58 protein-coding genes (1 of these 58 running past the window's edge) are annotated in these 55,499 nt (G+C 69.6%); 11 read left to right on the top strand and 47 right to left on the bottom strand.

What is annotated here, in order from left to right:
* The 6 genes from RWN05_RS15760 to infC all read right to left on the bottom strand — a co-directional run.
* Nucleotides 1–103, bottom strand: the 5' portion of a protein-coding gene (locus tag RWN05_RS15760; protein WP_064294420.1) for a glutamate ABC transporter substrate-binding protein. The gene continues 794 nt to the left of window position 1, outside the view; 103 of the gene's 897 nt are visible here — the first part of the coding sequence; the start codon lies at nt 101–103; its stop codon lies beyond the left edge, outside the window.
* 91 nt (nt 104–194) lie between these two features.
* Nucleotides 195–914, bottom strand: a complete 720-nt coding sequence (locus RWN05_RS15755; RefSeq protein WP_314140256.1) for an amino acid ABC transporter ATP-binding protein — start codon at nt 912–914, stop codon at nt 195–197.
* 221 nt (nt 915–1,135) lie between these two features.
* The gene (locus tag RWN05_RS15750; protein WP_064294421.1) at nt 1,136–1,936 is read right to left on the bottom strand and encodes an RNA methyltransferase; all 801 of its coding nucleotides are present in this window, start codon (nt 1,934–1,936) and stop codon (nt 1,136–1,138) included.
* Nucleotides 1,937–2,038: 102 nt separating this feature from the next.
* The gene (gene rplT, locus RWN05_RS15745) at nt 2,039–2,425 is read right to left on the bottom strand and encodes a 50S ribosomal protein L20 (RefSeq protein ID WP_064294422.1); all 387 of its coding nucleotides are present in this window, start codon (nt 2,423–2,425) and stop codon (nt 2,039–2,041) included.
* A 27-nt stretch (nt 2,426–2,452) separates the two neighbouring features.
* Nucleotides 2,453–2,647: a 50S ribosomal protein L35 gene (rpmI, locus tag RWN05_RS15740; protein ID WP_056012069.1), complete on the bottom strand. Its 195-nt coding sequence runs from the start codon at nt 2,645–2,647 to the stop codon at nt 2,453–2,455.
* A gap of 15 nt (nt 2,648–2,662) precedes the next feature.
* The gene (gene infC, locus RWN05_RS15735) at nt 2,663–3,262 is read right to left on the bottom strand and encodes a translation initiation factor IF-3 (RefSeq protein ID WP_231884288.1); all 600 of its coding nucleotides are present in this window, start codon (nt 3,260–3,262) and stop codon (nt 2,663–2,665) included.
* Nucleotides 3,263–3,558: 296 nt separating this feature from the next.
* Here infC and RWN05_RS15730 point away from each other — a divergent pair, with 296 nt between their 5' ends.
* The gene (locus RWN05_RS15730; RefSeq protein ID WP_056012072.1) at nt 3,559–3,930 is read left to right on the top strand and encodes a DUF1844 domain-containing protein; all 372 of its coding nucleotides are present in this window, start codon (nt 3,559–3,561) and stop codon (nt 3,928–3,930) included.
* Nucleotides 3,931–3,957: 27 nt separating this feature from the next.
* Here the strand turns inward: RWN05_RS15730 and RWN05_RS15725 are convergent, their stop codons facing one another.
* From RWN05_RS15725 to hisB, 4 genes are all read right to left on the bottom strand, one after another.
* Nucleotides 3,958–4,785 carry an SseB family protein gene (locus RWN05_RS15725; RefSeq protein ID WP_314140243.1) on the bottom strand — a complete coding sequence of 276 codons (828 nt, stop codon included), beginning with the start codon at nt 4,783–4,785 and terminating at the stop codon, nt 3,958–3,960.
* The gene (priA, locus tag RWN05_RS15720) at nt 4,769–5,515 is read right to left on the bottom strand and encodes a bifunctional 1-(5-phosphoribosyl)-5-((5-phosphoribosylamino)methylideneamino)imidazole-4-carboxamide isomerase/phosphoribosylanthranilate isomerase PriA (RefSeq protein ID WP_064294425.1); all 747 of its coding nucleotides are present in this window, start codon (nt 5,513–5,515) and stop codon (nt 4,769–4,771) included. The genes RWN05_RS15725 and priA overlap by 17 nt, the downstream gene beginning before the upstream one ends.
* Before the next feature lie 85 nt (nt 5,516–5,600).
* Nucleotides 5,601–6,236: an imidazole glycerol phosphate synthase subunit HisH gene (hisH, locus tag RWN05_RS15715; RefSeq protein ID WP_071262295.1), complete on the bottom strand. Its 636-nt coding sequence runs from the start codon at nt 6,234–6,236 to the stop codon at nt 5,601–5,603.
* The gene (hisB, locus tag RWN05_RS15710; protein ID WP_064294427.1) at nt 6,233–6,841 is read right to left on the bottom strand and encodes an imidazoleglycerol-phosphate dehydratase HisB; all 609 of its coding nucleotides are present in this window, start codon (nt 6,839–6,841) and stop codon (nt 6,233–6,235) included. The genes hisH and hisB overlap by 4 nt, the downstream gene beginning before the upstream one ends.
* A 110-nt stretch (nt 6,842–6,951) precedes the next feature.
* Here hisB and RWN05_RS15705 point away from each other — a divergent pair, with 110 nt between their 5' ends.
* Together RWN05_RS15705 and sufU are read left to right on the top strand one after the other, a co-directional pair.
* Complete coding sequence (locus RWN05_RS15705; protein ID WP_314140241.1) at nt 6,952–8,259, top strand: SufS family cysteine desulfurase; 1,308 nt, start codon at nt 6,952–6,954, stop codon at nt 8,257–8,259.
* Nucleotides 8,256–8,693: a Fe-S cluster assembly sulfur transfer protein SufU gene (gene sufU, locus RWN05_RS15700; protein WP_314140240.1), complete on the top strand. Its 438-nt coding sequence runs from the start codon at nt 8,256–8,258 to the stop codon at nt 8,691–8,693. Before RWN05_RS15705 ends, sufU begins: the two co-directional genes overlap by 4 nt.
* Nucleotides 8,694–8,727: 34 nt before the next feature.
* On the opposite strand, the gene RWN05_RS15695 is transcribed toward sufU, so the two are convergent.
* From RWN05_RS15695 to RWN05_RS15685, 3 genes are all read right to left on the bottom strand, one after another.
* Nucleotides 8,728–9,807 (bottom strand): histidinol-phosphate transaminase, encoded by a 1,080-nt coding sequence (locus RWN05_RS15695; protein ID WP_071262297.1) that lies wholly within the window; start codon nt 9,805–9,807, stop codon nt 8,728–8,730.
* A 31-nt stretch (nt 9,808–9,838) separates the two neighbouring features.
* Complete coding sequence (locus RWN05_RS15690; RefSeq protein ID WP_314140239.1) at nt 9,839–11,299, bottom strand: amino acid permease; 1,461 nt, start codon at nt 11,297–11,299, stop codon at nt 9,839–9,841.
* A gap of 89 nt (nt 11,300–11,388) precedes the next feature.
* Complete coding sequence (locus RWN05_RS15685; RefSeq protein ID WP_314140238.1) at nt 11,389–11,778, bottom strand: LysM peptidoglycan-binding domain-containing protein; 390 nt, start codon at nt 11,776–11,778, stop codon at nt 11,389–11,391.
* 271 nt (nt 11,779–12,049) lie between these two features.
* Here RWN05_RS15685 and lexA point away from each other — a divergent pair, with 271 nt between their 5' ends.
* Nucleotides 12,050–12,748, top strand: a complete 699-nt coding sequence (lexA, locus tag RWN05_RS15680; RefSeq protein ID WP_071262299.1) for a transcriptional repressor LexA — start codon at nt 12,050–12,052, stop codon at nt 12,746–12,748.
* Nucleotides 12,749–12,832: 84 nt separating this feature from the next.
* On the opposite strand, the gene metE is transcribed toward lexA, so the two are convergent.
* Both metE and RWN05_RS15670 read right to left on the bottom strand, forming a co-directional pair.
* Entirely contained in the window at nt 12,833–15,160 is a 2,328-nt protein-coding gene (metE, locus tag RWN05_RS15675) for a 5-methyltetrahydropteroyltriglutamate--homocysteine S-methyltransferase (RefSeq protein WP_314140237.1), read from the bottom strand.
* On the bottom strand, nt 15,157–16,155 hold the full coding sequence (locus RWN05_RS15670; RefSeq protein WP_314140236.1) for a methylenetetrahydrofolate reductase: 999 nt from the start codon (nt 16,153–16,155) through the stop codon (nt 15,157–15,159). Before RWN05_RS15670 ends, metE begins: the two co-directional genes overlap by 4 nt.
* A gap of 236 nt (nt 16,156–16,391) precedes the next feature.
* Here RWN05_RS15670 and RWN05_RS15665 point away from each other — a divergent pair, with 236 nt between their 5' ends.
* Complete coding sequence (locus RWN05_RS15665) at nt 16,392–17,306, top strand: hypothetical protein (RefSeq protein WP_314140235.1); 915 nt, start codon at nt 16,392–16,394, stop codon at nt 17,304–17,306.
* A gap of 9 nt (nt 17,307–17,315) precedes the next feature.
* Here the strand turns inward: RWN05_RS15665 and hflX are convergent, their stop codons facing one another.
* Nucleotides 17,316–18,920, bottom strand: a complete 1,605-nt coding sequence (gene hflX / locus RWN05_RS15660) for a GTPase HflX (RefSeq protein ID WP_314140234.1) — start codon at nt 18,918–18,920, stop codon at nt 17,316–17,318.
* Between the two features lie 41 nt (nt 18,921–18,961).
* On the opposite strand from hflX, the gene RWN05_RS15655 reads away from it, so the two are divergent.
* Entirely contained in the window at nt 18,962–19,585 is a 624-nt protein-coding gene (locus tag RWN05_RS15655; protein ID WP_314140233.1) for a methyltransferase, read from the top strand.
* 5 nt (nt 19,586–19,590) lie between these two features.
* Here RWN05_RS15655 and dapF read toward each other — a convergent pair whose 3' ends face one another.
* From dapF to dapA, 16 genes are all read right to left on the bottom strand, one after another.
* Nucleotides 19,591–20,472 (bottom strand): diaminopimelate epimerase, encoded by an 882-nt coding sequence (gene dapF / locus RWN05_RS15650; RefSeq protein WP_314140232.1) that lies wholly within the window; start codon nt 20,470–20,472, stop codon nt 19,591–19,593.
* A 9-nt stretch (nt 20,473–20,481) separates the two neighbouring features.
* Nucleotides 20,482–21,396, bottom strand: coding sequence for a tRNA (adenosine(37)-N6)-dimethylallyltransferase MiaA (gene miaA / locus RWN05_RS15645; protein WP_314140231.1), 915 nt, complete (start codon nt 21,394–21,396; stop codon nt 20,482–20,484).
* A complete protein-coding gene (gene miaB / locus RWN05_RS15640) occupies nt 21,393–22,994 on the bottom strand; it encodes a tRNA (N6-isopentenyl adenosine(37)-C2)-methylthiotransferase MiaB (RefSeq protein ID WP_079002684.1) in 1,602 nt (533 codons plus the stop codon). The genes miaA and miaB overlap by 4 nt, the downstream gene beginning before the upstream one ends.
* Nucleotides 22,995–23,029: 35 nt before the next feature.
* Nucleotides 23,030–23,905, bottom strand: coding sequence for a RecX family transcriptional regulator (locus RWN05_RS15635; protein ID WP_314140230.1), 876 nt, complete (start codon nt 23,903–23,905; stop codon nt 23,030–23,032).
* A 26-nt stretch (nt 23,906–23,931) separates the two neighbouring features.
* Nucleotides 23,932–25,074 (bottom strand): recombinase RecA, encoded by a 1,143-nt coding sequence (gene recA / locus RWN05_RS15630; protein WP_079002686.1) that lies wholly within the window; start codon nt 25,072–25,074, stop codon nt 23,932–23,934.
* A gap of 281 nt (nt 25,075–25,355) precedes the next feature.
* Nucleotides 25,356–25,580 carry a DUF3046 domain-containing protein gene (locus RWN05_RS15625; protein ID WP_064294442.1) on the bottom strand — a complete coding sequence of 75 codons (225 nt, stop codon included), beginning with the start codon at nt 25,578–25,580 and terminating at the stop codon, nt 25,356–25,358.
* A gap of 92 nt (nt 25,581–25,672) precedes the next feature.
* Nucleotides 25,673–25,981 carry a helix-turn-helix domain-containing protein gene (locus RWN05_RS15620; RefSeq protein ID WP_056012120.1) on the bottom strand — a complete coding sequence of 103 codons (309 nt, stop codon included), beginning with the start codon at nt 25,979–25,981 and terminating at the stop codon, nt 25,673–25,675.
* A 219-nt stretch (nt 25,982–26,200) separates the two neighbouring features.
* On the bottom strand, nt 26,201–26,716 hold the full coding sequence (locus RWN05_RS15615) for a CinA family protein (protein ID WP_071262307.1): 516 nt from the start codon (nt 26,714–26,716) through the stop codon (nt 26,201–26,203).
* Nucleotides 26,713–27,321, bottom strand: a complete 609-nt coding sequence (pgsA, locus tag RWN05_RS15610) for a CDP-diacylglycerol--glycerol-3-phosphate 3-phosphatidyltransferase (protein WP_071262308.1) — start codon at nt 27,319–27,321, stop codon at nt 26,713–26,715. The genes RWN05_RS15615 and pgsA overlap by 4 nt, the downstream gene beginning before the upstream one ends.
* A 2-nt stretch (nt 27,322–27,323) precedes the next feature.
* Nucleotides 27,324–30,218 carry a DNA translocase FtsK gene (locus RWN05_RS15605; RefSeq protein WP_071262309.1) on the bottom strand — a complete coding sequence of 965 codons (2,895 nt, stop codon included), beginning with the start codon at nt 30,216–30,218 and terminating at the stop codon, nt 27,324–27,326.
* Nucleotides 30,219–30,295: 77 nt separating this feature from the next.
* A complete protein-coding gene (locus tag RWN05_RS15600) occupies nt 30,296–30,787 on the bottom strand; it encodes a GNAT family N-acetyltransferase (protein ID WP_064294446.1) in 492 nt (163 codons plus the stop codon).
* A gap of 58 nt (nt 30,788–30,845) precedes the next feature.
* Nucleotides 30,846–32,084: an ABC transporter permease gene (locus tag RWN05_RS15595; RefSeq protein WP_139205492.1), complete on the bottom strand. Its 1,239-nt coding sequence runs from the start codon at nt 32,082–32,084 to the stop codon at nt 30,846–30,848.
* The gene (locus RWN05_RS15590; RefSeq protein WP_064294447.1) at nt 32,077–32,781 is read right to left on the bottom strand and encodes an ABC transporter ATP-binding protein; all 705 of its coding nucleotides are present in this window, start codon (nt 32,779–32,781) and stop codon (nt 32,077–32,079) included. The genes RWN05_RS15595 and RWN05_RS15590 overlap by 8 nt, the downstream gene beginning before the upstream one ends.
* Complete coding sequence (locus RWN05_RS15585) at nt 32,778–33,770, bottom strand: hypothetical protein (RefSeq protein WP_071262310.1); 993 nt, start codon at nt 33,768–33,770, stop codon at nt 32,778–32,780. The genes RWN05_RS15590 and RWN05_RS15585 overlap by 4 nt, the downstream gene beginning before the upstream one ends.
* Before the next feature lie 147 nt (nt 33,771–33,917).
* A complete protein-coding gene (locus RWN05_RS15580) occupies nt 33,918–35,594 on the bottom strand; it encodes a ribonuclease J (RefSeq protein WP_064294449.1) in 1,677 nt (558 codons plus the stop codon).
* A gap of 20 nt (nt 35,595–35,614) precedes the next feature.
* On the bottom strand, nt 35,615–36,592 hold the full coding sequence (gene dapA, locus RWN05_RS15575; RefSeq protein WP_064294450.1) for a 4-hydroxy-tetrahydrodipicolinate synthase: 978 nt from the start codon (nt 36,590–36,592) through the stop codon (nt 35,615–35,617).
* A gap of 93 nt (nt 36,593–36,685) precedes the next feature.
* On the opposite strand from dapA, the gene RWN05_RS15570 reads away from it, so the two are divergent.
* The 4 genes from RWN05_RS15570 (at nt 36,686) to RWN05_RS15555 (ending at nt 39,116) form a co-directional block, all read left to right on the top strand.
* Nucleotides 36,686–37,135: a thioredoxin family protein gene (locus tag RWN05_RS15570; protein WP_231884286.1), complete on the top strand. Its 450-nt coding sequence runs from the start codon at nt 36,686–36,688 to the stop codon at nt 37,133–37,135.
* Nucleotides 37,132–37,632, top strand: coding sequence for a DUF4395 domain-containing protein (locus RWN05_RS15565; protein ID WP_071262311.1), 501 nt, complete (start codon nt 37,132–37,134; stop codon nt 37,630–37,632). Before RWN05_RS15570 ends, RWN05_RS15565 begins: the two co-directional genes overlap by 4 nt.
* 128 nt (nt 37,633–37,760) lie before the next feature.
* Entirely contained in the window at nt 37,761–38,186 is a 426-nt protein-coding gene (locus RWN05_RS15560; protein ID WP_064294452.1) for an OsmC family peroxiredoxin, read from the top strand.
* Between the two features lie 39 nt (nt 38,187–38,225).
* Nucleotides 38,226–39,116, top strand: coding sequence for a TIGR01777 family oxidoreductase (locus tag RWN05_RS15555; RefSeq protein WP_314140227.1), 891 nt, complete (start codon nt 38,226–38,228; stop codon nt 39,114–39,116).
* A 23-nt stretch (nt 39,117–39,139) separates the two neighbouring features.
* Here the strand turns inward: RWN05_RS15555 and RWN05_RS15550 are convergent, their stop codons facing one another.
* The 10 genes from RWN05_RS15550 to RWN05_RS15505 form a co-directional block, all read right to left on the bottom strand.
* Nucleotides 39,140–39,562: a hypothetical protein gene (locus RWN05_RS15550; RefSeq protein WP_399543085.1), complete on the bottom strand. Its 423-nt coding sequence runs from the start codon at nt 39,560–39,562 to the stop codon at nt 39,140–39,142.
* A gap of 11 nt (nt 39,563–39,573) precedes the next feature.
* Nucleotides 39,574–40,392, bottom strand: a complete 819-nt coding sequence (dapB, locus tag RWN05_RS15545) for a 4-hydroxy-tetrahydrodipicolinate reductase (RefSeq protein ID WP_314140226.1) — start codon at nt 40,390–40,392, stop codon at nt 39,574–39,576.
* A gap of 46 nt (nt 40,393–40,438) precedes the next feature.
* A complete protein-coding gene (locus tag RWN05_RS15540) occupies nt 40,439–41,041 on the bottom strand; it encodes a histidine phosphatase family protein (RefSeq protein ID WP_071262315.1) in 603 nt (200 codons plus the stop codon).
* Nucleotides 41,042–42,409: a pitrilysin family protein gene (locus tag RWN05_RS15535; RefSeq protein WP_314140224.1), complete on the bottom strand. Its 1,368-nt coding sequence runs from the start codon at nt 42,407–42,409 to the stop codon at nt 41,042–41,044.
* A gap of 70 nt (nt 42,410–42,479) precedes the next feature.
* A complete protein-coding gene (locus tag RWN05_RS15530) occupies nt 42,480–43,559 on the bottom strand; it encodes an aldo/keto reductase (protein WP_079002693.1) in 1,080 nt (359 codons plus the stop codon).
* Between the two features lie 171 nt (nt 43,560–43,730).
* Complete coding sequence (locus tag RWN05_RS15525) at nt 43,731–44,576, bottom strand: CoA ester lyase (protein ID WP_314140223.1); 846 nt, start codon at nt 44,574–44,576, stop codon at nt 43,731–43,733.
* Nucleotides 44,573–45,070, bottom strand: a complete 498-nt coding sequence (locus RWN05_RS15520) for a MaoC family dehydratase (RefSeq protein ID WP_314140222.1) — start codon at nt 45,068–45,070, stop codon at nt 44,573–44,575. The genes RWN05_RS15525 and RWN05_RS15520 overlap by 4 nt, the downstream gene beginning before the upstream one ends.
* Before the next feature lie 7 nt (nt 45,071–45,077).
* On the bottom strand, nt 45,078–46,244 hold the full coding sequence (locus tag RWN05_RS15515; RefSeq protein WP_314140221.1) for an acyl-CoA dehydrogenase family protein: 1,167 nt from the start codon (nt 46,242–46,244) through the stop codon (nt 45,078–45,080).
* Entirely contained in the window at nt 46,241–48,352 is a 2,112-nt protein-coding gene (locus tag RWN05_RS15510; protein WP_314140219.1) for a biotin carboxylase N-terminal domain-containing protein, read from the bottom strand. Before RWN05_RS15510 ends, RWN05_RS15515 begins: the two co-directional genes overlap by 4 nt.
* A 4-nt stretch (nt 48,353–48,356) precedes the next feature.
* Nucleotides 48,357–49,997 (bottom strand): carboxyl transferase domain-containing protein, encoded by a 1,641-nt coding sequence (locus tag RWN05_RS15505; protein ID WP_399543084.1) that lies wholly within the window; start codon nt 49,995–49,997, stop codon nt 48,357–48,359.
* A 72-nt stretch (nt 49,998–50,069) separates the two neighbouring features.
* Between RWN05_RS15505 and RWN05_RS15500 the strand changes: the two genes are divergently transcribed.
* Nucleotides 50,070–50,702, top strand: a complete 633-nt coding sequence (locus RWN05_RS15500) for a TetR/AcrR family transcriptional regulator (RefSeq protein WP_071262320.1) — start codon at nt 50,070–50,072, stop codon at nt 50,700–50,702.
* 15 nt (nt 50,703–50,717) lie between these two features.
* Here RWN05_RS15500 and RWN05_RS15495 read toward each other — a convergent pair whose 3' ends face one another.
* The 5 genes from RWN05_RS15495 to RWN05_RS15475 form a co-directional block, all read right to left on the bottom strand.
* Nucleotides 50,718–51,095: a VOC family protein gene (locus tag RWN05_RS15495; protein WP_064294462.1), complete on the bottom strand. Its 378-nt coding sequence runs from the start codon at nt 51,093–51,095 to the stop codon at nt 50,718–50,720.
* Nucleotides 51,096–51,213: 118 nt separating this feature from the next.
* Nucleotides 51,214–52,572, bottom strand: coding sequence for a dihydrolipoamide acetyltransferase family protein (locus tag RWN05_RS15490; protein WP_314140215.1), 1,359 nt, complete (start codon nt 52,570–52,572; stop codon nt 51,214–51,216).
* Entirely contained in the window at nt 52,569–53,615 is a 1,047-nt protein-coding gene (locus RWN05_RS15485) for an alpha-ketoacid dehydrogenase subunit beta (protein ID WP_314140214.1), read from the bottom strand. Before RWN05_RS15485 ends, RWN05_RS15490 begins: the two co-directional genes overlap by 4 nt.
* A complete protein-coding gene (gene pdhA / locus RWN05_RS15480) occupies nt 53,612–54,760 on the bottom strand; it encodes a pyruvate dehydrogenase (acetyl-transferring) E1 component subunit alpha (protein WP_314140213.1) in 1,149 nt (382 codons plus the stop codon). The genes RWN05_RS15485 and pdhA overlap by 4 nt, the downstream gene beginning before the upstream one ends.
* Nucleotides 54,761–55,015: 255 nt before the next feature.
* Nucleotides 55,016–55,499 (bottom strand): S1 RNA-binding domain-containing protein (locus tag RWN05_RS15475; RefSeq protein ID WP_314140212.1); only part of this gene is annotated, 484 nt, incomplete at its 5' end.

The raw sequence follows: 55,499 nt of genomic DNA, 5'->3' as shown, positions 1-55,499 counted from the left end.
CGCCGTCGGTCGATCCGGTGCCGGCGTCGCCGCCGCTGCACCCGCTGAGCGCGAGCGCTGCTGCAGCGACTCCCGCGGTGATGAACATGAGCCTCTTGCGCATGTTTTCCTTCCTTCCTTGGTGCCCGGGACGGGCCGATCGGTTGGTCAGTTCCGGGTCGCCGCGCGGGTCGCGCGATCCGGAGTCGGATGGGTCAGTGGGTGAGGAGCTTCGACAGGAAGTCCTTCGCCCGCTCGGACTGCGGGTTCGTGAAGAACGACTCGGGGTCGGTGTCCTCGAGGATCTCTCCATCGGCCATGAAGACGACGCGATCGGCGGCCTTCCTGGCGAAGCCCATCTCGTGGGTGACGACGATCATGGTCATGCCCTCACCGGCGAGCTGCACCATGACGTCGAGGACCTCGTTGATCATCTCGGGGTCGAGGGCCGAGGTCGGTTCGTCGAACAGCATGACCTTCGGCTTCATCGCGAGGGCGCGGGCGATCGCCACGCGCTGCTGCTGCCCGCCGGACAACTGTGCCGGCAGCTTGTCGGCCTGTACGCCGATGCCGACGCGCTCGAGCAGCACCTTCGCCGCATCGTCGGCGTCGCGCTTCTTCTGCTTGCGCACCTTGATCGGGCCGAGGGTGACGTTCTCGCGGATCGTCTTGTGCGCGAACAGGTTGAACGACTGGAACACCATGCCGACGTCGGCGCGCAGCTCGGCGAGCTGCTTGCCCTCCTCCGGCAGCTTCTTGCCGTCGATCCGGATCTCCCCCGAGCTGATCGTCTCGAGCCGGTTGATCGTCCGGCAGAGGGTTGACTTGCCGGACCCGGACGGTCCGATCACGACGACGACCTCGCCCTTGTTGACGGTGAGGTTGATGTTCTTCAGGGCGTGGAACTCGCCGTAGTGCTTCTCGACGTTCTCCATGACGACGAGGGGCTCGCCGCGCCCTGCCTGGATCGGGTTGCTCGTGGTCTCGTATGCGCCGGCGGCACCATGCGAGGCTGCTGCATCGGGTTCCGTCGGGCCGGAGTTCGGGGACACTGTTGGCTCCATGTAACCCAAACTAGGTGACCGTGTGTTTCGTGCGCATGACGGAAGCGCTACGGTTACCGTTTCGTAACCTCGACGGCCGACGCCTCAGACGCTCAGGCGTGCTGCGCGAACGCGCTCTCGAAGACGCACACCGATGCCGCCGTGGCCAGGTTCATGCTCTCGGCACGGCCGTAGATCGGTACCGTAACCGCACGGTCGACGAGCTCGAGGTGCTCGTCGGTGAGTCCCCTGGCCTCGTTGCCGAACACCCATGCCGTCGGCTTCGCGAGCACGCCTTCCGACCGGGCCACGAGGAGGTCCTCGCCCTTGATGTCGGCCGCGAGCGTCTGCAGTCCCGCCGCACGGGCCCGTTCCAGCACGGCGGGCAGCTCGACACCGACCGCGACGGGCAGGTGGAAGAGCGACCCGGTCGTGGAGCGCACGACCTTCGGGTTGTAGAGGTCCACGGTCCGTCCGCTCAGGACGACGGCGTCCGCTCCGGCGGCGTCGGCGGCTCGGATGATCGTCCCGAGGTTGCCCGGATCCCGGACCTCCTCCAGGATGACGACGAGCTGCGGCTCCCCGGCGAAGATGTCTTTGATGGAGGTCGGGAACTGCTGCGCGACCGCGATGAACCCCTGCGGGGTGACGGTGTCGGCCATCGACTCGAGCACCTGCTCGGTGACGAACTCGACCTCGAGTCCCGCATCGGTGGCCGCGGCCCCGATGTCGGTGTAGCGCTCGAGAGCCGTCGGCGTCGCGTACAGCTCGAGGATCAGGTCGGGCCGGAACTGCAGGGCCTCCGACACCGCCTGTGGTCCTTCGAGGAGGAACAGGCCGGTCTCCTGTCTCGCCGGACGCTTGGCGAGTTTGGCGACGGAACGGACGCGCGGTGACCGCGGATTGTCAAGCACGCACCCATCCTATGGGTCGCACTCCGGACAGACGAAACGGCCCGATCCCTGGTGGGATCGGGCCGTTCGAACACGTCGTCCGGTCGGACGCAGGGCTTCCGACTACGCGGAGACCTTGGGTGCCGAGGTGTCGGCGGGCAGCGCGGCCTTGGCCGACGCGACGAGGGCCGCGAAGGTGGCGGGCTCGTGCACCGCGAGGTCCGCGAGGATTCGGCGGTCGACCTCGATCCCGGCGAGGCCGAGACCCTGGATGAAGCGGTTGTAGGTCATGCCGTTGGCACGCGAAGCCGCGTTGATGCGCTGGATCCAGAGGCGACGGAAGTCACCCTTGCGCGCACGACGGTCGCGGTACGAGTAGACGAGGGAGTGAGTGACCTGCTCCTTGGCCTTGCGGTACAGACGCGAACGCTGACCGCGGTAACCGGCGGCGCGCTCGAGGATGACGCGACGCTTCTTGTGAGCGTTGACCGCCCTTTTGACTCTTGCCATGTTCCTAGTTCCTTACGGGTAAACGGTCTAGCGACCGAGCAGCTTCTTCATGACCTTGGCGTCGGCGGGCGCCAGCACCTGGTCCTGGTTCAGGCGACGGGTGCGACGGCTGGACTTGCTCTCCAGGTTGTGTCGCATACCGGCCTGCTGCTTCATCAGCTTGCCGCTGCCGGTGACCTTGAATCGCTTCTTGGCCCCGGAGTGGGTCTTCTGCTTCGGCATGGGATTCCTCGTTTCTTATCGGTTCTCGTCGGTGGATGACTCCACCGGAGCAGCCTCGTCGGCTTCGTCGGCTTCAGCCGGACGTGCCTTGGATGCCGCACGTTGTGCGTTGGCTTCGGCTTTCGCCTCAGACTTGTTCTTGAGTGGACCGACGACCATCACCATGTTGCGACCGTCGACCATGGGGGTGGACTCGACGGTGCCCCACTCGGACACGTCCTCGGCGAACTTCTGGAGCAGGCGGACGCCCTGCTCTGGGCGGGACTGCTCGCGGCCGCGGAACTGGATCATGGCTTTCACCTTGTCACCGGCCTTGAGGAAGCCCTCGGCGCGCTTGCGCTTGGTCTCGTAGTCGTGCTGGTCGATCTTGAGGCGGAACCGGACCTCTTTGAGGATCGTGTTCGCCTGGTTGCGCCGGGCCTCTTTGGCCTTCTGCGCAGCCTCGTACTTGAACTTGCCGTAGTCCATGATCTTCGCGACGGGCGGCTTGGAGTTGGGTGCGACCTCGACGAGGTCGAGATCCGCTTCCTGCGCGAGGCGAAGGGCGACCTCGATTTTGACGACGCCGACCTGTTCTCCGCCGGGACCGACGAGTCGGACCTCCGGGACGCGGATACGGTCATTGGTACGGGGATCGCTGATGCGGAGCTCCTCTGACTGGGTGGGATGCCACGCGACCAGGTCCGATACCTGCGACGCGACGAAATCGGTTCACCACACACCCGTACCCTCCGTCGGTGTTCAGAACACCTGTCGGAAGGCACCACGCCCTGCTACCCGAAGCGGTGAAGCGACAGGCGGAGCGTGACAACCCGGTAACCTTGTGAAGCGGTCAAGCGCGGGTGGGAGAATCTCCTCTTTCGTACCGAGACATGTCTCGGAGCACCGCACGAGTCTAACAGAGGATCCACGTGAACAACACCACCAGCCCGTACGACCACGACGACGAGTCGGGAGGGGCCGATCAGGCCACCCGGGACATCGCCGACGTCCCCGCCGTCGAGGTCATCACCACCGCCGCCGTGCACCTCATGAGCGCTGCAGCGGTCAAGTGCGGCCTTGCGGACGCCCCCGACGCCCAGACGGACCTGGACGAGGCCCGCAAGCTCATCAACGCCCTCGCCGGGCTCATCACCGCGGGAGCCCCGGAGATCAGCGACATGCACGCCCGCTCGCTGCGCGACGGCCTGCGATCCCTGCAGCTCGCCTTCCGTGAGGCGTCCACCATCCAGGATCCCATCGGCAAGGGTCCCGGCGAGAAGTGGACCGGCCCGGTCACCTGATCGCAGCGCGGCGCTCCCCCTGGCCGATCAGTCGGCGGGGCGGAGCGACACCGCGAGCGAGTCGACGCGCGTCGCGATGACCTCGTCCGCGGCCCAGCGCTGAGCGAGCCGCGCCAGCACCGCGTCGAGCTCCTGCTGGGTCAGCCCCTGCAGCAGGCCGAGCTCGACCACGAGCTCGGACCCGGCGAGCTTCGCCTCCGGGTCTCCGGCTCGCAGGCGCACACTCACGACGGCGAGCTCCTGCTCGATCGACCGCTCGAACGCGTCGCGCACCAGCGCGTCCGCGAAGCTGGGCGTCCACGGCTGCGACTGCGCGATCGCCCACAGCGCGGGGCGGCGTACGGCGAACTCGGTGCTCGACGTCGGATCGAGGACCACGACGTCCGTCTGCTCGCTCGCGGCCGCCAGGGCGACCCGGACGCCGTCGGCAGGGATCGGCCTCGCCGTCCGATTCCACGCGGACATCGCCTGCACCGAGCTGAAGACCGGGAGCACGGTGCGGCCGTCCGGACCCGTCACGGTCACGATGGAGAGCTCCTGCGACTTGTCGACCAGCTGACCCTGCTCGTTCTCGCCGGCCTCACCCAGGTGGGCCACGAGCGGGATGAGCAGGCGGGAGTCCCGGAACGCGTCGACGACCTCGGCCTCGCCGACCTCGCCGGCCCGGAAGCGTCGCAGGGACTCGATCAGCCGCTCGGGCGCACTGCCGTCGTCACCGGAACTCGCGTTCGGCTGGAAGCTCCGACCCGCCCAGGGCTGGCCGGCCGAGTCGGCACCACCTGCTGCCGGGTGGGCATGCCCGTCTGAGGGACCGTGCCGGTCGGGCGCCGAGGATCCGTCAGCGGCCCGAGACATCCAGCGCCTCGGCCAGGGTGAACGCGCCGTTGTAGAGCGCCTTCCCGATGATGGCGCCCTCGAGCCCCAGGGGGACCAACTCGCGCAGCGCGACCAGGTCGTCGAGGCTCGAGATGCCGCCGGAGGCCACCACCGGCCGCTCCGTGCGCTCGAGCACCTGTCGGAGCAGGTCGATGTTCGGCCCCTGCATCGTGCCGTCCTTCGTGACGTCCGTCACGACGTAGCGTGCACAGCCAGCCTCCTCGAGGCGGTCGAGGACCGTCCACAGGTCGCCGGCGTCCTGGGTCCAGCCGCGAGCGGCGAGCGTCGTGCCACGGACGTCGAGGCCGACCGCGATCGCCTCGCCGTACTGGGCGATGACGCTCGCGGCCCACTCGGGGTTCTCGAGCGCCGCGGTCCCGAGGTTGACGCGCGCAACGCCCGTCTCGAGCGCCTGCTCGAGGGAGGCGTCGTCGCGGATGCCGCCCGACAGCTCGATGTTGACGCCGCGCGCCTTCGAGATGACCTTGCGGATGATCGACCGGTTGTCGCCACGACCGAACGCGGCGTCGAGGTCGACGAGGTGGATCCACTCCGCTCCCTGACGGGCCCAGTCCAGGGCTGCGTCGACGGGCTCACCGTAGTTCGTCTCCGAACCGGCCTCGCCGCGCGTCAACCGGACGGCCTTGCCGTCCACGATGTCGATCGCGGGGAGCAGCGTCAGTCCGGCCGTCGTGTTGAACTCGTTCATGATCCACCGTCTCTTCGGGAGCTGCGAGCCCCTCGGTTCCCGGCGCACAGCATGCCTCGCGGCACAAGCACCTGATCCTAGTCGGCTACAGGGTGCCGAGCCAGTTGGACAGCAGGCGGATACCGGCGTCGCCGGACTTCTCCGGGTGGAACTGCGTCGCCGACAGCGGACCGTTCTCGACGGCTGCGAGGAACGGCACGCCGTGCGTCGCCCAGGTGAGGCGCGGCTCGGGGAACGGCGGCATGACCTCGAGGGTCCACTGCTGTGCGGCATAGGAGTGGACGAAGTAGAAGCGCTCGTCGGCGAGGCCGTCGAAGAGCACGGACCCTGCGTCCGGCGACACCGTGTTCCAGCCCATGTGCGGCAGGACGGGCGCTTCGAGTTCCGTGACCGCACCGGGCCACTCCCCCAGACCGTCGGCCTCGGACCCGCGCTCCACGCCACGCTCGAACATGACCTGCATCCCCACGCAGATGCCGAGGACCGGACGCCCTCCCGCGAGACGGCGGTCGATGACCTCGTCGCCGTGGGAGGAACGGAGTGCGCCGATCACCGCGTCGAAGGCACCGACACCTGGCACGACGAGACCGTCGGCGGCCTGAGCCGCCTGACGGTCGCCCGTCAGCACGACGTCTGCGCCGGCGAGCTCGAGGGCCTTGACGGCGGAGTGCACGTTGCCGGAGCCGTAGTCGAGGACGACCACCGACGGGCGTGCACTCACAACGCGCCCTTCGTCGACGGGATGCCCTGGACCAGCGGGTCGAATGCCTTCGCCTGCCGGAAGGCCCGCGCGAACGCCTTGAACTCCGCTTCGGCGATGTGGTGCGGATCGCGTCCGCCGAGGACGTTCACGTGCACGGTGAGGCCCGCGTTGAAGGTGATCGCCTCGAAGACGTGACGCACCATCGAACCCGTGAAGTGCCCACCGATCAGGTGGAACTCGAATCCGGCCGGTTCCCCGCCGTGCACGAGGTACGGACGACCGGAGATGTCGACGACGGCCTGCACGAGGGCCTCGTCGAGCGGGACCAGTGCGTCGCCGTACCGGGAGATGCCGGCCTTGTCGCCGAGCGCCTGACGGATCGCCTGGCCCAGGACGATCCCGACGTCCTCGACCGTGTGGTGGACGTCGATGTCGACATCGCCCGTCGCCCGGACGGTCAGGTCGGTCAGCGAGTGCTTCGCGAAGGCCGTGAGCAGGTGGTCGTAGAACGGGACGGAGGTCTCGATGCTGCTCGTGCCGGTGCCGTCGAGGTCCAGTTCCAGCTCGATGCTGGATTCGCTCGTCGCGCGCTGGATCCGGGCCGTGCGCTGCTGGGTGGTCATAGGATCCAGTGTATCGAGCGCACCGAAGCTGCACGCCGTGTGTCGACGGGGGTGGATCGTCGCGTCATCCGGCTGCACCGGGCTCTGCCGACGCCTATCGTTGAGAGGTCATGACTTCCACACCCAGCATCGCCCCGGCCGTCCCACTCGACCAGGCGGAGATCGCCGCTCTCCGTGAACGGTTCCCGATCCTCGCCCGGGAGATGAACGGACACCCGCTCGTCTATCTGGACTCCGGCGCCACCTCGCAACGCCCGATCGAGGTCATCGACGCGGAGCGCGACTACGCGACGCACCGGAACGCCGCCGTCCACCGTGGCGCCCACCTCCTGGCCGCCGAGGCGACGGAGCTCTTCGAGGACGCGCGCGCGACCGTCGCCGCGTTCATCGGTGCCGACGAGCGGGAACTCGTCTGGACCTCCGGCGCGACCGCAGCCCTCAACCTCATCGCCGGGGCCATCGGGAATGCGAGCGCCGGCCTCGGTGGTGCTGCCGCCGAGCGGTTCCGCCTCGGCCCAGGCGACGAGATCGTCGTCACGGAACTCGAACACCACGCGAACCTCATCCCCTGGCAGCAACTCGCCGCACGCACCGGTGCGACCCTCCGTCACCTGCCGGTCGACGACCACGGCGTGCTGCGTCTCGACGCCGCAGGCGACGTCATCGGCGAACGCACGCGCATCATCGCGTTCGCACACGTGTCCAACGTCACCGGGGCGATCGCGCCGGTCTCCGAGCTCGTCGCCCTCGCCGAACGCGTCGGCGCGCTGACCGTGCTCGACGCCTGCCAGTCCGTCCCGCACCTGCCCGTCGACGTCGCGTCCCTCGGCGTCGACTTCCTCGTGTTCTCCGGTCACAAGATGCTCGGTCCGAACGGCATCGGGGCCCTGTGGGGTCGCCGCCGGCTGCTCGACGCCCTTCCCCCCTTCCTCACCGGCGGGTCGATGATCACGACCGTCACACTCGACGGCGCGGAGTTCCTGCCCGCCCCGCAACGGTTCGAGGCCGGGACCCAGCCGGTGTCGCAGGCGATCGCCCTCGCGAGCGCCGTCCGGTTCCTGCAAGCGGTCGGCATGGACCGTGTCCACGCCACCGAGGCGGCCTACGGACAGCGTCTCGCGGCCGGACTCGCCGCCACCCCCGGCGCCACGCTCGTCGGCCCGCCGCCCGGGACACCTCGCGCCGGGCTGGCGAGCTTCGACCTCGCCGGTGTGCACGCTCACGACGTCGGTCAGTTCTTCGACGATCGCGGCATCGCGGTCCGCGTCGGTCACCACTGCGCACAACCACTCCACCGCCGATTGGGGCTCACCGCGTCCACCCGCGCCAGCAGCTACCTCTACACGACGGAGGCCGAGATCGACGCCTTCCTCGAGGCGGCCACCCTCGTCGGTCCGTTCTTCGGGGTGTCCCGGTGAGCGGCCTGGAAAGCCTCTACCAGGAGCTCATCCTCGACCACGCCCGCCAGCGTCACGGCTTCGGCTTGCGGGACGCGGCCGCCGCCGAGTCGCATCAGCTCAACCCCACCTGCGGCGACGAGGTCACCCTGCAGCTCCATCCCGGGCCCGACGGTCGTCTCGCACCGATCGCCTGGGAGGGACACGGCTGCTCGATCTCGCAGGCGTCGAGTTCCTGCCTGAGCGACCTCGCGGCAGGCCTCACCCCGGCCGAGCTCGAGGCTCTGATCGACGAGTTCCGCACGGTGATCCGTTCGCGGGGCACGCTCGAGTTCGACGAGGAACGGTTCGGAGACGCCGCGGCGTTCAGTGGCGTCTCGCGCTACATCGCGCGCGTCAAGTGCGCCATGCTCCCATGGGTCGCGGCCGAGGAGGCCATCTCCCGCCTGCCGTGAGCGGCGCGCCACCTCCGCCCCGCCGATGGCCTGGTCAGGCGGGGCTGATCGCCGCCAGGGCTTCGAGGAACGCGGTCGTCTCCGCTTCGGTGCCCGCGGTGACCCGGAGGTGGTTCGGGATGCCGACGTCGCGGATGAGGATCCCCCGCGCGAAGAGCGCCTCGAACGCCGCGTGCGGATCGGCGACGCCGCCGAACAGGACGAAGTTGGATCCGCTCCGCTTCGGGTCGTAGCCGAGACGCGCGAGCTCGACGACGAGACGATCGCGCTGGGTCCGGATGTCGTCGACCATCGCCAGCATCTCGTCGGCGTGCCGCAGTGCGGCGGTCGCGGCCGCCTGCGTCAGGGCGCTCAGGTGATACGGGAGCCGGACGAGTCTCAGCGCGTCGACGACCGCGGGGTCGGCGGCGAGGTACCCGAGGCGGACCCCGGCGAAGGCGAAGGCCTTGCTCATCGTCCTGGAGACGATCAGGCGCGGACGCCCCTCCAGCAGGGTGAGCGCGCTCGCCTCGTCGTCGGGTGCGAACTCCGCGTACGCTTCGTCGACGATCACCATGCCCCGCGACGCCTCGTACACCGCGGTGACGGTCTCGAGCGACAACGGTGTCCCGGTGGGGTTGTTCGGCGAGCAGAGGAACACGAGGTCGGGATCCGCCTCGGCCACCTGACGCGCGGCGGTCTCGGGCGAGAGCTCGAACTCGGCGTCGCGCGTCGCGGGGATCCACCTGGTGCCGACGCCGGCGGCCAGGAGCGGATACATCGAGTACGTCGGCGTGAACCCGAGGAGCGATCGCCCGGGACCGCCGAAGGCCTGCAGGATGTGCTGCAGCACTTCGTTCGAGCCGTTCCCCGCCCAGATCTGCTCCGGGGTCACCCCGTGGCCCAGGTATCCCGCCAGCGCCTCCCGGAGTTCCGTGAACTCGCGATCGGGGTACCGGTTCACCGTGAGGACCGCCGACGCGAGCGAGGCGACGATGTCGTGCGCGACCGCTTCAGGGATGGGGTGCGTGTTCTCGTTGACGTTGAGCGCCACCGGCACCAGGGCCTGGGGAGCGCCGTACGGGCGCTGTCCTCGGAGGTCGTCGCGGATGGGGAGGTCGTCGAGAGCGGTCACCCCACAATGCTAGCCACTCCGACCAGCGCGCTCACTCCGCCTGGCGCTCCCGACGAAGGACCTCGTGGCGGGGGCTCGCCGGGTTCAACAGCGAGTGGCGTCGCCCGTAGGCGAAGTAGACGATGAGACCGATCACGAGCCAGACCCCGAACCGTAGCCAGGTCTCCCAGTGCAGCTGCAGGATCAGGAAGCCGGACGCCAGGACGCCGAACGCCGGGACGAACGGCATCAACGGCAACCGGAAGGAGCGGGGCTCATCCGGCTTCGTGTACCGGAACACGATCACCGACACGCAGACCACGATGAAGGCGGCCAGGATGCCGATGTTCGTGAGGTCGGCGACCTGCTTGATCGGGAACACACCGGCGAAGACGGCTGCCGCGCCGCCGGCGATCCAGGTCACCCGCTGCGGCACGCCTCGCCGGTCCGTGCGCGAGAACCATCGCGGCAGGAGACCGTCGCGACTCATCGAGAACCACACGCGGGTGACGCCCAACAGGAACGTCAGCATCACGGTGAGGATCGACAGGACGGCGAAGACGGAGATGATCGTCGCGACCACGGGCAGACCGACGCTCTGGAACGCCGATGCGAACCCGGCCGTGGGGTCGATGTCGGTGTAGTTCTGCATGCCGGTCAGGACGAGGGTGGCCGCGACGTACAGGAGCATCGCGATGATGAGGGAGAGGATGATCGCCTTCGGCATGTGCTTCTTGCCGTCCTTCGCCTCCTCGGCAGCCGTACTCATCGCGTCGTATCCGAAGACCGCGAAGAAGACCGTCGCGGCACCGGCGAACACCGGCCCGAAACCGCTCGGGAGGAACGGATCGTAGTTCTCTCCGTCGATGTAGAAGACACCGAGGCCGATGATGAACAGGATGAGCAGGACCTTGATCCCGACCGCGACGAGCTCGAATCGACCGAAGGCCTTCGTCCCGCGGCTCAGGATGAAGGTCACGAGGAGACAGACGAAGATGGCGGGGAGATTGACGAGGCCGCCCTTCCCCTCGTCGGCGGTCGAGGTCATCCAGTCCGGCATGTGGATGCCGATGCCGGACAGGAAGGCGTCGAAGTAGCCGGAGATCCCGATCGCGACCACCGCGACGATCGCGATGTACTCGAGCAACAGGTCCCAGCCGATGAACCAGCCGATGACCTCGCCGAGCGCCACATACCCGTAGGTGTAGGCGGACCCGGCTCTCGGGATCATGCCGGCGAACTCCGCGTACGACAACGCCGCGGCCGCGGAGGCGAGACCGGCGATCAGGAAGGAGAAGAGGACCGCCGGCCCGACAGCGGGCGAGGTCTCGCTCCCGTGAGCGACGAGTCCGGCGAGGGAGAAGATCCCCACCCCGATGATGCCACCGACCCCGATGGCCGTGAGTTGCCAGAGCCCGAGGCTCTTGAACAGCTTCGAACCGGAGGTCTCATCCTCGATCTCCGCGATCGGCTTCTTCCGCAGCAGCGAGCGGCTCCGATCGTCTGTACTCATGCTTACCTCCGACGATGCTGCGGGCGTCGTTGCACCGCGTCATCGACGATAGCTGAGAACCAGCGCGGAGAGACCCGCCGATTGTCGGCCTACTCGGCCGCGTACCGGTGCGGGATCGCCAGTCGCTGCCCCGGCTCGACACCGGCGGTGCTGAGCTGGTTGAGGTTCATGATCTCGGCGATGACGTCGCGCGGGTCGGCGTCGGGCGCGATGGACTCGGCCAGCTGCCAGAGCGACTCGCCCGGGTCGACCGTGATGTACGTGAACGTGGCTCCCGCCGCCGTGTTGGCCGCGGCACCGCCTGCGGAGAGTCCGACGACCGCGACGCCGATGACCAGCGGGATGGCGGCGAGCGTGGTGAAGACGACACGACCGCGCTTCGTCAGGCGGAGTCGGCGTGTAGACGGTGCGTCTGACGTCGGTACCTGCGCCGTCCGTGCGGGAAGCGCCCGGTGGGACCCGATCAGTGCTGCGCTCATGTCAACCCTCCAAGAGTGTGCTCATCGTGTGATGAGGACTCGTATCCGACACTCGGTCAGGAGTGCCGGATACGAACCTGTGTTCCGAATATATCTTCGATTGTTCGAATACTCAACCCTGTCTTCGTACCTGAGGCGCGCGGGATCGGCGACACGCTCGAACAGATGTTTGTCTGGACGAGCTGGTGCGGATACAGTTTCGAGTGTTGGAAGCAGTACACCACCACCCACCGACATCGGTCACCGACAGCCGATCAGGGCAGGAGCGAAGATGGCAGCGAACACGGCGGGCGACGGAGCCCGGGAGCGCCAGATCGGCGGCACCCGGCGACGGAAGAGCCTGAGCGACAAGCAGCTGGCGATCCTCGACGTCATCCAGCGTTCGGTCTCACAGCGCGGATATCCGCCGAGCATGCGCGAGATCGGCGACGCCGTCGGGCTCGCCTCCCTGTCGAGTGTCACGCACCAACTCGGACAGCTCGAACTCAGCGGATACCTCCGACGCGATCCCAACCGTCCCCGCGCCATCGAGGTGCTCATCGACCTGCCGAGCGCCGTCGAGGGCAGCGACCCCGACTCCGCTCCCCCGGTCGGCGACGCAGCCATGGTCCCGCTCGTCGGTCGCATCGCCGCCGGCATCCCGATCACGGCCGAGCAGCAGGTCGAGGAGATCTTCCCCCTGCCGCGTCAGCTGGTCGGCAAGGGCAGTCTGTTCATGCTGAAGGTCGTCGGCGACTCGATGGTCGACGCCGCGATCTGCGACGGCGACTGGGTCGTCATCCGCGAGCAGAAGACCGCCGAGAACGGCGAGATCGTCGCGGCCATGCTCGACGAGGAGGCGACCGTGAAGGTGTTCCGCCAGCGCGACGGCCACACCTGGCTGCTCCCCCGGAACTCGGCCTTCGAACCGATCCTCGGCGACCACGCCGAGGTCCTCGGCAAGGTCGTCGCCGTGCTCCGGACGGTCTGACCGACCGGACCACTCCGCGACACCGACGAGGGCCGGGACGATCCGTGGATCGTGCCGGCCCTCGTCCGTGCCGGACCGACGACGTCAGCCGGTCGCACCGACTCGTGCGCGGACGACGCGCGTGGCCTCGACGATGTTGGTGAGGGAGGCGACCGTCTCCTCGTACCCTCGCGTCTTGAGCCCGCAGTCCGGGTTCACCCAGACCTGGCGCTGCGGGATCCCCTCCAGCGCGATCTCGAGCAACGCGGTCACCTCCGCGACGCTCGGCACCCGAGGCGAGTGGATGTCGTAGACGCCCGGGCCGATGCCGTGGTCGAAACCACTCGCCCGAATGTCGGACACGACCTCCATCCGCGACCGAGCCGCCTCGATGCTCGTCACGTCGGCGTCCAGACGCCGGATCGCGTCGATCACCACCCCGAACTCCGAGTAACAGAGGTGGGTGTGGATCTGGGTCTCGGCGCGCACGCCCGCGGTCGCCAGCCGGAACGAACCGACCGACCAGTCGAGGTACCGCCCCTGGTCCGCCCGCCGGAGCGGGAGCAGCTCGCGGAGGGCGGGTTCGTCGACCTGGATGATGCGGATGCCGGCCCGCTCCAGGTCGGCGATCTCGTCACGCAGGGCGAGGGCGACCTGGTTCGCCGTCTCGGCGAGCGGTTGGTCGTCGCGCACGAACGACCACGCGAGGATCGTCACCGGGCCCGTGAGCATGCCCTTCACCGGCTTGGTGGTCAACGACTGCGTGTAGGCCGACCACTCGACCGTGATCGGCGCCGGTCGCGAGACGTCCCCCCACAGGATCGACGGACGGGTGCACCGTGAACCGTAGGACTGCACCCAGCCGTGCTCCGTCACGGCGAAGCCGTCGAGGTGTTCGGCGAAGTACTGGACCATGTCGTTGCGCTCGGGCTCGCCGTGGACGACGACGTCGATCCCCAGATCCTCCTGCAGCGCCACGACGCGCCCGATCTCCGCGCGCATCGTCGCGACGTAGGCCTCCTCGTCGAGTGTCCCTGCGACCCGCTGTGCGCGGGCGCGACGGATGTCCCCGGTCTGCGGGAACGAGCCGATCGTCGTCGTCGGGAGGAACGGCAGGCCGAGCGCCTGCTCCTGCGCCGTTGCGCGCTCCTGGTAGTCGTCCCGCGTGAAGTCCGCTGGCGCGAGCGCCGCCGTCCGTGCGCGGATGGTGGTATCGACGACCCCGGGCGCGGCCAGCCGATCGTCGAGCGCGGCCGACGCTGCCGTGAGCTCGGTCGCGATGGACGCACGCCCCCGGGTGAGGCCGCGTGCGAGGACCGCGATCTGATCCACCTTCTGGTCGGCGAAGGCGAGCCAGCTCCGGAGACGGGGGTCGAGCTTCGTCTCCACCGACACGTCGTGCGGGACGTGCAGGAGGGACGTCGAGGTGGACACCGCGAGCTGCGGGAAGCGCTCCGCCGCGCGCGCCAGGAGATCGGCCGCGGCTGCCAGGTCGCCGCGCCACACGTTGTGGCCGTCGATCACTCCCGCGACGACGGTCTTCGTGGCGAGTCCGGGTGACGAGTCCGGCAGGCCTCCTCGGACGAGGTCGACACCGACGGCCTCGACCCCCGAGTCGGCGAGCACCGGGAGGGCGTCGCCCAAGGCACCGTAGGGAGCCGCGACGAAGATCGCCGGGCGGTCCGACACGGCGGACAGGACGCTCGTCGATCGTTCGAGCGCCGCGAGGACCGTCGACCTCGGCACGTCGAACGTCTCCGACACCAGTGCGGGTTCGTCGAGCTGTACCCAGGGCGCGCCGGCAGCGGCGAGGCGCTGGAGGAGTTCCGCGTAGACGGGCAGCAACGCCTCCAGTCGATCGATCGGGGCGAATCCCGCTGAGGCCCCCTCGGCCGCCTTGGACAGCAGCAGGAACGTCACGGGGCCCACGATGACCGGCCGCGTCACGTACCCCTCGGCGAGGCCCTCGCGGAACTGCTCGATCACCCGGTCGTCGGAGAGCGCGAACGGCGTCGACTCGCCGATCTCCGGGACGAGGTAGTGGTAGTTCGAGTCGAACCACTTCGTCATCTCGAGCGGGGCGAGGTCGCCGGCGCCACGAGCGATCGTGAACGCCCCGGCGAGGTCGACCCGACCGTCGGCCCCGACGAGCGACGAGAAGCGCTCCGGGACGGCACCGACGGTGAGCGCGGCGTCCAGGACCTGGTCGTAGAACGAGAAGCTCTCGGGGATCGCGGCGTTCGTCGGGTCGAGGCCGAGCCCCGCGAGGCGGGCACGCGTGGCGGCGCGCAGCTCGGCGGCCGTCCGCTCGAGCGCCTCGGCGTCGATCCGGCCGGCCCAGAAGGACTCGACGGCGCGCTTCAACTCCCGGTTCGGCCCGATGCGCGGGTAGCCGAGGATGGTGCCGGCGGGGAATGCGGAGGTGGGGTTCATCGTGCGTCCTTGCTGGTGAGTGGATCGGGGATGGGATGACGGACCGGTCGGTCGCCTGGTACGGGGATGCCGGCACGGTGCAACACGTCGAGCACTGTCCGATGCTGGTTGAAGGCGTAGAGGTGGACGCCCGGCGCGCCGCCCGCGACGACGTCGCGGATGAGCCTCGCGGAGTAGTCGGTGCCGATGTCGATCCGTCCCGCTTCGTCCGGCTCGACCTCGAGCGCGATGGCCAGGTCGCTCGGCAGCGCCTCGCCGCTGAGCTCGAGCACCCGACGCAACCGCGCCGGACTCGTGATGGGCATCACGCCCGGCAGGATGGGCATGGTGACGCCGTGACGTCTCGCGCGTTCGACGAAGGCGAGGTAATCGTCGGCGTGGAAGAAGAGCTGGGTGATGGCGAGCGTCGCCCCAGCCGCCTGCTTGGCCAACAGGGTGTCGAGGTCCTGCGTCGTCGACCGCGACCGCGGGTGTCCGTTGGGGAACGCGGCGACCGCGATCCGCGGCCGATGGCGTCGCCCGAGCTGCACCGCGCCCGGGAGGCCGACCAGCGACCCCTCGGCGTAGGGCTCGTGCTCGGCACTGACCCGGCCGATGAGCTGCACGAGTTCCGCGGCACTCCCCAGATCACCGAGGAAGGCGTCGCCCTCGACGGCTCCGGCGGGCGGGTCGCCGCGGAGCGCGAGGAAACTGTGCACCCCGGCATCGAGGAAGTCCTTGATGAGTCGGCTGGCCTGGGCGTGCGTCGACCCGACGCAGGTGAGGTGGGCCATCGGGTCCACCGAGGTCGACGTCCGGATGCTCCGCAGCACGTCCAGGCTCGCCGTTCGCGAGGAACCACCGGCGCCGAAGGTCACCGAGATGAACTCCGGGCCGGCGGCGGCCAGGTGCTCGACCGTCCGTGCGAGCGCGACGCCGCCGTCGAGTGTCTTGGGCGGGTACAGCTCGAAGGAGAAGGGGGTACGCCCGGGACAGGCGGGCTCCGTCATGGTCATGGGGTCTCGTCTCGGTGGCAGCGGATCGAGAGCCGGCGACCACGCAGCACGCAGCGGTTCCGCTGGTGTGTCGTGGGCGGGTGCCGGGCTCGGCTGTCGCTCCGATTCCGCCGGTGAGGGCGGTTACGATGCGCACGACGATAGCAACGCCCGACGATCCGCGCGACGGACATCCGTCCGACAGCGTCATCCTGCGACACATTCCCCCGGCGGCGCTCCGGTCCTACGCTGATGCCATGACCGTGGGCACCAGGCACCGGGGCGACGAGCGTCCAGCGCTCGGCTCGCGCGTCATCGCGTCCTGCGTGGCGGTGGTGCTCGCCGTGTCCGGGTGCACGGCCGTCGGCTCGCCCGTACCGCCGACGACGCGCGCAGCCGCAGCGGAGGAGCTCGTGATCGAGTTCCGCCAGAACCGCGATCAGTACGCGAGCGACGCCGCGATCGTCCGGGTCGGCAACGGCGGCGACCACGACATCACGATCGTCGGACTCGAGCTGGCGGGTTCGGCGTTCACCGCGCCGACCGTCCGGGACCGATCCTCGACGATCCGCGCTGGACAGACCACGGATCTCGCCGTCGAGCTGCCACCGGTCGACTGCGACGCACGCGACGAGGACGTGCAGGTCGATCTCCAGCTCAGACTCGACGACGGCGCCGTCCTCACCGCATCCGGCCTGTCCGATCCGACGAACGCGCTGCAGCGGATCCGTACCTCGACGTGCACGGTGTCGGCGGTGCAGCGCATCGCCGAGGTGGCCGCCACTCCCGGGATCCGCCTCGAAGGTGCCGGAGCCACGACGGTCGCCGTCCTGACGATCACGGCGGTGCCGACCGACGCTCCGGGTCGGCTGGAGCTCGTCGCGCTGCGGTCGACGGTGCTGCTGCGACCGGCGCCGACGGACGACGGCGGTGACCCACCCCAGGACTGGCCACTCAGCCTGACCGTCGACGCCGCAAGCGGTCCGCAGTCCATCGAACTCCGGGTCGTGCCGACCCGGTGCGACCCGCACGCCCTGGCGGAGGACAAGGTGGGGACCCTCTTCCCACTCGTCGTGCGGATCGATGACGGCCCGGAGGCCGTCATGACCCTCCCGCTCGACGCCGACACGGCGGAGGCGCTCAAGGATGCCGTCCGCGCGCGCTGCGTGTGAGGAGTCGGGTCAGCCGGCCACGGCTGGTGCCGGGACGACCTCGGCGAACGGCGCGAGGGCGGCGGCGAGCTCGGCACCGACCAGGGCGTGCACGATCGTGCCACGCTCGTCGTAGTCCGTCGTCAGCACCTTGCCGCGTTCGTGCAGCAGCGTGACCAGGTCTCCGCGGTCGAAGGGCACGATGACGTGGACCTCGTTGCTCGGCGACGGGATCAGTGTCTCGATGCGCTCCATGAGCTCGTCGATCCCGAGACCGGTGCGGGCCGACACGAACACGGCGTCCGGGACGAGACCGCGGAGCACGAGCAGCTGGCCGTCGTCCACGAGGTCGGCCTTGTTGAACACGACCAGCTCGGGGATGTGCCGAGCTCCGACCTCACCGATGACGTCGCGCACGGTGGCGATCTGGCCGGCAGGGTCGGGGTGCGCGGCGTCGACGACGTGCACGATGACGTCGCTGTCGGCGACCTCCTCGAGCGTCGAGCGGAAGGCTTCGACCAGCTGGTGCGGCAGGTTGCGCACGAAGCCTACCGTGTCGGCCAGGGTGTACTCGCGTCCGTCGGAGGTCACGTTGCGTCGGACCGTCGCGTCGAGCGTCGCGAAGAGCGAATTCTCGACCAGGACGCCGGCCTTCGTGATGCGGTTCAGCAGACTGGACTTGCCGGCGTTCGTGTAACCGGCGATCGCGACCGACGGCACCGTGTTGCGGCGGCGGTTCGCCCGCTTGGCCTCGCGCGCCGGCTTCATCGCCGTGATCGACTTGCGCAGTTTCGCCATCCGGGTGTGGATGCGGCGCCGGTCCAGTTCGATCTTCGTCTCACCGGGGCCCCTCGACCCCATACCGGCGCCGGCACCACCGACCTGACCACCGGCCTGACGGCTCATCGACTCACCCCAGCCGCGGAGGCGGGGCAGAAGGTACTCGAGTTGGGCGAGCTCGACCTGCGCCTTGCCCTCTCGGCTCTTCGCGTGCTGACTGAAGATGTCGAGGATGACCGCCGTGCGGTCGATGACCTTCACGCCGACCGCGTCCTCGAGTGCGCGGCGCTGGCTGGGTGCGAGTTCCGTGTCGGCGATGACCGTGTCGGCGCCGAGCGCCTGGACGATGGACTTCAGTTCCTGGGCCTTGCCGCGGCCGAGATACGTGCTCGGGTCGGGGTGCGGTTTGCGCTGCAGGAGCCCGTCGAGGACGACGGCGCCGGCGGTCTCCGCGAGCGCTGCCAGTTCGCGCAGGGAGTTCTCCGCGTCGTGCAGCGCACCCTGCGGGTAGACGCCGATGATGACGACGTTCTCCAGCCGGAGTTGCCGGTACTCGACCTCGGTGACGTCCTCGAGCTCGGTCGAGAGCCCGGCGACGCGACGGAGGGCCTGCCGGTCCTCACGGTCGTACTGTTCGCCGTCGTCGGAACTGCCTCCTGAGGCATCGCCGGTCTGCAGGGCCGCTGCACCGCTGCCGAACAGGGTGTACCCGTTCGATCGGGACGCGGCGCTCGTGAGCACGCGTGCGACGACGTCGTCGGGATCGGTGACCGAGGCGTCGTCCACCACCGCCTCGACATCGACATCGGTGTCGTCTGCGTGGTCCTGGGGTGCGTCCATCGGTGGTCTAGGCATCGCGTTAACCCTACTTCCTCCTGGTCCGGTACCGTTCCTGTATGTCGAACGAGCACTACTTCACCGCCGAACCCGCGAGCGAGTTGCAGCTCAAACCGATCACCGCACGCCTCGGCGGCGGCGACCGTTCGCTGGTCTCAGCGGGCGGCGTCTTCAGTCCGGGTCACCTCGATCAGGGCACCCAGGTGCTGCTCGCGAACACCCCTCCTCCCCCGCCGACGGGCGACCTCCTCGACATCGGCTGCGGCTGGGGCCCGATCGCCCTGTCGCTCGGGCTCGCGTCGCCGGACGCGACCGTCTGGGCGGTCGACGTCAACGAACGCGCGCTCGACCTGACCCGGATCAACGCGGAGCGCCTCGGACTCGTCAACATCCGTGCCGTCCTCCCAGACGACGTCCCCGACACGGTCCGCTTCGCGACCATCTGGTCGAACCCGCCGATCCGCGTCGGCAAGGACGAACTGCACCGCATGCTGATGCACTGGTTGCCGCGGCTCGAGGACGAGGGTGACGCCTGGCTCGTCGTACAGAAGAACCTCGGCTCGGACTCGCTGCAGAAGTGGTTGCAGGAGCAGCTGCCGACGTCGTTCCACGTCGGACGTGCGGCCATGGCCAAGGGCTTCCGCGTCCTGCACGCCCGGCGCCGGGAGATCCGTTCGGCCTGACCGGCTCAGGCCAGGGTGATCGTCCCGGAGTAGACGAGCGTCGCCGGACCGGCCAGCACCACGTGCTCGCCGTCTGCGCCGGGAACCATTCGCACCCCGAGCACCCCGCCGGGCACCTCGACGCGCCAGTCGTTCGGAGCCGCCGCGCCCGCCCAGTGGCGGAACGCGAGCGCCGCGGCAGCCGTCCCGGTGCCACAGCTCAGGGTCTCACCGCTCCCGCGCTCGTGGACGCGCATGCGGATCCGGGCCACGCCGTCGGCGATGAGCGGCTCACCCGGGACGACCAACTCGACGTTGGCACCGTGCGGCGGTGCGGGGTCGAGCTGTGGGACGTACTCCAGTTCCGCTCCGTCAAGTTCGGCGGCGTCGGCGACCGCGACGACGATGTGCGGGTTGCCGACGTCGATCCCGATCCCCGGACGTGCCACGGGCAGCCCCTTCACCCGGACGAGCGTCTCGCGCTCGTCGAGGCTCCAGCGGCCGAGGTCGACGACGTAGCCGACCGGGTCGTAGCCGATCATCCGGACGCCGGCGCGGGTGCCGATGGCGAGCTGCTCGCCGGGAGCCAGCTCCACGAGCCCGCTCTCGAGCAGGTAGTGGAGGAACACCCGGATGCCGTTGCCGCACATCTCCGCGACCGAACCGTCGGCGTTGTGGTAGTCCATGAACCACTCCGCGGCAGGGTCTTCAGCGAGCACGGCAGCCCCGGCTTCGAGGTGCGCGGACCGGACGGCGCGGATGACGCCGTCGGCCCCGATCCCGAAATGCCGGTCGCAGAGCGCCGCGATCTGGCTCGGATCGAGGGCCTCCTTGCCGTCAGGATCGGAGAAGAGCACGAAGTCGTTGCCCGTGCCGTGGCCCTTCGTGAAGGAGAGTGTCGACGCCATCCGACCAGTCTACGGGCGCACCCGGCGGGCCAGCTCACTCGCCTCGGCGCTGCCGCCCTCCACCCAGGTGATCGCCGGATAGCGCTTGAACCAGCTGACCTGACGGCGCGCGTACCGCCTCGTCAGACGCTGGGTCTCGGCGATCGCCTCCGCTTCGGTGAGCTCCGACCGCAGTTGCGCCACCGCTTGGGCGTACCCGATCGCACGGCCGGCGGTGACACCCTGCTCGAGGCCGTGCTCGAGCAGCTCGGCAGTCTCCGCGACGAGTCCTGCGTCCCACATCATCTCGACGCGCCGGTCGAGGCGCTCGACGAGGACCTCTCGCGGCGTCGTGACCCCGATGACTTCGACCGGCCGCCAGGGGACGGGGCGTTCCGGAAGCGCCGCACCGTGGCCGCGCTCGGCCAACTCGTGGACTTCGAGTGCGCGCACGATCCGGCGGGCGTTCGCCGTGTCGATGCGCTCGGCGGTCGCGGGATCGGCCAGGCGGATCCGCTCGATGAGCGACGGGAGCCCTTCCTCCTCGAGTTCCCGTTCCAGGCGCTCGCGCAGGGCGCGGTCTCTCGGCGGGAAGCGGAAGTCATGGATGACGCTCGAGACGTACAGCCCGGAACCGCCGACGAGGATCGGCATCACCCCACGCGCGGTGAGCTCGTCGATCACCGCACGAGCCGTCGGCTGGTACCAGGCGACGGACGCCTCCTCCGTGACGTCCAGGACGTCGAAGAGGTGGTGCGGGATCCCGCGCCGCTCCTCCATGGGCAGCTTCGCGGTCCCGATGTCCATGCCGCGATAGAACTGCATGGCGTCGGCGTTGACGATCTCGGCTGGACGGCCCGCCTCGCGGAGAGCGGTCGCCAGCTCGAGCGACAGTGCGGACTTCCCCGTCCCGGTCGCTCCGACGACCGCGAGGAAGCCGGTCACCGGCGTTCGCCGTCGCTCGGGTCGTAGATGGGAGAGGTGGTCACGCCGACGGTCGGTGCCCCGATGCGCAGGCCAGGCAAGCCGAGCGAGACGCGGCCTGGCTCCGCCGCGGCGGCCGTCGTCGGCACACCGCAGGAATCGGCCTGAGCTCGATCCCAGGCGTCTCCGGCACGCGTCCGACGGACCCGCAGGGGTTCACCGCCGGGTGTGTCGGCGATGAGGTGGAACGACGCGGCCTCGGTGATCGTCACGGTCACGACGTCACCCGGTCGCGGCACCTCGGAGCCCGCCGGCACCTCGAAGTGGACAAGACGCGAGTCCTCGGCCCGCCCGCTCAGTCGATGCGTGGCGTCGTTCTTGCGCCCCTCCCCGACCGCGACGAGCAACTCGACCTGCCGGCCCACCTGACGCTGGTTCTCCTCGAGACTGATGCGGTCCTGCAACGCGATGAGGCGCTCGTACCGCTCCTGCACGACGGCCTTCGGGATCTGATCGGGCATCGTGGCCGCCGGCGTACCCGCTCGGATCGAGTACTGGAAGGTGAAGGCGCTGGCGAACCGTGCGGCCTCGACCACGCGGAGGGTCTCCTGGAAGTCCTCCTCCGTCTCGCCGGGGAACCCGACGATGATGTCGGTCGAGATGGCCGCGTGCGGAATCCGCGCACGGACCCGGTCGAGGATCCCGAGGAAGCGCTCGGACCGGTAGGAGCGACGCATCGCCTTGAGGATGCGGTCGGAACCCGATTGCAGCGGCATGTGCAGTTGCGGCATCACATTCGGCGTCTCGGCCATCGCGTCGATGACGTCGTCGGTGAAGGCAGCAGGGTGCGGGCTGGTGAACCGGACGCGCTCCAAGCCCTCGATCGTGCCCGCCGCCCGCAGAAGCTTGCCGAACGCCTGACGATCCCCGAACTCGACGCCGTAGGAGTTCACGTTCTGCCCGAGCAGCGTCACCTCGATGGCGCCGTCCTCGACGAGCGCGCGCAGCTCACCGAGGATCTCGCCCGGGCGACGGTCCTTCTCCTTGCCACGGAGCGACGGCACGATGCAGAAGGTGCACGTGTTGTTGCACCCGACGGAGATCGAGACCCAACCGCTGTAGCTGGAATCGCGTTTGGTCGGGAGGGTGGAGGGGAAGGTGTCGAGCGCCTCCAGGATCTCCAACTGGGCCTCGTCGTTGTGCCGGGCCCGCTCCAGCAACGACGGCAGTGAGCCCATGTTGTGCGTCCCGAAGACGACGTCCACCCACGGGGCCTTCTGGAGGATGACCTCCTTGTCCTTCTGCGCCAGACAACCGCCGACGGCGATCTGCATCCCGCTGCGCTGCTTCTTGATCGATGCCAGGTGGCCGAGGTTGCCGTACAGCTTGTTGTCGGCGTTCTCGCGGACCGCGCAGGTGTTGATGACCACGATGTCGGCCTGCTCGCCGTCCGCCTTGACGTAACCGGCGGCCTCGAGCGACCCGCTGAGCCGCTCTGAGTCGTGCACGTTCATCTGGCACCCGTAGGTGCGGACCTCATAACTCCGCTGCCGACCTGACTCGTCGATCGCGGCGGGTGAGGCGCTGATGACCGTGGGCGTCTCGACGATGCTGCTCATACCGGCAGTCTACGCGCGGCCCGAGACGCCTCCGGTCAGCGGAAACTCACGCCGGAACGCTTCGACCCCGACAGGGCACGCGAGCACGCCTCACGGATGATCGCCGAGCCGTATCCGCGTCTCGCGAGATAGGCCGACAGACGTCGCTCGGCCGTCGCCTGATCGAGGGAGCGCAGTTGACCGGCACGCTTCTCGGCGACCACCAGCGCTCGTCGGAGCTCGTCGTCGTCGTCGATGGCCTCGAGGGCCTCGGAGACGATCGAGGCGTCGATGCGTCGCGAGGAGAGTTCGCGGCCGATCACCGCACGGGACTGCCCCTTGCGGGTGTGCAGGCTCTCGACGAGTTGGCGTGCGAGTTCGGCATCGTCGAGATAGCCGCGTCGGCGGAGCTCGGCGAGGACGTGCTCGACCTCGTCGGGTGCGGCGTCGCGGCCGCGGAGGAGCTCCGCGATCTCCCACTCGGAACACCCGCGGCGGGCGAGTCGTCGCACCGCGAGCAGGTCGAGTTCGGCCAGCCGAACCTCCGGATCGACCGGAGCCTCGACCTCATCGGCTTCGGCGCGGTCGTCGGCGTCTTCCGGCGCCTCGACGACCGAGGTCCAGGCGAGCGTCCGCCGGGCGGGCGCGGGTGGTGTCGTCGGGCTGGTCGCCGCCGGGGCATCGCTCGACATGTCGCCCGGCGGGGTGGTCTCCCTCTCGACGCGCTCGGTGGACGTCCGTCGCAACGGAGCGACGGGACGCGCGACGGGCGCGGCCACGAGCGGAGCCTCGTCGGTCTGCCCGACGAACCAGCCGTCGGGTTCTGCCGTCGCATCGGGCGCCTGACGCCGACCGCCGAACAGCGAGGTCACGGGGGCCAAGCGCTCCGACGATTCGTCGGCCGGACCGGCGGGAGGGAAGGAGACGACCATGGTGACCTCGCTGTTCGGGGCGCGCGCTACGCGCTGCGCTTCGCGGCGGACTTCGATGCGCCGGCGGCTGCGAGCTGCGGGGCTCCACCGGTCGCCGCCTCGAGCGCGGCGGCCTCGGCAGCAGCGACCTCGGCTGCGGCGGCATCCGCAGCCTTCTTGGTGGCGGCACCCTCGGCGCCGACACCGAGCTTGCCGAGGATCCGGCGCTCGATCTCAGCGGCGATGTCCGGGTTCTTCAGCAGGAAGTTCCGGGCGTTCTCCTTGCCCTGACCGAGCTGATCGCCCTCATAGGTGTACCAGGCGCCGGCCTTCTTGACGATGGCGTGCTCGACACCGAAGTCGATCAACGAGCCCTCGCGCGAGATGCCCACGCCGTACAGGATGTCGAACTCGGCCTGCCGGAAGGGCGGAGCCATCTTGTTCTTGACGACCTTCACGCGCGTACGGTTACCCACGGCCTCCGTGCCGTCCTTCAGCGTCTCGATGCGACGGATGTCGAGGCGGACCGAGGCGTAGAACTTCAAGGCCTTACCACCGGCGGTCGTCTCGGGGCTGCCGAACATCACACCGATCTTCTCGCGCAGCTGGTTGATGAAGATCATCGTCGTGTTCGTCTGGTTCAGGCCACCGGTCAGCTTGCGCAGTGCCTGCGACATGAGGCGGGCCTGCAGACCGACGTGCGAGTCGCCCATGTCGCCCTCGATCTCGGCGCGGGGTACGAGCGCGGCGACGGAGTCGATCACGATGAGGTCGATGGAACCCGAGCGCACGAGCATGTCGGCGATCTCGAGCGCCTGCTCACCCGTGTCGGGCTGGGAGACGAGCAGCGAGTCGATGTCGACGCCGAGCTTCTTGGCGTACTCGGGGTCGAGCGCGTGCTCGGCGTCGATGAAGGCGGCGATGCCGCCGGCACGCTGGGCGTTCGCGATGGCGTGCAGCGTGAGCGTCGTCTTACCCGAGGACTCAGGCCCGTAGATCTCGACGATGCGGCCTCGCGGGAGCCCTCCGATGCCGAGCGCGACGTCGAGGGCGATCGAGCCGGTGGAGACGACCTCGACCGGTGCACGCTCGTCGCTGCCGAGGCGCATCACCGAGCCCTTGCCGAACTGACGGTCGATCTGGGCGAGTGCGGTTTCGAGGGACTTCTCGCGTTCAGCTGGACTTGGCATGGTGTGCTTCTCTCTGCTCGGTGTCGGGTGCCTATAGGCTGTCGCCGCGTGTTCCGGGACCCGCTTCTGCTGAAGATCGGGGCCCGAGGGCGACAAGGCGTCGGTCGTTCCTGGTGTCTCCGACGGTACGCGCCACCACCGACATGCGCCGGTGGACGACCCGATCCGTGCAGAACGCACTCACGAATGATCCTGTGGAGGACACTAGCACCACTAGAACGGATGTTCGATACCGATCGGGCGGCGTGTCGAAGACCGCTTCGCCCGTGAGGCGGGACGCGTCACGCGCCCGGCTGCAGCCGTCCGACACCGTGGCGTCGCTCGTCCGGCACGTCGGTCGCGGTACACAGCGCGATCCAGACGTCGCGGGGCGGGACACCCGCGCGCAACGCCTCCTCGGCGGTCTTCGAGCCGAACTCGGTGAGTCCGAGGTCACCGGTGAGCACCGCTCCGTACGCCACACCGAACTCGTCGGCCACGGCCGTCCTGAACTCACTCAGCTTCATTCCTGCTCCTGTCCCTTCCTCCGTCGTCCGTCCGGACGCGGAAACGCCCCGGGAGAGGGATCCCGGGGCGTTCTGCTGCCGTGCTCGCTCGATCAGCGGGAGACGAGTTCGTCCAGCTCGTTGACCAGTTCGTCCGGAACGGTGTCCGGGATGTTCGGGGAGAGACCCTCGATGACCGCGAGGCGGTCGCCGACCTCTCGCATGATGACGGAGATGGGGGTGTCGAGGGCGTCGGCCACCGAGGCGAGGATCTCGCTCGATGCCTCCTTCTGGCCTCGTTCGACCTCGCTCAGGTATCCGAGTGCGACGCTCGCCTTACTCGCCACCTGGCGCAGCGTGCGACCCTTCTGCAACCGGAAGTCCCTCAGCACGTCGCCGATCTCTTGACGGACTAGAACCACGTGACCCTCCCTCTGTGCTCTACGACCTCGTGTCGTACAGCGCTCTGCTTCTGCAACGCGGATTCACGTCGTCCCAGCTGATCGCCGTCTCGTTCGTGGATGGCCAACATTACAACCACCGTATGCCGAACAGTAACCAGGATCACTGGGCTTTTCTTGTGAATACGTCATCTGTAACGCGATGGAAACGGACGGTATTCCGCCGATCGGAGTCGGCGTTCACTGGAGTGCGCCGAGTTCGCGAACGAGCGCCTCCAACGCGAGCTCGACGGTCCGGTGTCGGATCTCCTGACGGCCTCCGTCGAGGGTGAGCGGCACCACCCGTCCGCCCGCTCGCGTCACGATGCCCACGAAGACCGTCCCGACGGCCTGGCCGTCCTGCGGGTCCGGTCCGGCGACGCCGGTCGTCGCGATACCGACGTCGGCTGGAAGCCCGTCGATCGCCAGGGCACGGCGCGCGCCGTCGGCCATCTGCAGGGCCACCTCCGAGTGCACGGCACCGTGGAGCGCGAGGAGGCCGGCGTCGACTCCGAGCAACGAGTGCTTCAGGCGGGTGTCGTAAGCGACCACACCGCCTCGGACCGTCGCGGACGCGCCGGGGACGCTGATGAGGGCCGCGGCCAGCAGCCCGCCGGTCAGGGACTCCGCGACACCGATCGTCAACCGGGCGTCGATGAGGGCGTGGACCGCCGAGGCGGCACCGGCGTCGGCCGACTCGACGGCATCGGACGTCATCGCTCGACCTGCCGGTCGGCGCGCGACCCGCGAACGGCGGTGACGACGTAGTCGATGCCGCTCGCGATGGTCAGGAGCACGGCGATGGTCATGAACACCGCGTTCACCCAGAGCACCCAGTCACCGAGGAGCACCCAGAACGGCGCGAGGGCGAGCGAGATCGCGACGGCCTGCGCCAGGGTCTTGAGCTTCCCCATCCACGCGGCGGCGACGACATGGTCGGAGATCACGATGAAGCGGTGGACGGTGATGCCGATCTCGCGCACGAGCACGACGATCGTGACCCACCACGGCAGTTCGCCGAGGATCGACAACGCGACGAGCGCTCCACCCGTCAGCACCTTGTCGGCGATCGGATCGAGGATCTTGCCGAGGTCCGTCACGAGGTTGCGACTGCGGGCGATGTGTCCGTCGATGCCGTCGCTCGCGATCGCGACGACGAAGAGCAGTGCCGCCCACCACCGCAGTGCGCCGTCGGAACCGTCGTCCGCCAGCAGCATCCACATGAACACGGGCGCGAGCACGATCCTCGCCACGGTGATCGCGTTCGGGAGGTTCCAGTTCGAGATGCGCGGCTCAGCAGCCGACGCGTTCGATGCCGTCATGTCTACTCCCGACCGGTGAGACTCCAGGCGTCTTCGTCAGAACCGCCCTCGACCTCAGGATAGTCCTGGAACTGGGCCTCGACCGGGTCCGCGCCGTAGGGGTCGGGCTCGACGCCGCCGACAGCGCCGACGACCGGAGCGGCCGCAGCTGCTGTCGATGCCGCCGCCGCGGGGGCCGGAGCGGCCGAGCCGTCGTCCTCGCCGCGCAGGCGGGCCAGGACCCCCGGCAGCTGCTCGGCGGTGACGAGGACGTCTCGGGCCTTCGAACCCTCGGAGGGGCCGACGATCTCGCGGGACTCCATGAGGTCCATGAGCCGGCCGGCCTTCGCGAAACCGACCCGGAGCTTCCGCTGCAGCATCGAGGTCGATCCGAACTGCGTCGACACCACGAGCTCCGCTGCTGCGAGCAGCAGTTCGAGGTCGTCGCCGATGTCCGCGTCGATCTCCTTGCGCTCCGCGACGGCCTGGACGTCCTTCCGGTACTCCGGCCGCGCCTGGTTGGTGACATGCTCGACGACCCGCTGGATCTCGTTCTCGCCGACCCAGGCACCCTGCACGCGGATGGACTTGTTCGCGCCCATCGGCAGGAACAGGGCGTCACCCTGGCCGATGAGCTTGTCGGCGCCCGGCTGGTCGAGGATGACCCGCGAGTCGGTGACGCTCGTGACGGCGAAGGCGAGGCGGGAGGGGACGTTCGCCTTGATGAGGCCGGTGACGACGTCGACCGACGGACGCTGCGTCGCGAGGACGAGGTGGATACCGGACGCACGGGCCAGCTGCGTGATGCGGACGATCGAGTCCTCGACGTCGCGGGGCGCGACCATCATCAGGTCGGCGAGCTCGTCGACGACGACCAGCAGGTACGGGTAGGGCTTCAGCACGCGTTCGCTTCCCGCGGGGAGGACGATCTCGCCTGCCACGACGGCCTTGTTGAAGTCGTCGATGTGCCGGTAGCCGAAGCTCGCGAGGTCGTCGTACCGCATGTCCATCTCCTTCACGACCCACTGCAGCGCTTCCGCCGCCTTCTTCGGGTTCGTGATGATGGGCGTGATGAGGTGAGGGACGCCCGCGTACGGCGCGAGCTCGACGCGCTTGGGGTCGATGAGGACCATGCGCACCTCACTCGGCTTGGCGCGCATGAGCAACGAGGTGATCATCGAGTTGACGAAGACCGACTTGCCGGAGCCGGTCGACCCGGCGACCAGGAGGTGCGGCATCTTCGCGAGGTTCGCGACGACGTAGCCGCCGCCGACGTCCTTGCCGACGCCGATCGTCATCGGGTGGTTGCTGTTCGTGGCCGCCGTCGACCGCAGGATGTCGCCGAGGGTGACGATCTCGCGGTCGGTGTTCGGGATCTCGATACCGATGGCGCTCTTCCCCGGGATGGGCGAGAGGATGCGGACCTCGTTGGACGCCACGGCGTAGGAGAGGTTCTTGCTGAGCGCCGTCACGCGCTCGACCTTGACGCCCGGGCCGAGCTCGATCTCGTACTGCGTCACGGTCGGGCCGCGGGAGAAGCCGGTGACCTTCGCGTCGACGCCGAACTGGTCGAGGACGCTCGTGATCGCGGCGACCGCTTCGTCGTTGGCCGCGCTGTGGGTCTTCGCGGGCTCCCCCGCAGCCAGCGTCCCTGCGGACGGGAGACGGTAGGGCGTGTCGTCCTGGCCCTGCTGCGCCATCGGGCGCGCCGAGAAGTCGATCTGGTCGGGTGCACCGAGGAGCGCGGGGTCGAGGTCTTCGATGACCTCCGTCGCGCCGGGGATGCTGTCGTCGTGCAGACCCGTCTGCGGCTTGATCTCGCCCGTGTTGAACCGCTTGACGGCGCTCTCCGCCGCTTCGAGGTCGCCGAGGAGCTCGGAGCCGAAGGCGTCGTGCACCGGCGCGGCTTTCGGCGACGCGGCAGGCGCGGCCACCGGTTCGAGCGGCGAGTCGAATCCGCCGGACGGCTTCTCGAGACCGAGGAGCTCGGTCATGTTGTCGCCCATGAGCGGGTCCTCGAACGTCGGGTCGTCCTCGCGGCGGCTCGTGTTGCGACGCCACCACGGCAGGGCCGCCGGCTCGTCGGGTTCCTCGTCGAGGTCGTCGAGTCGCTTCGTCCGCGCACGCTTCGGCTCTGCGGGCTCTCCCTCAGGTGCCTCCGGCTGCTCGCCGAACATCCAGGTGGAGAACTGCCGCACGCGGGCACCGACGCGGTTCGGGGGCGTCTTCGTCACGATGAAGAGGCTGAGGAGGATCAGGAGCGAGATGAGGACGGTCGCGCCGATCGGGGTGATGATCGCGGCGAGCGGAGCGCCGAGGATCCACCCGAGGAGACCGCCGGCCTGCGCCAACGCGGGCAGGCCTTGACTCGGGTTCGGCTGGCCACCGTGGATGTGGCAGAGCGCCGAGATGCTGATCAGGAGCAGACCGAGGCCGATGCTGATGCGGCCGTTGTCGTCGACCGAGGCCGGGTGCCGGAACAGCCAGACCGCGAAGACGATCATGATGACCGGGAGCACGAAGGCGAGTCGGCCGAAGAGGCCTCCGAACGACCAGGCGTCGAAGGTCTGGGCGACCGGGTCGGCCGCGCCGAACCACTCGACGACGGCACCGACGACGGCGAGCAGGAAGAGCAGGAAGGGGAAGCCGTCGCGACGGTCCTCCTTGGCGATGCGCTCGGGACCGAGGGCGCGGACCGCTCCACCGACGCCGTGCGCGAGACCGAGCCACATCGAGGTCAGCACACTGCGCTGCTCCTCGGCGGCCGGATAGGCGACGGTCTTCTGCTGCTTCGTCGTCGACGCGCCCGCCTTGGGGCCGGCTTTGGTGTTCGTCTTCGTGCTCGTGGTGCGCGACGAAGCGCCGCTCGGCGAGGAAGCGCTGCGCGAACGGCTGGTCGAGTTGGAACGTGCGGCCATGCGTTCACGGTACTCGTCGCCACCGACGCAGCCCGGCAAGCTGGCGGGGTGTCCACGATCCGCGATCCGCCGGGCGGTCAGCGCAGATTCAGGACCATCGTGTCGCGGCTCCCCCGACGGTCCACGGTCGCGAACCCCTCGGTGCGGTACAGCGAGACGGCGTGGTTCGCCCGCTCCACGCTCAGGCTGATGCGCTGGTACCCGGCCGCTCTGGCGAGCTGCACGGTCGCGCGGAGCAACTGCCGTCCGACGCCCTGTGCGCGGTGGATCGGACTCACCCCCAGGATGAGTTCGGGGACGCCGCCCGCCACGTACCCGAACCCGGGTGCATCGGACGGGAAGAGTCGATACCAGCACGCCCCGACCGGCGCGCCGTCCTGCCCGACGGCGACGACCCCGGCGTCGCCGGGGCGACGCCACCCGTGCACGTACCGGGTGTGCTGCGCATCGGCGAGGACCGCGGACCGGGGACGGGGCGCGACGGCGTTCCAGTTCGCCGCCTCGACCATCATGTCGGTGAGGACGCGCACATCAGCCACCGCGGCTTCGCGGATCGAGTAGACCGCCATGGACGGATGGTACGCCAACGGTGTTTCGAGCAGATGACGCACGAGGGGTCGCCGGCGCTCAGTACCGGATGGCGTCGATCACCTTCACGCGGACGGCGACGAGCGCCGGGAGGAGCCCGGCGATCGCGCCGACGGCCGTCGCGCTGACCAGCCCGAGGACCGCCGCCTCGATGGGGAACGGCGGGAAGTCCGTCACGAGCCCTTGACCGATGAACTGCTCGACGATCGGACTCTTCACGACGGCGACGGCGAGCATGACACCGATCACCCCGGCGACGAAGGTGGCGACGACACTCTCCATCATCACGGCGAAGAACACGCGCGGCGCGGTCGCCCCGAAACTGCGTCGGATCCCGATCTCGCGGATGCGCTGGCGGACGGTGACGAGCGAGAGGTTGATCAGCCCGAGGGCTCCGAGCAGGAGGATGAGTCCGGCGACGGCACCGACCACGAGCTTCAACGACAGGAGCGGGTCCTCTCCTGTCTGGCCGAAGTCGTTGCGGAACACCTCGACGCCGTACGCGTCGCCGAGTTCGGCACGCAGGTCGGACTGGATCCGCTGGATGAAGGCCTCGGCGTCCGCGTTCGGGACCCAGAACTCGAACTGCGGCAGCTGACCGGGCTGGCCCATGCCCTCCTCGGCGCCGGCCGCCGGACCGATGAGCGCCGTCCCCGCGGGCAGGATCGACAGCTGCGGTTCGGTGTCCCACTCGTTGCTGGCGTACACCCCGACGACCACGGCCGTGACCGGATGTTCACCGTGGACGGTGACCGTCGGGTGCGTCTCGATGGGCGGCGACCCGAGGCGCTGCCAGAACGCCGGGTTCACGACGATCGCGGGTGCGAGGCGGTCGCCGTCGTCCTCCTGGAACCAGGTGCCCTCGTCGAGTCTGATGCGGTGCATCTCGCCGTAGGGGACGTCGACGACGGTCGCGGGTACCGGCACGGTCCCGTCGGCGAACTGCACGTTCAACTGGGTGCTACCGGATTGCGAGACGTACCCGATGCCGTACCGCTCGGCGAGGTCGTGCACCGCCGTGATGTACAGCTCAGGGTCGGGCTGCTCCGCTCCCGTGCCGTAGACCGACGCCATGAGCGTGGCGGGTCGGCCGCCGTAGCGTTCCTGCGACTCGGTCTGGGCCTGCGCCGCGAGCGACGACATGCCGACCATGCTCGTGAGGGCGCACACCGCGACACCGACGCCGATGAGCGAGAGGATGACCCGGCCACGATGGATCCGCAACTCCTGGGCGGCCTCGACGACCGCTCCGACGATCGAGGTCAGGATCCTAGACATCCGTGGCCTCCAGTTCGTGATCGGGGGTGAGCACGCCGTGATCGAGACGGTGGTGGGTCGTCGCGAGTCGGGCGATGGCCCGGTCGTGGGTGATCGTCACGAGGGCGGCCCCCGTGGAGGACGCCACCTCATCGAGCAGGGACATGACGGAGGTGCCGGTCTCGACGTCGAGTGCGCCGGTCGGCTCGTCCGCGAGGATGAGCCGTGGCCCACGGACCAGTGACCGTGCGATGGCGACGCGCTGCTGTTCGCCGCCGGACAGTTTCGTGGGCATCGCGTCGAGGCGGTCGCCGAGTCCGACGCGTTCGAGCATCGCGGCGGCGATCTCCCGACGGCGCCAGAACGAGCGTCCGCCGGCATACAGGAGCGGCGTCGTCACGTTCTCGAGCGCGGTCCGGCCGGGCAGGAGGTTGAACTGTTGGAAGACGAATCCGATCTGGGCGCCGCGCAGTCGGTCGCGCGCACCGGAGCCGAGGCGTTCCGCCGGTCGACCGTCGAAGACGAGCGACCCGGAGGTCGGCTTGTCGAGCAGGCCGAGGAGGTTCAGGAGCGTCGACTTGCCCGAACCCGATCGGCCGACGATGGAGACGCGATCGCCCTCGTGCACCTCGAGGTCGACGCCGTCGAGGATCGTCAGCGGCGGCGCGTCGGGGATCTGGACGACCCTGGTGACGCCGCGGAGCTCGAGGAGCGTCACCCGACCGACCCGTCGCAAGCCATGCTGCCGTCCGGAAGCGGCGTGCACCCCTCGGGCGCGGGCGCGACGGCTCCGGGGACGAACTGGAGCACCGAGTCGCCTTCGGCGACGCCGTCGACGATCTGCACCTGCTGCCCGTCGTTCAGTCCCAGCGTGACCGGCCGTTCCTCCTGGGCGCCGTCGGCGCCGACGACCCAGACGGTCCCGGTTCCGGCCGAACCCTTGACGGCGGTCGTCGGCAGCACGAGGACGTTCTCGGCGACACCGCCCGCGAGTTCGATCGTCGCGGCGAGTCCGGCGAACACCCGGACATCACCGGGCACCGCGCAGGTGACGGAGGTTCCGCTGCCACCGGGTGTCTGCCCGGATCCACCGCCCGTCGTCGGCTCCTCCTCGTCGCCGCCGCTCGACGGCGTCGTGACGCGAACGGCCGGACAGACGAACGGGGCCGGGCCGCCGTTGATGGTGACCGTCGCCTCGCCGGGGATGGTGAGCAGACGGTACTGCTTGTCGGCGCTCAACGCCCCGGTGATGGAGAACGTGGCCGGCGACACCTGCGCCACCGCGTCGCCGATCTGGACCGACTGCCCGTGGATGAGCTTGACGTTGCCGAGAGTGCCCGCGACCGGCGCGGTCACCTGCACGTACCGCTCCTTGCCCTCCTCGTCGATGGTCTTGACGTCGAGGATGGGATCACCCTCCGCGAGGACGGCCCCCTTGGCGGCGAACACCTCGTCGACGGTGCCGGCGACGGTCGACTTCGCCGTGCTGGCCGGGTCGGCGACGACCTGGCCCTCCACCGAGACGGTGTTGACCACGGTGCCGAGCGCCGCCTGGACCTGTGGTTCCACGAGGCTCCCGGTCGGCTGCGTCGGCCCCTCCTCCTGCGGTGCGTCCGGGAAGAACGCGACCTTCACGAGGGCCACCGCGATCGCGGTGAAGACGAGCAGTTTCAGAATGGGGAACACCCAGGTGCGGACAACGCCCACGCCGACCTCCGGAATCCACCGCAGTCGGAGTGACGAGCGGCCATAGGAGCTTCCAAGGTAGCAACGCGGAAGGCGGCCGGACATCACCCTCGCGGATGATGTCCGACCGCCTCCTGGCGGGTGGGACCGAACGGACCCGTCCGGTGATCAGGCCTCGATGACGAGCGGGACGATCATCGGGCGGCGACGGAAGGACGTGTTGACCCAGCGGCCCACGGTCCGACGGATCACCTGCGACAGCGCGTGCGTGTCGCGGACGCCGTTCTCCGCCGCCTCGGCGAGTGCCTTGGCGACCTTCGGCTTGATGTCGGCGAAGACCTTGTCGTCCTCGGCGAAGCCCTTCGCGTGCACCTCGGGGCCGGAGATGATGTGCCCGGTCTTCGAGTCGACGACGACGATGACCGAGATGAAGCCCTCCTCCGCCAGGATGCGACGGTCCTTGAGGTCGGCGTCGGTGATCTCGCCGACGGTCGAGCCGTCGACGTAGACGAGCCCGACGTCGAGCTGCCCGACGACCTTCGCGACGCCGTCCTTCAAGTCGATGACGATGCCGTCCTCGCCGATGAAGGTGTTCTGCGCCGGGACTCCGCTGTCGATCGCGAGCTTCTGGTTCGCGACGAGGTGACGGTACTCGCCGTGGACCGGGAGCACGTTCTTCGGCTGAAGGATGTTGTAGCAGTACAGCAGCTCACCGGCGGCCGCGTGACCGGAGACGTGGACCTTCGCGTTGCCCTTGTGGACGACGGTGGCGCCGAGCTTCGTCAGGCCGTCGATGACCCGGTAGACCGCGTTCTCGTTGCCCGGGATGAGGCTCGAGGCGAGGATGACGGTGTCGCCCGGGCCCGGTTCGATCGCGTGGTCGAGGTTCGCCATCCGGCTGAGGACGGCCATCGGCTCGCCCTGTGACCCGGTCGACATGTAGACGATCTTGTCCTCGGGGAGGTCCTTCGCCTTCTTGTAGTCGATGAGCAGGCCCTCGGGGACGTTCAGATACCCGAGGTCGGCTGCGATACCCATGTTGCGCACCATGGACCGACCGAGGAACGCGACCCGCCGGCCATGGGCGTGAGCCGCGTCGAGGACCTGCTGGACGCGGTGCACGTGACTCGAGAAGCTCGCGACGATGACGCGGCGCTCGGACTTCGCGATGACCTGGTCGAGGACCGGCCCGATGGACCGCTCGAGCGGCGTGAATCCCGGAACGTCGGCGTTCGTCGAGTCGACGAGGAAGAGGTCGACGCCTTCTTCACCGAGGCGGGCGAAGGCGCGGAGGTCCGTCAGGCGGCCGTCGAGCGGCAACTGGTCCATCTTGAAGTCACCGGTCACGAGGACCGTGCCGGCGTCGGTGTCGATGAACACCGCGAGCGCGTCCGGGATCGAGTGGTTGACCGCGACGAACTCGAGGTCGAACGGCCCCAGCGCCTCGATCTGGCCCTCCTTCACCGGCAGGGTGTAGGGGACGATGCGGTGTTCCTTGAGCTTCGCCTCGATGAGCGCGAGCGTCAGGCCGGAACCGATCAGCGGGATGTCCTTGCGGAGCTTCAGGAGGTAGGGCACGGCGCCGATGTGGTCCTCGTGACCGTGCGTGAGCACGACCCCGACGATGTCGTCGAGCCGGTCCTTAATGGAGGTGAAGTCGGGAAGGATCAGGTCGACGCCCGGCTGGTGTTCTTCGGGGAAGAGCACGCCGCAGTCGACGATCAGGATCTTGCCGTCGATCTCGAAGCAGGTCATGTTCCTGCCGATCTCGCCGAGTCCTCCGATGGGGATGACGCGGAGCGTCCCCGGTTCGAGGACTGGCGGATCGATGATGGTATTGGGCATGTAGCCCCCCTCTGGTTTGTCTAGCGAGTCGTACCGGCGACCTTGGGCAGCGCGCCACCGGCGGCGGCGTTGCGGTCTGGCCGGAAGTTGCGGAAGTCGACGCCTGGGATGTCCTTCACCAGGTCGATCTCATCCTCGATCTGCGCGGCCTCCCACTCCTCCGGACCGACCAGCGGAAGACGTACCCGCGGGCTCTGGATCCGGCCGAGGCCGTGCAAGATGTATTTGGCGGCGACGGTGCCGGGGACGTGGGTCATGACCGCGCGCACGAGCGGCTCGAGCTGCCGGTGCGCGGCGGTCGCTGCGACGAGGTCGCCGGAGTTCACCGCGTCGACCATGTGTCGGTAGGGCGTCGGCGCGATGTTTGCCGTGACGCCGATGAGGCCGGTGCCGCCGATGGCGAGCGTCGGCAGTGCGTTGGCGTCGTCGCCGGCGAAGTACATGAGGTCCGTCTGGTTCATGACCCGGCTCACCTCACTGAGGTCGCCCTTGGCGTCCTTCACCGCGAGGATGTTCGGGTGCTTGGCCGCACGCAGGATCGTCTCATAGGTGATGGGGATGCCGGTCCGCCCCGGGATGTCGTAGAGGATGACGGGCAGATCCGTGGAGTCGGCGATCATGCGGAAGTGGGTGAGCACGCCGGCCTGGGTGGGCTTGTTGTAGTACGGGGTGACGATCATGTTGCCGTCGGCGCCCGCCTGCTCGCTCTTCTTCGCGAGCTCGATCGCGTGGGCCGTCTCGTTGGAGCCACCACCGGTGATGATCTTCGCGCGCCCGCCCGCGACGGCCTTGCCGACCTCGACGAGCTTCACCTTCTCCGGGTCCGTCAGCGTCGACGTCTCACCCGTGGTGCCGGTGACGACGATGCCGTCGGCCCCCGCGGTCACGACGTCGTCGATGTGTCGCTCGACGGCCTTCCAGTCGACCTCGCCGTCGGCGGTGAACGGCGTCACCAGGGCGACGAGGACTTGACCGAAGGGGTTCTCTGCACGCGACACGCTCTCAGGCTATCGGGTTTCCCTCGTGCGGGTCACCATCCGCACAGGCGTCACCTCGCGTCACAGAGGCTCAGGGACCGGTACCCGGACCCTATGCTGACGGACACCATGCACCCGACGGCCGCCCTCTCACTGATCCTCGTCCTCGTCCTGTCCACGACGGCGGTGGGTCTGATCGTGCGTGCACGGAGCGGGCGTGCGACGCACCGCACCGACGGCGACCGCCTCTCGCCGGCGGCACTCGGGACGACCACTCCGCTCGGCCGATCGGCCACCCTGGTGCAGTTCAGCACCGAGTTCTGTGCCCTGTGCCCCGGCACCAGACGACTGCTGCACGAGCTGGCCGACGGGGAGGCGGGCGTGGGCGTCCTCGACGTCGACCTGACCCACCGTCCCGACCTCGCGGACCGCTTCGCCGTCCTGCAGACGCCCACCGTCCTCCTCCTCGACCGCGCCGGGATCGTGCGCGGTCGGTTCTCCGGGGCCGCACGCCGTGCGGTGCTCGCCGGCGAGCTGCGATCCGTCCTCGGGAGACCGGCATGACCTCGAACCCTCCAGCAGCACAGCCGACCGGCATCGACCCGCGCAGCCCGCGGTTCGGCGCGACCATGACCGCCGTGCTCCTCCTCGTCGCCGTCTTCCTCGCGCTGACGGCGCCGCTCGCCGACACGCCGCCCGCGCGGGCCGGCCAACCGGCCTTCGTCCTCCTCGTCGTCATCGCAGCCCTGTTCGCGTGGGGCGCGTTCGCCGGGATCCGACGCCACCCGTACGGCGTCGTCTTCCGACGCCTCATCCGCCCGAGGCTCGGCCCGCCCACCGAACTCGAGGCACCTGAACCACCGACCTTCGCCCAGGGCGTCGGCCTGGTGGTGGTCGCGATCGGACTCGTGCTGCACCTCATCGGGGTGCCGGGATCCCTCGCCGTCTCCGCCGGTGCCGCCTTCGTCGCCGCCTTCCTCAACGCGGCGTTCGGGTTCTGCCTCGGCTGCCGCCTGTATGTGCTCCTCCTCCGTGCCCGTGTCATCGGGCGACAGGCGTGACGGCGGCCCGAAGCACCTGACGACACCGTTTGTCGACGGGGTGACCGTCCAGGTCGATCCGGTTAGGCTGACCCCACGAACACCAGTGCCGATGCGCTCCTGCACGGCCCGACGATGGAGGTTGCACCATGGCGGTAACAAGCGAAGCCACGACGGTCTGGAACGGCACGCTCTTCGAGGGATCGGGGCACACGAGCCTCGACACCTCCGAAGCGGCCGAGTTCGCGGTCGACTGGAAGGCACGCTCCGAGGGATCCAACACGACGACGACCCCGGAGGAACTGCTCGGGGCTGCGCACGCCTCCTGCTACTCGATGGCGTTCGCCAACGAACTCACGAGCGCCGGATTCCCGCCGGAGCGCATCCAGGCGACCGCAGCGGTCTCCTTCACCCCCGGCACCGGCATCACCGGCAGCCACCTGCTCGTCAGCGCGGTCGTGCCCGGCATCTCCGAGGCCGACTTCGAGCGCATCGCCACGGCGGCGAAGGACGGCTGTCCGGTCTCGCAGGCGCTCGCCGGCATCCCGATCACCCTCGAAGCCAGCCTCGCGTAACCACCACCGTCCAGCAGCACGACCAGGAAGGCGACGCGCATGCGCATCGTGATCGGCGGGGCCTCCGGGCTCATCGGAACGGCGCTCGGGCGCTCCCTCGAGACCGACGGCCATGAGGTCGTCCGGCTCGTACGACGTCCGGCGCGCGGTGCCGGAGAAGCGGAGTGGGATCCGCTGGCAGGAACGCTGGACCCGCGAGTCCTGAGCGGCGCCGACGCGGTCGTCAACCTCTCCGGGGCCTCCCTCGGCAAGCTGCCGTGGACGGCGGCCTACCGATCCACGATCCTCTGGTCACGACTCAGCGCCACCCGTACCCTCGTCGACGCCATGAACCGGGCGGAGCAGCCACCGGCCGCCTTCCTCAGTGGTTCGGCGGTCGGGTACTACGGCAACCGTCCCGGAGAGACCCTCACGGAGGACTCCTCCAGAGGGGCCGGATTCCTCGCCGACGTCGTCGTCGCCTGGGAGGACTCGGCGCTCGCGGCGCCCGACGCCGTCCGCACCGTGCTGCTCCGCAACGGCATCGTCGTCGACCTGGCAGGCGTGCTCAAGCCGCTGGCACCGCTCACCAGGTTCGGGGTCGCCGGTCCGCTCGGTTCGGGCCGCCAGTTCTGGCCGTGGATCGGGCTGCAGGACGAGGTCCGGGCGATCACCCACCTGCTGACCTCGACGCTCTCCGGACCGGTGAACCTGTGCGGTCCGCAGGCCGCCCGCGCCGACGACCTCATGTTCGAGCTCGCCAGACGGATGAACCGGCCCTATCTGCTGCGCGTCCCGACGTTCGCCCTGAAGGCTCTCCTCGGCGACGCCGCCGACGGACTGCTGCTGAGCGATCAGCGCGTCGAACCTCGTCGGCTCTTGGACGACGGCTTCACGTTCAGCACGCCGACCGTCGAGCAGGCGTTGGCCGAAGCACTCGCCCGCGACTGAACGACGGGACGCCGCCGCTCCGGTCAGCTCCGCGAGAGCCGGATCGCCTGTCGGATGGCCTGCCGTGCGCGGCGGCGGTCTCCGGCACCGTCGTAGACGAGTCCGAGGCGGTACCAGGATCGCCAGTCGTCGGGAGCGGCCTCGGCCGCGTCGCGGTACTTCGGGAACAACTCGTCTGCGGCATCACGCATCGGCCGGCCGCTCTCGCGGGTCTCGACCTGCTCGGGCGGAAGGCCGCCCTCGGCCTCGAGGCGGACTCCGAGTCGCTCGGCGCCCAGCCCGAAGGCGATCTCGCGCCAGAGCGCCCAGACGCCGAGGATCGGCAGGACGATGAGCGCCGCACCCATGGCGACGCCGACAGGCTCGCCCGTGCCGAGGAGGACGACGGCACGGTACCCGACGAGGACGATGTAGAGGACGAGCAGGGCCGCGATGACCGCGACCATGACGCGGGTCTTCACAGGGCGCTGGCCGCCGCGGCCTGGCCGGAGACGTGCTCGGGCGCCCCCTGGGCGGGCCGCCGACCCGCCGGCCCTGGGCGATCGAGTCCGAGGTCGAGCAGACTGTCGAGACCGACGGTGACCCCCCGGGCGTCGCGGGCGGCGACGAGGGCGAGCCGGATGCCCCGCTCGTAGGATGCGGGCGAGATCGTGTCGTGGGTGATCGTGACGAGTTCGTCGACGCCACCGAACACGACCTCCTGGCGGGCGACGACGCCCTGGAGCCGCAGGCTGTGGATCGGGATGCTCGAGACCTGCTGTCCCCTCGCCCGCTGGTCGGTGTGCGGAGCGGCGACGGGCCCACGGTCGCCACGAGCGGCCATCATCAACTCGGCGGTGCGCACGGCGGTCCCGGAGGGCGAGTCCACCTTCGTGTCGCGGTGGGACTCGATGATCTCAATCGAGTCGAAGAAGCGGGCCGCGATGGTCGCGAGACTCGTCGACAGGACGGACCCCAGCGAGAAGTTGGGGATGATGACGACGCCCTGCTCGGGCAGCTCGGCGAGCCGACGGTCGAGTCGCTGGATACGCTCGGCCGACCAGCCGCTCGTCCCGACGAGCACGTTGATGCCCTGAGCGACGGCGTGGTCGACGATCCGCTGGCTGACACCCGGGACCGTGACGTCGACGACGAGGTCCGCCTCGTCCATCTCGCTCAGCTCGCTCGAGGAACCGAGCGATGCGACCAGCTCGAAGTCGTCGAGTGAACCGATGATGCTGGTGAACAGTCGGCCCATCTTGCCGCTCGCGCCGGCCAGCGCCACTCGTGTCGTCATGCCCTCAGCTTACGTGCTGCCCGTCCGGGAGGAGGCGGGCCGCCGACTAGACGATGTGCGGCTCGGGAAGTCCCGTGCGGAGTTCCATGGGGAGGTGCGCGAGGTCGTTGTGGGTGATGAGGCTCCACGGACGCCCGGCGCGCTGGTGCAGTACCGTCAGTCCGCCGTTGGCCTGGTTGATACTCACCCAGCGCCATGCGGGAGCCTGGAGCGCCTCGCGGACGAGCCACCCGATCACGAAGTTGTGCGTGATGAGCAGCTCGTGGTGGTCACCGCGCTTCGGCGAGAGGAACTCGGCCGCGGCGTCGGCCATCTGCGCTTCGCCCGCCTCGATCTCCGCCTCGGTGATCGAGCCGAAGAAGGGGTCGAACGCCGACGGCGTCTCCGGTGTGCGACCGCTCGGGACACAGTCGAAGAGCAGCGACGACGGCTCCGGTGTGACGGCCGGCATCCGCTCGGCGATGATCTGGGCGGTCTCCGCGGCACGCTGCAACGGCGAGTGCCACGCCGCGGTCATCGGGACACCGCCGAGGCGCTCCGCGAGCAGCTGCGCCTGGCGCCGACCGCGTGCCGACAGCGGTCCGTCGGGCAAGCCGTGCTCAGCGTGTTGCTGCTCGCCGTGTCTGACGAGATACAGGTAATGGGACATTCAACGCACCCCCGCGATGATCGGAGCGAAGGTGTCCTCGTCGACGGCTCCGACCGCCGACACCGTGATGGGCTGCGCGGCGAGGTGCTGCGCGAGCTGCTGGACGTCGTCCTGACCGACCGACTGCAGGCGACGGATGCTCTCGTCGAGGTCGATGAACTCACCGAGGGTCAGCTCCGCTCGACCGAGGCGGCTCATCCGCGAGTCCGAATCCTCCAGCGCCAGCGCCGAGGCGCCGCTCAGCTGCCCGAGCGCGCGCGACAGCTCCTCGTCCGTCACGCCGTGCTCGGCGAGCCGGTGGAGCTCGGCGAGCATGAGTTCGGCGACGGTCGCCGCCTTCGCCGTGGAGCAGGCTGCAGCGAGGCCGAAGACGCCGGCGTCCGAGTAGCTGCCGGCGAACGAGTACACCGAGTAGGCGAGCCCGCGTCGTTCGCGGATCTCCTGGAACAGGCGGCTGGACATGCCGCCGCCGAGGATGGAGTTGAGCATGCTCATGGCGAATCGTCGCTCATCGCCTGCGATGAGGCCCGCTCCGCCGATCTGCAGGTGGACCTGCTCGGTGGGTCTGTGCACGACCGAGAGGGGCGAGCCCCCGACGATGGCAGCAGGAGCGAGCGTCCGACGCGCGACCGGTGCGGCCACCGCGTCCGCCGGCCAGCCCGCTTGCACGAGCGCCTCGGACACCTGGGCGACGAGCGCGTCGTGGTCGACCGCGCCGGCCGCCGTGACGATGACGTCGTTCGCGCGGTAGTTGGCCCGGTAGTGCGCCACGACGGCGTCCCGGCCGACCTCGATGATCGACTGCGGGTGACCGCCGATCGGACGCCCGAGCGGGTGCTCGCCGAGCACGCGCTCGAAGAACCGTTCGTTGGCGACGTCCCCCGGATCGTCGTCCATCATCGCGAGCTCTTCGAGGATGACGCCGCGTTCGTTCTCGAACTCCTCCGGGTCGAGCAGCGAGGAGGTGAGCATGTCGGTGATGACGTCCACCGCCATCGGCAGGTCGCGATCGCGCACCTTGGCGTAGTAGCAGGTGTGCTCCTTGGCCGTGAGCGCGTTGTGCTCGCCGCCGACGGCGTCGAACGCGACCGCGATGTCGAGGGCGGAACGCGACGGCGTGCCCTTGAACAGGAGGTGCTCCAGGAAGTGCGTCGAGCCGAAGGTCGCCGGTCGATCAGCGGTCGCCGGTTGTTCGTCGCGGGAACCGACGGCCACCCAGTAGCCGATCGTGGCGCTGCGGCTGCCCGGCATGTGTTCACTCAGGATGCGCAGCCCGTTGGGCAGGACCGTCCGGCGGACGAGCGCGTCCCCGGATGCGGTGAACGCGAGCTCGGGACGAGTGAGCGGAAAGTCGACGGCGGCGTTCATCACCCCAACCATACGTCAGGTTCCCGGGCGTCGCGCGCGAGCGTCGGTGCACGGGCGCCCGCCGGTCGACTCAGCGCAAGCGACCGGAGACGCGGTCGAGCTCGAGGATCTGCCCACGACTCAGCCGCACGTCGGCCGCCGCGATGAGCGAGTCGACGTGAGCCGGCTGGGACGCGCTCGCGATGGGCGCGACGACGCCGGGACGTGACATGGCCCAGGCGAGCGCGGCCGAGGCGACCGTGCAACGGTTCTCCTCCGCGATCTCGTCGAGGACGTGCAGGACCCGCAGCCCACGGCGGTGGAGATGGGTCGCGGCGCGACTACCGCGGGTGCTCGGGTCGAGGTCGGAGCGGGTGCGGTAGCGGCCCGTCAGGAAGCCATTCGCGAGGGCGAAGTAGGGCAGGACACCGAGGTGCTGGGCCGTCGCGACGAGCGCGAGGGTGCTCTCGTACGGCTCCCGGTGCATGAGGCTGTAGTGGGTCTCGAGCGCGACGAACTGGGTGAAGCCGCTCGCCGAGAGGATCCGCGCCTCCATCAGCCGCTCGGGGGTCGTGTTCGAGGTGCCGAGGTAGCGGACCTTGCCGGTCTCGATCAGCCAGTCGACCGTCCCGAGGCTGTCGGCCAACGGGATGCTCGGGTCGTCGTCGTGGAAGGACAGCAGGTCGATGTGGTCGGTCTGCAACCGTTCGAGCGCCGCCTCGACCGCACGGATGATGCTCACCGAGCCGAGACCCGGGTAGTCGGGGTGCCGGCCGATCTTCGTCGCGACCACCATGTCGTCCCGGTTGCGGCGCTTCCGCATCCAGTTGCCGATGAGTATCTCGCTGCGTCCGCCAGCGTAGCTGTCGGCGGTGTCGACCATGTTGCCGCCGGAGTCGTGGAACCGGTCGAGGATGTCCGACGTCGTGTCGGGGTCGACCGTCCACCCGAACACGCTGCCGCCGAGCACGACCGGGAAGACCGACAACTCGGAGTCGCCGATCGTGCGCCTCGGTGCCTCCGACGGCTCGGGGTCCTGGACGGGCGTCGGGAAGGACGGGTGCGGGACGAGCTGCTCGGGACGCCGACTCGCGTCGTCGTCGACGCCGTCCGCTGCTCCACCGACGAGAGAACTGCCACGGGTGCTCGACGAGCGCCAGAGGTGTGGCATCCCCTGCCCCTCTCTCGGTCCGCCGACCGGTGACGCGCTGCACCGTCGGGATCCGTGCGTGGAGCGACGGACCGGTGCTTGCTCACCAGGCTAGAGGAGACCGTCGACTTCGGCTGGACGACATCACGACCGGGTGGCAACTGATTCGTAACGATTGCTGGAGTCGGTCGATCACCTCGGATCGACGGCCACCTCGGCACGGGCGAGCACGAATCTCGCGTGCCGCAGGAGCGGCTCGTCGACCATGCGTCCCTCGTGCCGGAACACGCCGGCCGCTCCCGCTGCGGCGTCGAGCAGGGCCTGCGCCGCTGCCACCGATCGGGGGTCCGGGCGGTAGGCGGCGCGAACGGTCGGGACCTGTCCCGGGTGGATGCAGGCGGAGGCGATGCAGCCGACGGCGGCCGCGTCCGCCGCCTCGTCCGCGAGCCCGTCGAGATCGTCGATGTCGAGGTGGACCGCGTCGATCGCGGCCACTCCGGCGGCTCCCGCGGCGAGCAGCACCGAGGAGCGAGCCTGTCGGACGACGTCCCGGTATCGCCCGTCGGCCAGTCTGCTACTCGTGCCGCCCAGGGACGCGATGAGGTCTTCAGAGCCCCACATGAGCGCGAGGACCGCAGGATGGGCGGCCAACGCGGGTGCCTGCACGACACCGGCAGCGGTCTCGCACAGCGCGATGATCCGGACGTCCGGGATCGCGTCCACGAGCCGGTCGAGCGCCGCGGTCGTCTCCGTCTTCGCCAGCATCACCGTGCGATAGGCGGTGTCCGCGAGTGCCGCGACATCGTCGTCGAAGTCGACGGTGCCAGCCGGGTCGACCCGGACGACCGTGCGTGAGGGATCGAGCGGATGGTCGATGATCGCCCGGCGGGCGGCCGGCTTGTCGGCCGGGGCCACGGCGTCCTCGAGGTCGAGGATGACGGCGTCCGCGCGCGCGGCCGCTTTCGCGAAGCGGTCGGGGCGGTCCGCCGGGACGAAGAGGATCGCCGGCCCCAGGTCGAACGCCGCGGCGCCGGTCACGATGCACCCGAGCACTGGACGAGCGTGCTCCTGGTCGCGGTCGCGACGACGACGCCGTCCTGGTTCCGACCCGTGTGGAGCAGGGTGACGACACCCTCGCCCGGCCTCGACGACGACAACCGTTTGGCCGTCACGAGCGTCTCGGCGTACAGCGTGTCGCCGTGGTGCATCGGATTCGGAAAAGCGATGTCGGCGAAGCCCAGGTTCGCGACGATCGTCTGCTCGGTGAGCTGCGCGACCGACAGCCCTACGAGCGTCGAGAGGGTCAGCATCGAGTTCACGAGCCGTTCCCCGAAGGGCCCGGTCGCAGACCACGCGGCATCCATGTGCAATGATTGCCCGTTCATCGTGAGGGTCGAGAACAGGACGTTGTCGGCTTCTGTGAGGGTGCGCCCGGGGCGATGGCGGTAGATCGCACCCACCACGAACTCCTCGAAGTACAGACCTCGCTGCTCGATCACGGGGCCGGACGACGTCTCGGACGAGTCGGTCATCATGACCTCACGACGCGAAGCCGAGTTCGCGGGCGATGATCATGAGCTGCACCTCGGTGGTGCCCTCACCGATCTCGAGGATCTTCGAGTCCCGGTAGTGCCGCGCCACCGGGTTCTCGTTGAGGAACCCGTAGCCGCCGAAGATCTGGGTCGCATCGCGGGCGTTGTCCATCGCGGCCTCCCCGGCGACCATCTTCGCGATGGAGGCCTCCATCTTGTAGGGCGCTCCCCGGAGCATGCGCGACGCGGCGTCGTAGTAGGCCTGCCTGGCGGTGTGGACCCGCGTCTGCATCTTCGCGATCCGGAAGGCGATCCACTGGTTGTCGCCGATCGCCCGACCGAACACGACCCGCTCCTTGGCGTAGCGGATCGCCTCCTCGAGGCAGCCCTGGGCGGCTCCGACGGCGAGCGCGGCCACGGCGATCCGTCCACCGTCGAGCGCGGTGAGGAAGTTGGCGTATCCGCGCCCGCGTTCGCCGAGCAGGTTGCCCTCCGGTACACGGACGTCCTCGAACCGCAGCGGGTGGGTGTCGGAGGTGTGCCAGCCGACCTTGTCGTAGGGCGGTAGCGCGGTGAAGCCCGGCGTCGGGACCGGCACGAGGATCGACGACAGCTCCTTCGTCACCCGGCCGTCGGATCGGACCCGCTCCCCCGTGACGGCCGTGACCGTCACGAGACGGGTGATCTCGCTCCCGGAGTTGGTGATGAACTGCTTCGTACCGTTGATCACCCACTCACCGTCGACGAGCTCGGCGGTGGTCTCCGTCGCGCCTGCATCACTGCCGGCACGCGCCTCGGTGAGGCCGAAGGCGGCGAGCGCCTGTCCGCTCGCGAGCTGCGGGATCCATTCCTCGCGCTGGGCGTCGGTGCCGTACAGGTAGATCGGCATGGCTCCGAGGCCGACGCCGGCCTCGAGGGTGACGCCGATGCTCTGGTCGACGCGTCCGAGCTGCTCGACGGCGAGGCAGAGCGCGAAGTAGTCCATCCCCCCGCCGCCGAGTTCCTTCGGGAACGGCAGCCCGAAGAGTCCCAGCTCCCCCATCTGCGCGATGATGTCGTACGGCAGGCGGCGTTCGGTGTCGTACTGGTAGGCGGCGGGCGCGACGACCTCGTCGGCGAACGCCTTGACCGTGTCGACGATCCGCTGGTGCTCGGGGCTGAGCTCGGTGTTCATGCTGATGCTCCGTTCGTGGGTGCTGCATCGGTTGGGGCTGCGTTCAGGTGGGCTGCGACGTGGTCTGCGGCGATCGTCGCGACCGACTGGCGGGTGGCGACCGTGCCACCCGTGGAGACGTGGAGGGTGACCGTGCCGTCGGTCGTGGCGGTGAGGAGGTGCTCCATCTTCATCGCTTCGACGGTGACGAGCGGCTGACCGGCGGTGACGGCGTCGCCGCTCGTGACGTGCAGCGCCGTGACGGTGCCGGGCATCGGCGTCCGCACCTCCGGATCGACCGCACCGGCCGCGGTCGGATCCCCGCCGGCTGGGAGCGCCTCACGCGGGACCACTTCGACCACACTGATGGCACCGTCGAGCGCGATCCATCGTTCGTCCCCCACGCGGACGATCTCCAAGGGGGTGCTGACACCGTCGTGCTCGAACCGCAGGGTGCCGTCCGACCGGCTGAGGACCGCGGCCCGCGTCGGTGCCGCGTCATCGACGGAGACGCTCGCGTCGTCGCTCGAGCCGCGCACCTCGATGCGGACGATGCGTCCGTCGTCCAGACGCAGGTGCTGTCGCGTCGGTGCTGCCACGCCGAGGCGCCACCCACCCGGATCCGACCACGGCGTCCCGAGTCCGGCGGTCCGCGCTGCGGCCTTGCATCGCCGGTCCTCCGTTTCGGCGAGCGCCGCGGCGGTCAGGATCCGCTCGGACGTCGAGTCGGACGGACGGTCGTCGAGCAGTTCGGCGATGAGACCGGTGTGCAGCCGTCCCGCGACGACGTCCTCGTCGGCGAGGAGCCGCCGGAGGAAGCCGAGGTTCGTGCGGACACCGAAGACCACCGTCGCCGCGAGCGCGGCGTCGAGTCGCCGGAGCGCGGTCCCGCGATCCTCGGCCCAGCAGACGATCTTCGCGAGCATCGGGTCGTACCACGGGCCGACGAACTGCCCGGCGACGATGCCGCCGTCGACGCGGACCCCCGGCCCCTGCGGCAGACGCACCCGTTCGAGCACCCCGGTCTGGGGCAGGAAGCCGCTCGACGAGTCCTCCGCGTACAGCCGCGCCTCCACCGCGTGACCACGCAGGACGACGTCGTCCTGCGTCATCGTCAGCGGTTCACCGGCGGCGACGCGCACCTGCAACTCCACGAGGTCCAGCCCCGTGACGAGCTCGGTGACCGGATGCTCCACCTGCAACCGCGTGTTCATCTCGAGGAAGGCGAACTCGTCTGGTCGGTCGTCGGCGACGAGGAACTCGACGGTCCCCACCCCTCGGTAGCCGACGCTTCGGGCGACCGTGCAGGCCGCCTCGCCGAGTCGCTCCCGCTGGCGGTCGTCGATGAGCGGGGACGGGGACTCCTCCACCACCTTCTGGTGCCGACGCTGGAGCGAGCACTCACGCTCCCCGAGGTGCACGACCGCACCGTGGGCGTCCGCGAGCACCTGCACCTCGATGTGCCGGGGTCTCGAGACGAACCGCTCGAGGAGGAGCGTGGCGTCGCCGAAGGCCGCCTCGGCCACCCGGTGCGCGGAGGCGATGGCCGATGGGAGCTCCTCGGCGCGCTCCACCACCTGCATCCCCTTGCCGCCGCCACCGCCCGCCGGCTTGACGATGAGCGGGAAGCCGATGGCGACGCCGGCACGGACGAGCGCGTCGTCGTCGAGCGAGGCGTCGGCGACGCCCTCGATGATCGGGACGCCTCGAGCCGCGACGTGGTCCTTCGCCCGGATCTTGTCGCCCATGAGGACCAGGGCGCGCTCGTCCGGTCCGATGAAGACGATCCCGGCAGCGGCGAGCGCCCTCGCGAGCGCGGGTTGTTCGGACAGGAAGCCGTAGCCCGGGTGCACCGCCTCGGCCCCGGTCGTGACGGCGGCCCGGACGACGGCGTCGACATCGAGATAGCTGTCCGAGGCCGGCGCGGGTCCCAGGCGGACGGCGCGGTCCGCGAGCCGGACATGCGGGGCGTCGCGGTCGGCGTCGCTGAAGACCGCGATGCTCTCGATGTCCATCGCTGTGAGCGTGCGGATGATGCGACAGGCGATCTCGCCGCGGTTCGCGACGAGGACGGAGCGGAAGGGACGCGCGGATGCCTGGCCCGGCCGGTTCGGTGTCTGGATCGTCATGCCGTCACATCCTGAAGAGGCCGAAGCCGGGTTCCGGCAGTGGCGCGCGGGAGCACACCTCGAGCGCGAGTCCGAGGACCGTGCGGGTCCGGGCGGGATCGATGATGCCGTCGTCCCAGAGCCGCGCGGTCGAGTAGTACGGATTGCCCTGCTCCTCGAAGTCGGTGAGGATCGGCGCCCGGAAGTCATCCTCAGCCTGGGCGGTCCACGCCTCACCTCGGGCCTCGAGCTGGTCGCGCTTGACGGTCGCGAGGACACTCGCCGCCTGCTGTCCCCCCATGACGGAGATGCGCGCGCCCGGCCACATCCAGAGGAAGCGGGGGTCGTAGGCCCGGCCGCACATGGAGTAGTTGCCGGCGCCGAACGAACCGCCGATCACGACCGTCAGCTTCGGCACCCGGGTGGTCGCGACCGCGGTGACCATCTTCGCGCCGTGCTTGGCGATGCCTCCGGCCTCGGCGTCACTGCCGACCATGAAGCCCGAGATGTTCTGGAGGAACAGCAACGGGATGCCGCGCTGGTCGGCGAGCTCGATGAAGTGGGCGCCCTTCATGGCCGACTCGCTGAAGAGGACGCCGTTGTTCGCGATGATGCCGACGGGGTGCCCGTGCAGCCTCGCGAACCCGGTCACGAGGGTGTCGCCGTACTCCCGCTTGAACTCCGAGAAGTCACTCCCGTCGACGAGCCGCGCGATCACCTCACGGACGTCGTAGGCCGTCTGCAGCTCCGCCGGCACGACGCCGTACAGCTCTGCCTCCGGGACGACCGGCGGCACGCTCGGATGCACCTCCCACGCGCGCGGGTGGGGCGCCGGCAGCGTCGCGACCGCATCCCGGAGGATGTCGAGCGCGTGCGCGTCGTCGTCGGCGAGGTGGTCCGTGACCCCCGACACCCGGGCGTGGAGGTCGCCGCCGCCGAGCTGCTCCGGCGTCACGACCTCGCCGATCGCAGCCTTCACGAGGGGTGGACCGCCCAGGAAGATCGTGCCCTGACCGCGCACAACGACGTTCTCATCGCTCATGGCGGGGACGTACGCACCTCCGGCGGTGCAGGACCCGAGTACGGCGGCGAGTTGCGGGATGCCGGCCGCCGACATCCTGGCCTGGTTGAAGAAGATCCGGCCGAAGTGGTCCCGATCGGGGAAGACCTCGTCCTGCGTCGGGAGGTTCGCTCCCCCGGAGTCGACGAGGTACAGGCAGGGCAAGCGGTTCGCAGCCGCGATCTCCTGGGCCCGGAGGTGTTTCTTCACCGTCATCGGGAAGTACGAGCCACCCTTCGCGGTCGCGTCGTTCGACACGACGAGCACGTGTCGTCCGTGGACGAGGCCGATCCCGGCGATGACCCCGGCGCCGGGAGTCGCATCGTCGTACATGCCGTGCGCGGCCAGGGGCGCGATCTCCAGGAAGGGGCTCCCCTCGTCGAGCAGGCGGTCGACCCGATCGCGTGGCAGTAGCTTGCCCCGGGCGACGTGCCGCACCCGCGACGCTTCCGGTCCGCCCAGGGCCGCGGTCGCCATCGTCTGCTCGAGCACCGTCACGAGCGCCCGCTGCGCAGCCTCCTGCTCGCGGAATCGGGCTGAGGTGGGATCGGCACCGCTCGTGAGGGTGGGCACTCGGGCTCCTGTCGTCGTCGACCGTGAGTGCATTCAGTTACTGACCACTCACTCAAAGAGAGGTTACAGTTCACTAACTGAAAAAGTCCACCCCGAGGAGATCCGATGACCGGTCGTGACACATCGTCCCCGAGCCCACCGCACCTCGGGCGCTCGGAGGCGAAGGCCGCCCGTCGCTCGGCCCTCCTGCGGTCAGCGGCCGGCCTGTTCGCCGAGCGCGGCTTCACCGGGGTGTCGATGGAGGACCTCGGAACCGCCGTCGGTATGAGCGGACCCGCCGTCTACCGCCACTTCCCGAGCAAGCAGGCCGTCCTCGCAGCACTCCTCATCGGTGTCAGTCAGGATCTGCTGGACGGCGGGACCCGGGAGGTCGAGCAGGCTCCGGACAGCGATCGGGCACTGCGTTCGCTGGTCAGCTTCCACGCGGCGTTCGCCCTCGACGACCCCGACGTGATCCGCATCCAGGACCACGACCTCGACAGCCTGGCACCGGACGACCGCCGCGCGGTCCGCACCCTCCAGCGGCGGTACGTCGAGCGGTGGGTGGACGTCCTCACGACGCTGCATCCCACGATCCCCACGGCGGAACTGCGGGTCCGCGCGCTCGCGGGTTTCGGACTGATCAACTCCACGTCCCACAGCACCTCCCGCGGCAGGAACGAGGTCGGGACACCCGACCGGGAGGCGGTGCGCTCGATGCTCGAGCGGATGGCGCTGGCCGCCCTGCTCGCCGCGTGAGGATGCGGGACGGGTTCAGTCGACGAGCACGGACAGGACGTTCCCCGCTGGATCGGTGAACCAGGCGATGTCCGGGCCGTTCCCGCGCATGATCCCCTTCGCGTCCGTCGGCAGGACGTCGTCGGGGTAGAGCTTCGTCACCACACCGCGCGCCTGCAGCTCGTCGACCGCCGTGTCGATGTCGTCGACCACGAGGTTCAGCACCGTGAACGAGGCCGGTGTGTGGTCCGGCTTGCCGTAGACGAGCACCGACCCGCCGGCGGGCAGCGCCACGTCCAGGAACCCCATGGCGTTGTCGGTGACCGTGAGACCGAGGACGTCCCGGTAGAACGTCCTCGCCGCGTCGATGTCGTCGACCGAGAACCCGCTGAAGACATCCGTGTACGTGACCATGAGCCGCTCCCTCGCTGATTCCCGATGCGTACACGATGCACGATGCCACGTCGCGGTCGTCGCGTCCAGGCCCGAACGGCCGCCGGGGCGGGCGAGCGCGAGGGCCTGGACTCGACGATCACACCATCGTCAGGACCATCGGCGGATCGGACAGCATCGTCCCGAGGTCGACGAGGAACCGGGACCCCTGCTCTCCGTCGATGAGCCGATGGTCGAACGAGAGCGACAGCGTCACGACGTGTCGCAGCGCGACCTGCCCCTCGAACTCCCACGGCTGGCGACGGACGGCGCCGAGCGCGATGATCGCCGCCTCACCGGGGTTGAGGATGGGCGTCCCCGCATCGACACCGAAGACGCCGACGTTGGAGATCGTGATCGTCCCCCCTCGCAGTTCCGCCGGAGCGGTGCGTCCCTCGCGGGCCGTGCGGACGAGGTCCGCCAAGGCGTCCGCGAGTTCGAACAGGCTGAGCTCCTCGGCCCGTGCGATGTTCGGGACGAGGAGGCCCCGCGGCGTCGCTGCGGCGATCCCGAGTCCGACGTGCCCGTACTCGACGATCTCCCCGGCAGCCTCGTCCCAGCTCGCGTTGACCGCGGGGGTGCGTCTCACGGCGATGCACACCGCCTTGGCGAGGACGGTCAGGATGTTGACCCGGTGGTCCCCGGTCCGAGGCGAGCGGGCGAGCGCGTCCAGCAGCGACATCGTCGGCGTCACGTCGACCGTCAGGAACTCCGTCACGTGGGGAGCCGTGAACGCACTGTTCACCATCGCCTCGGCGGTGCGGCGCCTGACCCCCGTGATCGGCCGACGCACCGACCCGTCGGCCGCCGTGGCCGGCGTCGCTGGGGTCCCGGCCGGCGCCGCTCCCGCTCCGCGAGCACGCTCCGGCAGCTGCCCACTCGGGCCGGTCGCGGCGCGCTCGACCTCCTCACGCGCGATCCGACCACCGACACCGGTGCCGACGAGCGTTCCGAGGTCGACGCCCAGATCGCGGGCGAGTCGCCGGACCGGTGGTGTCGCGCGAGGCCGGGAACGCTCCGGCACCGGGGCGGTGTGCACCGGTACGGTGTGCGCCGGGGCAGGTGTGTCATCGTCGACGGACCGCGCACGGCGCCGTGGCCGTTCACCGCTCGCCGTGCGAGGGCCGTAGCCGACGAGGACCGGCTCGCGGTCCGCCGCCCCACTCGGGAGGTCGACCTCCGCCCGGTCCGCCTCGGGGACCGACGGGGGCGGAGCGGTCTGACCATCGGGCGCGAAGTCGACGAGCGCTTCGCCGACGAGGACCGTCGTCCCCGGTTCGACGTGAAGCCTCGTGACCACGCCGGCGGTCGGCGCGGGCAGTTCGACGAGCGCCTTCGCGGTCTCGACCTCGGCGATCACCTGGTTGAGCTCGACGTGGTCGCCGACGGCGACGCGCCAGGACACGAGTTCGCTCTCGGTCAGACCTTCACCGAGATCGGGTAGGGAGAACCGCTTCATCGCCGTCCCTCCCCACCGGTCACAGGCCGGGCCTCGACCCTGCCCGCGGCCGAGGCGGAGGACCGACGCCCCAGTGCGCGATCCACCCCGTCCAGGATCCGGTCGAGGTCCGGCAGGAAATGGTCCTCGAGCACCGACGCGGGATAGGGCGTGTCGAACCCCGTCACCCGCACCGGAGCCTCTTCGAGGAGGTCGAAGCAGCGTTCGGTGATCGAGGCCGCCAACTCGGCTCCGATGCCGCCGGAACGCTGCGCCTCGTGCGTGATGACGAGTCGCCCGGTCTTCTCGACCGAGGCGGCGACCGCGTCGACGTCGAGAGGTGCGAGGGATCGGAGATCGATCACCTCCAGGTCGACCCCCTCGTCGGCCGCAGCCTCCGCAGCCTCGAGCGCCGTCTGGACGAGCGGACCGTAGGCGACCAACGTCGCGTCCGTGCCGGCGCGAACGGTCCGCGCGCGGGTGAACGCGAGCGGATCGGCGGGCAGGTCGTCGAGGACCTCGCCCTTCGTCCAGTACCGCCGCTTCGGTTCGAAGAACAGCACCGGGTCGTCGCACGCGATCGCCTGACGGATCATCGTGTGCGCGTCCTGGGGGTCGGAGCACGTCACCACGCGCAGTCCCGCCGTGTGCGCGAAGTACGCCTCCGGGGACTCGGAGTGGTGCTCGACGGCGCCGATGCCCCCGCCGTACGGCACGCGGATGGTGACCGGCATCCGCACGGCACCCTTCGTCCGGTAGTGCAGCTTCGCCAACTGCGCGACGATCTGGTCGAAGCCCGGATAGATGAACCCGTCGAACTGGATCTCGCACACCGGGCGGAAGCCTCGGAACGCCAGACCGATCGCCGCTCCGATGATCGCGGACTCCGCCAGCGGCATGTCGACGACGCGATCGGCACCGAACTCCGCCTGGAGGCCGTCGGTCACCCTGAACACCCCGCCGAGTCGGCCGATGTCCTCGCCGAGCAACAGGACCCGGTCGTCATCGGCGAGGGCGTGGTGCAGTCCGGCGTTGATCGCCTTGCTGAGGGTGAGCGTGGTCATCGGGCACCACCGTCGAACATCGCGAGGTACGAGCGGTACTCCTCGCGTTGCCGTTCGAGCCCGGGGTGGGCGGTGGCGTAGACCTCGTCGAAGAGCGAGAGCGGGTCAGGGGCAGGCAAGGCGAGGCACCCCGCACGGACCCGGGCGGCCGCGGCGTCGGCGATGGACGCGACGTGGGCTCGGGCCGTCTCGTCGAGGGCCCCCTCGGACTCCAGCAGACGCTCGAGCCGGGCGATCGGATCCTTCGCACGCCACGACGCGACCTCGCTCTCGTCCCGGTACCGCGTCGGATCGTCCGAGGTGGTGTGCGGCCCCATGCGGTAGGTGACGGCCTCGATGAAGGTCGGCCCACCACCGGAACGTGCGCGGTCGACGGCGATCCGCATCGCCGCCGTCACGGCGAGCACGTCGTTGCCGTCGACCCGCATGCTCGGCACCCCGAAGCCCGGCGCCCGGTCCGCGATGGGGCGCTGGGCCTGCAGCCCGACGGGCTCGGAGATCGCGTACTGGTTGTTCTGGCAGAAGAAGACCACGGGTGCCTGGAAGCTGGCGGCCAGCACCAGCGCCTCGTTCACGTCGCCCTGACTCGTCGCGCCGTCGCCGAAGTAGGCCACGGCCACCGCGTCGGACCCGTCGCGCTGACAGCCCATCGCGTAGCCCGTGGCATGGAGCGTCTGGGCACCGATGATGACCGCCGGCGTCGCCATGCCGACCGCGAACGGATCCCAGCCCGACAGCGCGGTCCCCCGCCACATCGCCATCAGTTGGTCGAGTTCGACGCCACGGCAGTACGCCACGGCCTGTTCGCGGTAGCTCGTGAAGACGAAGTCCCCGCGCCGCAGGACCCGCGCCGACCCCACCTGGGCGGCCTCCTGCCCGAGCGACGGCGGCCACAGACCGATCTCGCCCTGCCGTTGTAAGGCGGTCGCCTCCGTGTCGACGCGTCGTGTGACGACCATGTCCTCGTAGAGCGCGAGCAGCTCGGCGTGACCGAGGTCGGCGACGAAGAGGTCGTACAGGGCGTCCTCCTGGCGGACGCCGTCCGGATCGAGGAGCTGGACGCACCCGTGGTTGACCGGGACCGGTTCGCGTGCATCACCGCCCCGCTCGTCGGAATCCTGCGGGAATTGGGTGTGAGTCTCCATCGACACGATGCACGCCGCCTTGAGTTCGGTGACCTCACGGCGGTGCCTCGTGAGCGATGCCGTGCCCTCGCGTCGTCGCGAGGTGGTCCGAGGCTACGCCGGATCACCCTGGCGCTCAACCGTCGACACTCCGCGCAACGGCGAACGCCCGCCCCGCGGAAGCGGGACGGGCGTTCGGATGCAGCCTGCGGCTTAGCCCTCGGCCGGGGCCTGCTCTGGAGTCCCCTCCCGAGCAAACGACCGTTCGACCGAGATCTAGCCTTCGGCCGGGGCCTCAGGACCCTCGCTGGCAGCGTCGCTGCCGTGCGTGTCGGCCTCATCGGCGACGACCGGAGCGAGCGAGAGCTTGCCGCGGTCGTCGATCTTCGTGATCTCGACGAGGATCTTCTGGCCGACGCCGAGCACGTCTTCGACGTTCTCCACACGCTTGCCACCGGCGAGCTTGCGGACCTCGGAGATGTGCAGCAGGCCGTCCTTGCCCGGGAGCAGCGAGACGAACGCGCCGAACGCGGCGATCTTGACGACGGTTCCGAGGAACTGCTCGCCGACCTCCGGGTTGGTGGGGTTCGCGATCGCGTTGACCTGGGCACGAGCGGCCTCGGCCGACGGGCCGTCGACGGCGCCGATGTAGACGGTGCCGTCCTCCTCGATGGAGATGTCGGCGCCGGTCTCGTCCTGGATCGAGTTGATCGTCTTGCCCTTCGGGCCGATCAGCTCGCCGATCTTGTCGACGGGGATC

This window comes from uncultured Plantibacter sp. (genome assembly GCF_963518075.1).
GTDB classification, from domain to species: domain Bacteria; phylum Actinomycetota; class Actinomycetes; order Actinomycetales; family Microbacteriaceae; genus Plantibacter; species Plantibacter flavus_A.
The sequence above is the reverse complement of the archived record's forward strand: the minus strand, read 5'-3'. Positions and strand labels throughout refer to the sequence as shown.

Coding starts and splice junctions, on each gene's coding strand:
- lexA (WP_071262299.1), top strand. CDS start 12,050: ATGGCAGCGAACACGGCGGGCGACGGAGCCCGGGAGCGCCAGATCGGC.
- RWN05_RS15560 (WP_064294452.1), top strand. CDS start 37,761: ATGGCGGTAACAAGCGAAGCCACGACGGTCTGGAACGGCACGCTCTTC.
- RWN05_RS15595 (WP_139205492.1), bottom strand. CDS start 32,084: ATGTCTAGGATCCTGACCTCGATCGTCGGAGCGGTCGTCGAGGCCGCC.
- RWN05_RS15495 (WP_064294462.1), bottom strand. CDS start 51,095: ATGGTCACGTACACGGATGTCTTCAGCGGGTTCTCGGTCGACGACATC.
- RWN05_RS15515 (WP_314140221.1), bottom strand. CDS start 46,244: ATGAACACCGAGCTCAGCCCCGAGCACCAGCGGATCGTCGACACGGTC.
- RWN05_RS15690 (WP_314140239.1), bottom strand. CDS start 11,299: ATGAGTACAGACGATCGGAGCCGCTCGCTGCTGCGGAAGAAGCCGATC.
- RWN05_RS15635 (WP_314140230.1), bottom strand. CDS start 23,905: ATGGTCGTCTCCTTCCCTCCCGCCGGTCCGGCCGACGAATCGTCGGAG.
- pdhA (WP_314140213.1), bottom strand. CDS start 54,760: ATGGAGACTCACACCCAATTCCCGCAGGATTCCGACGAGCGGGGCGGT.
- RWN05_RS15550 (WP_399543085.1), bottom strand. CDS start 39,562: ATGGTCGCGGTCATCGCGGCCCTGCTCGTCCTCTACATCGTCCTCGTC.
- RWN05_RS15520 (WP_314140222.1), bottom strand. CDS start 45,070: ATGACCGACTCGTCCGAGACGTCGTCCGGCCCCGTGATCGAGCAGCGA.
- pgsA (WP_071262308.1), bottom strand. CDS start 27,321: ATGACGGCATCGAACGCGTCGGCTGCTGAGCCGCGCATCTCGAACTGG.
- RWN05_RS15625 (WP_064294442.1), bottom strand. CDS start 25,580: ATGAAGCTGAGTGAGTTCAGGACGGCCGTGGCCGACGAGTTCGGTGTG.
- RWN05_RS15540 (WP_071262315.1), bottom strand. CDS start 41,041: ATGTCCCATTACCTGTATCTCGTCAGACACGGCGAGCAGCAACACGCT.
- RWN05_RS15490 (WP_314140215.1), bottom strand. CDS start 52,572: ATGAAGCGGTTCTCCCTACCCGATCTCGGTGAAGGTCTGACCGAGAGC.
- RWN05_RS15670 (WP_314140236.1), bottom strand. CDS start 16,155: ATGACCATGACGGAGCCCGCCTGTCCCGGGCGTACCCCCTTCTCCTTC.
- RWN05_RS15530 (WP_079002693.1), bottom strand. CDS start 43,559: ATGCCACACCTCTGGCGCTCGTCGAGCACCCGTGGCAGTTCTCTCGTC.
- RWN05_RS15580 (WP_064294449.1), bottom strand. CDS start 35,594: ATGCCCAATACCATCATCGATCCGCCAGTCCTCGAACCGGGGACGCTC.
- hisB (WP_064294427.1), bottom strand. CDS start 6,841: ATGACCACCCAGCAGCGCACGGCCCGGATCCAGCGCGCGACGAGCGAA.
- rpmI (WP_056012069.1), bottom strand. CDS start 2,647: ATGCCGAAGCAGAAGACCCACTCCGGGGCCAAGAAGCGATTCAAGGTC.
- RWN05_RS15605 (WP_071262309.1), bottom strand. CDS start 30,218: ATGGCCGCACGTTCCAACTCGACCAGCCGTTCGCGCAGCGCTTCCTCG.
- hflX (WP_314140234.1), bottom strand. CDS start 18,920: ATGCCTAGACCACCGATGGACGCACCCCAGGACCACGCAGACGACACC.
- RWN05_RS15505 (WP_399543084.1), bottom strand. CDS start 49,997: ATGCACTCACGGTCGACGACGACAGGAGCCCGAGTGCCCACCCTCACG.
- recA (WP_079002686.1), bottom strand. CDS start 25,074: ATGCCAAGTCCAGCTGAACGCGAGAAGTCCCTCGAAACCGCACTCGCC.
- RWN05_RS15685 (WP_314140238.1), bottom strand. CDS start 11,778: ATGAGCGCAGCACTGATCGGGTCCCACCGGGCGCTTCCCGCACGGACG.
- RWN05_RS15665 (WP_314140235.1), top strand. CDS start 16,392: ATGACCGTGGGCACCAGGCACCGGGGCGACGAGCGTCCAGCGCTCGGC.
- RWN05_RS15570 (WP_231884286.1), top strand. CDS start 36,686: ATGCTGACGGACACCATGCACCCGACGGCCGCCCTCTCACTGATCCTC.
- RWN05_RS15615 (WP_071262307.1), bottom strand. CDS start 26,716: ATGACGTCCGATGCCGTCGAGTCGGCCGACGCCGGTGCCGCCTCGGCG.
- RWN05_RS15510 (WP_314140219.1), bottom strand. CDS start 48,352: ATGACGATCCAGACACCGAACCGGCCGGGCCAGGCATCCGCGCGTCCC.
- RWN05_RS15555 (WP_314140227.1), top strand. CDS start 38,226: ATGCGCATCGTGATCGGCGGGGCCTCCGGGCTCATCGGAACGGCGCTC.
- dapF (WP_314140232.1), bottom strand. CDS start 20,472: ATGGCGTCGACACTCTCCTTCACGAAGGGCCACGGCACGGGCAACGAC.
- miaB (WP_079002684.1), bottom strand. CDS start 22,994: ATGAGCAGCATCGTCGAGACGCCCACGGTCATCAGCGCCTCACCCGCC.
- metE (WP_314140237.1), bottom strand. CDS start 15,160: ATGAACCCCACCTCCGCATTCCCCGCCGGCACCATCCTCGGCTACCCG.
- RWN05_RS15705 (WP_314140241.1), top strand. CDS start 6,952: ATGACTTCCACACCCAGCATCGCCCCGGCCGTCCCACTCGACCAGGCG.
- priA (WP_064294425.1), bottom strand. CDS start 5,515: ATGAACGAGTTCAACACGACGGCCGGACTGACGCTGCTCCCCGCGATC.
- dapB (WP_314140226.1), bottom strand. CDS start 40,392: ATGACGACACGAGTGGCGCTGGCCGGCGCGAGCGGCAAGATGGGCCGA.
- RWN05_RS15655 (WP_314140233.1), top strand. CDS start 18,962: ATGTCGAACGAGCACTACTTCACCGCCGAACCCGCGAGCGAGTTGCAG.
- RWN05_RS15755 (WP_314140256.1), bottom strand. CDS start 914: ATGGAGAACGTCGAGAAGCACTACGGCGAGTTCCACGCCCTGAAGAAC.
- RWN05_RS15535 (WP_314140224.1), bottom strand. CDS start 42,409: ATGAACGCCGCCGTCGACTTTCCGCTCACTCGTCCCGAGCTCGCGTTC.
- RWN05_RS15500 (WP_071262320.1), top strand. CDS start 50,070: ATGACCGGTCGTGACACATCGTCCCCGAGCCCACCGCACCTCGGGCGC.
- RWN05_RS15485 (WP_314140214.1), bottom strand. CDS start 53,615: ATGACCACGCTCACCCTCAGCAAGGCGATCAACGCCGGACTGCACCAC.
- RWN05_RS15600 (WP_064294446.1), bottom strand. CDS start 30,787: ATGGCGGTCTACTCGATCCGCGAAGCCGCGGTGGCTGATGTGCGCGTC.
- rplT (WP_064294422.1), bottom strand. CDS start 2,425: ATGGCAAGAGTCAAAAGGGCGGTCAACGCTCACAAGAAGCGTCGCGTC.
- RWN05_RS15725 (WP_314140243.1), bottom strand. CDS start 4,785: ATGTCTCGGGCCGCTGACGGATCCTCGGCGCCCGACCGGCACGGTCCC.
- RWN05_RS15565 (WP_071262311.1), top strand. CDS start 37,132: ATGACCTCGAACCCTCCAGCAGCACAGCCGACCGGCATCGACCCGCGC.